Consider the following 57671-nt stretch of genomic DNA (forward strand, 5'->3'; position numbering starts at 1 on the left):
CCACAAGTTTCTCCTAAAGATACAGTACAAAAGTTAAATGGACCTACCCATTGACTATTTGTTCCCGATGTACATTTTGCTCTAACATAAAAATCATAACATGTTCCTTGTGTTAAGCCCGTTACTGGGTAAGGATTAGAACTAACTAGTGTTCCTGTTCCTGTTGGTGTTGCTCCTGTACCTACAATTTCAACTTCCCATTGAGAAGCTCCACTTGGATTATCCCAGCCTAAAGTTGCTCCTGTTAATGTTGCGTTAGTTGCTGTTTGAACTGTCGGATCTAAACATTGTTCTACAATGCTAACATCATCAACAATCCAACGGTCACCATTGTCATTTGTCATTACAAAGGCCACATAAACTTGTTGTCCTACGTAAGCCGCTGGAAATTGAACTACTTTCTCTTCACAAACATCATAAACAGCATTCAATTCTGTTTCATTCCATGTCTGAATAGTCGTAAATGAACCCGCATTTGTTTGAGAAGTAAGTGATACTCTTATAGTATAAACACTCCCAAAATTAGCAGCTAAAGTTTGTTTTGTAGAAAAATGCAATTGACCATTTGCTGGTACTGTAGATAAGGGAGTCACTAACCAATCTTCTGCAAAAGTTCCATCGGTAACATTTTCTCTATTTAAATAAGCAGAACGCCCATTACAAGAATTTGGTGCCGGAATCACTCCCCAAGATTGAGCAGTTCCTATTCCATTATCAAAAACCTTCCAGTTTCCTGAGGTTAAAGCCCAGTTTCCTGTGGTTAAATTTGGGGTGGTTGTTCCTTCAAAATCTTCTATTAGCTGCGAATAACTAATAAAAGAGAAGAACAACATCACAAAAAGTAAAGTAATTTTTTTCATTGTTTATAATTTGTTTGGTTTGATTTAGATTCCCAAGTTAAGAAAATATTAACAAAATGTAATTAATTAATAGTGGAAATAACAATTTTAAGTGTAGATGTTATATTTTTAAATGTGTGTTTAAAGGTTGTAGAACAAGCTTTAATGAAAAACTTTTATATATTTGACAAGAAAAAAATAAGCACACAACTTGAAAACAAAAATATATTTTGCCTCCGACCAACATTTTGGAGCACCAACACCTGAATTAAGTTTTCCAAGAGAACAAAAATTTGTTGCATGGCTGGATGAAGTTAAAAAAGATGCAGATGCTATTTTTCTTTTAGGTGATTTATTTGACTTTTGGTTTGAATACAAAACTGTAGTCCCAAAAGGGTTTGTTCGTGTTTTAGGTAAATTAGCTGAAATAAGAGATTCTGGAATTCCAATATATTTTTTTGTTGGTAATCACGATTTATGGATGCACGATTATTTTGAAAAAGAATTAAACATTCCTGTTTATCATGATAATAAAGAATTTACATTTAACAATAAAACTTTTTTAATTGGTCATGGAGATGGTAAAGGACCAGGAGACAAAGGCTACAAACGCATGAAACGTGTATTTACAAATCCGTTTTCTAAATGGATTTTTCGTTGGCTACATCCTGATATTGGTGTAAAATTAGCCCAATATCTATCGGTAAAAAACAAACTAATTTCTGGAGATGAGGATGTAAAATTTTTAGGTGAAGAAAACGAGTGGTTAGTTCTTTATGCCAAACGCAAATTAGAAACTAAACATTATGATTATTTCATTTTTGGTCATAGACACTTACCTATGATTATTGATGTTGGAGAAAATTCTAAATACGCAAATCTTGGCGATTGGATTGGCTATTTTACTTACGGAGTTTTTGATGGGGAAACTTTTGAATTAAAGAAGTTCGAGAATTAATTCTCATTCTCCAAATCCTCTACGTCTTTTTCTAAATCAAGTTTTCTGAAATTTGGCAAAGCGAAACTTGTAAAAGTAACAGTCAATAAAGTCATAACACCTCCAAAAACAACTGCATTTACAACACCCATTAATTTTGCGGTTAATCCACTTTCAAAAGCACCTAATTCATTAGAAGAACCAACAAAAATTGAATTCACAGACGCAACTCTTCCTCTCATGTGATCTGGTGTGTGTAATTGTAGAATTGTATTTCGAATTACAACTGAAACTCCATCAAAAACACCACTTAAAAACATCGCTAAAACGGAAATCCAAAAAACTTCAGACAAACCAAAGACTATAATACAAATTCCGAACATAAAAATTGCTCCTAATAATTTGATTCCAGCTTTTCTATTTAAGGAAATATAAGCAGAAAACAACATCATCAAGAAAGAACCTAAAGCCGGTGCTGCTCTTAAAACTCCAAATCCTTCTGAACCTACTTTTAAAATATCTTGAGCAAAAATAGGCAACAAAGCTACTGCTCCACCAAATAAAACTGCAATCATATCTAAAGAAATTGCTCCTAAAATTTTCTTGTTAGAAAAGACAAAATTCAAACCTTCTTTCAAACTTTTGAAAATAGGCTCTCCGATTTTAGGATTTAGGATAGGTTTTCTTTCAATTTTTGATAACATAAGTAAAGCCATAATTGAAAAAGCAAACACTAAACATAAAGACCAATGCACTCCAATAAAACTGATTGAAACTCCTGCCAAAGCTGGTCCAAACATTGAGGCTAATTGCCAAGTAGAACTACTCCAAGTTGCAGCATTTGGATAGACTTTTTTTGGAACAATTAAAGACAATAACGAAAAAATTGTTGGTCCTAAAAAAGAACGAACCAATCCCCCTAAAAAAACTAAAGCATAAACAGTATACAAGATTGTATTTAAGGATAAATCCTTAGTAAACTGTGGAACAGTTATTAAAAACAATCCTAAACTTACTACCGAAAAACCAAGAATACATTTGACTAATAATTTTTTCTTTTCGCTTTGATCCACAATATGGCCAGCAAATAAAGCCATAGAAACAGCTGGAATAATTTCCATTAAACCTATAATCCCTAATGATAAAGGATCTTTCGTTAAACTATAAACTTCCCATTCGATAATTACGAATTGCATCGACCAAGCAAAAACCATAGCAAATCGCATGAAAAGGAAAAAATTAAATTCTTTATATCGTAAAGCAGCGTAAGGATCTTTTTTTGCCATAATATTTTCAGTGAAAGCTGAAATCTTTTGAGTTAACTATCAATTCTTAAATCTCGTAATCTTAATTGTAAACTTACATTTCCGTTCCATTCATTTTCTTCAATAGAATAAACCACATCAAAAGGGTTAAAATTTTTAGTCAATTCTAATTTATCTCCTAAACCAAAACCAATCGCTGCAATTCTTTCTGAATTTTGTTGTTTTATAAACAAGCGTAAATGCTCATCCTCTTTTCCCATTGGTTTTCCATGACCTGTATCAGTAACATTTTTTGTTAAGAAAATTGGATGCATGTTTTGTGGACCAAAAGGTTCAAACTGATCTAAAATGCGTACAAATTTCGGATTAATTTCTGAAAAATCAAGTTCAGCATCAATAGAAATTTCAGGAATTAACAAATCAGGATGAATGGTTTCTTTCACTATTTTCTCAAAAGCATTTTTGAAATTTTTGTAGTTTTCCACTTTCAAAGTCATTCCAGCAGCGTACATGTGTCCTCCAAATTGCTCTAAATGTTCCGAACAAGCTTCTAAAGCATTATACACATCAAAATCTTTGACAGAACGTGCCGAAGCCGCTAATTTATCTCCACTTTTTGTAAAAACCACAGTAGGTCGATAATGTTTTTCAATCAATCTTGAAGCTACAATTCCGATTACACCTTTGTGCCAATCTTCTTGATAAACTACTGTTGAAACACGATTTTCTTCTTGATTTTCTTGAATTTGACGTAATGCTTCTTTAGTAATTTGTTTATCTAAACCTCGTCTATCGGTGTTAAATTCTTCAATTTCTGCAGCAAATTCTGTGGCTTGCTCTAGATTAAATTCAGTTAACAACTGAACCGCATAATTTCCGTGTTTTATTCTTCCTGCAGCATTTATTCTTGGTGCAACTACGAAAACTACATCTGTAATTGTTAATGTTTTCTTTTTTATATTTTGAATTAAAGCTTGAATTCCAGGTCTAGGATTTGAATTGATAATTTCCAATCCAAATTTAGCTAAAACACGATTTTCTCCAGTCATTGGAACAATATCAGCTGCAATTGCTGTTGCAACTAAATCCAAATAAGGTAAGAAATCTTGAATCGTTTGATTTCTATTTTGACCTAAAGCTTGAATTAATTTGAACCCAACTCCACAACCGCATAATTCGTCATAAGGATAGAAACAATCTTCACGTTTGGGATCTAAAACTGCAATTGCTTTTGGTAAAACATTTCCTGGTCGGTGATGATCGCAAATTATAAAATCGATTCCTTTTTTATTGGCATAATCAATATGATCGATTGATTTTATACCGCAATCTAAAGCAATTATTAGTGAAATTCCGTTGTCTTCTGCGTAATCTATTCCTTTAAAAGATATTCCGTAACCTTCATCATACCTATCTGGAATATAAGTATCAACATTTGGATAAATAGTTTTTAGATAACTAGAAACTAAGGAAACAGCCGTTGTTCCATCGACATCATAATCTCCGAAAACCAAGATATTTTCTTCGTTTATAATGGCTTTTTCGATTCGATTTATGGCCAAATCCATATCTTTCATTAAATAAGGATCGTGTAAATCTTCTAAAGAAGGTCGGAAAAAAGTCTTGGCTTGTTCAAAGGTTTCGATACCTCTTTGGACTAATAAAGTAGCAATAATTTCATCTACTTGAAGTTCATTTTGCAGTTGCTGAACTTTTTGTTTTTCTGGCTTAGATTTTAAGTTCCATCTCATTTTGTGAAAATTAGAAGTTAGAATTCTGAATTTAAAATTCAGTTGTTATGGCGTATATAATTGAAATACAAATGTATAAATAATTTTAATTCAAAAACTAATTATTTTTTTTGTCGAGAGCATTTTCTTCAAAAGAAATAGCTTCCCAACCAAATTGCATGAAGTTTCTAATATTTTGATGATCGTCTTCTTTTGGAGTTGCTAAGACTTTTTGATAATGTTCCCCAAACAAAAATAGTGTTTCAGTTGAACTCAAATTAAGCATTTTTGCAAATGAAAACACTTTACAAGAACCATTATTTGTGTTTGCTTCATTAATTACGTTTCCGTTTATAAACTTTGTAGGTATAAAATTATATGAACCATCAATTGTTTCTAAAACGTCTGAAAAAATTAGAACTTCAGCTTGTTTTACTTTATCTATTAATTCTAAAACTGTCATTTTTATTTATTATGAAATAAGATTTTCACCTCAACTTTTGCAAACTTTCTGAACATTTCTAGAACGCCACAGTATTTTTCAACCGATAAATCAACAGCTCTTTTTAAGCGATCTTCGTTTAAATTTGAACCATAGAAATGATATTCAAGTGTGACTTCATCATAGGTTTTTGGATCTTCTTCTGTTAAATTGGCAGTTGTTTCAATTTTGAAATCATCTACTTCTAACTTCATTTTTTCAATTAAAGATGCTACGTCTAAGCCCGAACATCCTGCTAAGGCAGACAACATTAAGGCTTTGGGTCTAAAACCTGCTCCTTCACCTCCATTTTCTTCTCCAGCGTTAATTAATAAGGTTTCTCCACTAGGATTTGTTGATTCGAATTGCATTTTTCCTTTCCAGGTTGTAGTTGTATTGTGTGTTGACATATTGTTATTTAAAATTTATTATTAAGCCATTGAACATCCTTTACATTGAATACTAAATATTTTCGGAAGCCATAAAATTATGTTTATTCCAAATAAAAACAAGAAATAAACTGATTCATTTCGTTTTTTTCTTAAAAATAATAAGAGAGAAATAAAACATAAAAACAGAGCAAGAAAAAGTAATGCAATAGTACAATAATCAGCATTAGTTGTATGATTGTTTACTGATTCTTGAATGTAATTAATAATTACAAAATAAATAAAAGTATTAATTGCAATGATAGAAAAAACAAAAACTGATATACTTTTATATATCTTCATTGAAATTAATATTTCTGATTACTAAAAAAAACTGAACACTGAGCACTATTTCTTCCCCCCAACAACCACAACAATCTCACCTTTTGCAGGTTTTGCTTCAAAATGTTTTAAAACTTCTTCAGCTGTTCCTCTAACGGTTTCTTCATGTAATTTGGATAATTCTCTTGAAACCGAAATTGGTCTATCTGCGCCAAAATACTGCACATAATCAGCTAAAGTTTTGTTTAATTTATGAGGAGAAACGTAAAAAATCATGGTTCTAGTTTCGTTTTCTAAAGCTAAAAAACGAGTTTGTCTTCCTTTTTTATCAGGCAAAAAACCTTCAAAAACGAATTTATCATTGGGCAAACCACTATTGACCAAAGCTGGTACAAAAGCTGTTGCTCCAGGTAAACATTCTACTTCAATTTTATGTTCTACACAAGCTCTTGTTAGTAAAAAACCTGGATCAGAAATAGCCGGTGTTCCTGCATCACTGATTAAAGCAATGTTTTCTCCGGCTTCCAATCTTTTGATAATATTTTCAACAGTTTTGTGCTCATTGTGCATGTGATGACTGTGCATGTGCGTAGCAATCTCGAAATGCTTCATCAATTTTCCACTAGTACGCGTGTCTTCCGCTAAAATTAAATCGACTTCTTTTAGAACTCTAATCGCTCTAAAAGTCATGTCTTCAAGGTTTCCAATTGGTGTTGGCACAAGGAATAATTTTCCCATTTTTATTCTTTATACGATTTAATTGAATTTTTTCTCTACAATTTCTAGAAAACGGGTTTCATATTCTTCTTGACCTTCCCAGTTTTTATAATCTGGTTTTACAAAATCAATAATAAATGAGCTTGCTTCATCAAAAGAATCAAAAGTATTTAATTGAGAAATAACACGATTAAAGTCATCGGCACTTCCTCCAAACAGCTTTTTCTCAAAAGCAATTCTATCATTTAATCCAAAACTTATTCCACTGGTTAATCTATCGTTTAACGATTTCGATTTCACCTCTTGTTTATCTGTACTTTGAGTAGTAAAACTAAATTCTTCTTTCTTCTCAGGAATTGGTAATTCGTTAGCTCTTTCAAGAATAACATCAGCCGCTTTCTCTACAACTTCATTTTTTTCTTCTAGAATTTCTTCTTTTCTTTCAAAAACTAAATCTGCTGCTTGTTCCACTTCTTTCGGAGTATCTTCAACTCTAACAAATTCAGGGTCTTTGTAGGATTCCCCTAATAAATCTTCAAATGCAATTTGTTGAGAGGCATTTGGTTTTTTGACTTCAAAAGTTTCTATAGCTGCAGGAATACTATCTGAAACATTCTTTTTATTAGACATTTCAGAAACTATTCTATTGATATCTTCTGCGGTTGCGTAAACATCTTCTTTAACTGGTGTAACATTTTCAGAAACAACTGCTTCTTCAATAACTTTTTCTGAAACAACCTCTTCTGCCACAATTTCTTCCTTTACAGGTTCTTCCGGTACGATTTCTTCAGCTTGAACTTCTATGGGTTGTTCAATTTCCTCAATAATTGGTTCTTCATTTACATCCGATTGAACTACTTCAGCTACTTTTTCTTCTAAATCTGTGGTCTCAACAGCAGCAATAATTGTCATTTGCTCTAGTTTTTCTTCTAATTGCTCTTTAGAAATATCATTTTTTAAGGTTTCAAAATTTTCTTCATAAAAGCGCAAAACCGTTAATTGTTCATACAATTTTTTGGCTTCTCGCTGTAAAAGCACAGTTTCTGAACGATTTTTTAGTTTTAAAACTCGGTGTGCGATGCTTATTAATTCGCCTTCTAGCTTTTTCTTCATAACTTTATAGAATAGAATAGAGTTTATAGATGATTTTTTTGATAAATTTGTTTCTGATTACAAAAATAAAAGAATTTAGTATTAATCGTCCGAAATATACAAAATGTTTCTCGAAAACACCGTAAATCAACAAGAACAATTTGGTTGGATTGAAGTAATTTGTGGCTCTATGTTCTCTGGTAAAACAGAAGAGTTAATTAGACGTCTCAAAAGAGCTCAATTTGCCAAACAAAAAGTTGAAATTTTTAAGCCCGCAATAGACACTCGCTATCATGAAGAAATGGTTGTTTCCCATGATTCAAACGAGATTCGTTCTACACCTGTTCCTGCTGCCGAAAACATTAGAATTTTGGCACAAGGTTGTGATGTAGTTGGTATTGATGAAGCTCAATTTTTTGACGATGAAATTATAGCCATTTGCAATGATCTCGCTAATAGTGGCATTCGTGTTATTGTTGCTGGACTTGATATGGATTTTAAAGGAAATCCTTTTGGACCTATGCCTGCCTTAATGGCGACAGCAGAATATGTAACAAAAGTTCACGCCGTTTGTACGCGTACAGGAAATTTGGCTAACTACAGTTTTAGAAAATCTGAAAGTGATAAATTAGTTATGCTAGGAGAAACTGAAGAATATGAACCTTTGAGTAGAGCAGCATTCTACAAAGCTATGAAAGAAAATAAAGAAAATCATTAACTTGACTTTTACATTACAAAATATTATATCCAATATTGAAGTTAAATTCAATACTCCATTTGAAGATTTTTCAGTCGAAAATATTTCTATTGACAGTCGTTCCTTGCAAAATAATCAAGGAACGCTTTTTTTTGCTTTACAAGGCAACAATCATGACGCTCATCAATACATTGAAGGCCTAATAACAAAAGGTGTTAACAATTTTATTGTTGAAAGAATTCCAGAAAATTTAAAAGACAAGGCCCACTTTTTTGTGGTTGATGATTCTTTAAAAGCATTACAAAAAACAGCCATATATTACAGAAATCAATTTGATTTTCCTTTTATTGGGATAACCGGTAGCAATGGAAAAACTATTGTAAAAGAATGGTTAAACTTTTTATTGAGTCAAGACTATACTATTGTTAGAAGTCCGAAAAGTTATAATTCACAAGTTGGTGTTCCATTATCTGTTTTTGGATGTAATGAAAATCATAATTTAGGTATTTTTGAAGCTGGAATTTCGACCACAAATGAAATGCAAAAGCTCCAAAGAATTATTCAGCCTAAAATTGGAATTTTTACGCATTTGGGCAAAGCACATGATGAAGGATTTTCTTCAGAAATTGAAAAAATTGAAGAAAAAATTAAGTTATTCAGCGCTTCTGAAATCGTAATTCTTCAAAAAAACGATTTGATTGAATCGCTACTAAAGACAAAAACACTTACTTGGAGTTTTACAGATAAAAACGCAACTGTTTTTGCTGAAAAAATTTCCACTGAAAATGGTTTTTCTATTTTTGATATACATTATAATTCTGACACATTTACGATAAAAATACCTTTTATTGATGAAGCTTCTGTTTCAAACTCAATGAGTTGTATTTGTACTTTGTTATATCTTGATTATGAGCCTAAAATTATTGCTGAACGCATTGAAAATCTTTACCCTTTAGAATTGCGTTTGCAAGTAAAAAAAGGAATTAATAATTGTTCTTTGATTGATGATTCTTATTCTTCTGAATATCAATCGTTAAAATTAGCCTTAGATTTTTTAGAACAACAAAAATTACATCAAAAAAAGACCGTCATTTTATCGGATATTTTTCAAAGTGGATTGCCTTTAAATGAATTGTATGAAAAAGTTACAAAACTAATTCAAAACAATAAAATAGATAGAGTTATAACCATAGGAGACACTATTGGAAGTTATTTAAAAGACATTCAAAATGTAATTTCATTTACTTCAACACAAGAGTTCTTGCAACAATTTAATTTGAATTCGTTTGAAAACGAAACCATATTAGTAAAAGGTGCTCGAAGTTTTAATTTTGAAGAAATCGTAGTGATTCTGGAAGAGAAAAACCACGAAACTGTATTAGAAGTTAATTTAGATGCTATAAGTTATAACCTCAACTTTTATAAATCAAAATTACAACCAGCAACAAAAGTTATGGTTATGGTAAAGGCCTTTGGTTATGGAAACGGTGGCTATGAAATTGCAAAACTACTAGAACATCACAAAGTAGATTATTTAGGAGTTGCTTTTGCGGATGAAGGAATTGAATTAAGAAAAGCTGGAATTACTATTCCAATTATGGTATTAAATCCTGAAAATAGCAGTTTTAATGCAATGATTGCTTATGACTTAGAACCTGAAATATATTCTATAACGGGGTTAAATGCTTTTTTAAAAATTGCACAAAGGCGTAATATTTCATCTTATCCCATTCATTTAAAAATTGATACAGGCATGCATCGATTAGGCTTTGAACCGAATGAATTTGAACGATTAAAAGCCATTATAAAGAACAATAATTTTATTCACATACGAAGTGTTTTTACGCATTTAGCGGCTAGTGATGATTTAGATTTAAAAAACTTTACCTTAAATCAAATTAGTTTATTTTCAGATGCATATGAAAAAGTTACGTCTGTATTAAATCACAAACCTATTCGCCATATTTTAAATACATCAGGAATTTTTAACTACACAAGTTATCAAATGGAAATGGTTAGACTTGGAATTGGCTTATATGGTGTAGGAAATTCTTCGGAAGAAAGTAAAAAACTACTCAATGTAAGTACTTTAAAAAGTATTGTTTCTCAAATTCATATTATTAAAAAGGGAGAAAGTGTAGGTTATTCTAGAAAATTTATAGCTTCAAGGCAAACAAAAGTGGCTACAATTCCTATTGGTTATGCTGATGGAATAAGAAGATTATGGGGAAATGAAAAAGGATATGTAATGATAAACAATGAAAAAGCAGTCATTATTGGAAACATTTGCATGGACATGTTAATGGTTGATGTAACAGAAATTTCTTGTAGTCCTGGTGACAAGGTAATTATTTTTGGAGACAAGCCAAGCGTAATTGAGATAGCCGAGATGTCATTCACCATACCATATGAGGTTTTCGTCGGTATTTCACAAAGAGTAAAACGGGTTTTTTATAAAAATTAAAGAAATGTTAATTTTTTTAATACTTTCGTAATTAGATTTTTAACCAAAACTAATTTAAAATTTAAACATTATGTTAAAAGAATTTAAGAATTTCATCATGACAGGGAACGTAATTGAGTTTGCTGTTGCAGTAATTATGGCTGGAGCTGTTGGTCTAGTTGTAAATGGATTTGTAAACGATATCGTTATGCCTTTAGTAGGTCATTTTGCTGGCGGTGTTGATTTTGCAGATATGAAAACTGTTTTATCTCCTGCTGTTATTGGAGCTGATGGAGTAGAAACATCTCCTGAGAATGCGGTTCGTTATGGTGCTTGGATTAACACAATTGTTAATTTAATTATTGTAGGATTTGTAATGTTCATTCTTGTAAAAGCTTATAACAAGATGAAAAAACCTGCTGTTGAAACTGCTGCTGCTCCTGCTGGACCATCTCAAGAAGAATTATTAGCTGAAATTAGAGATTTATTGAAAAAATAAATTTTAAAATTATCATATATTCTAAACCCTGAACTCGCTTCAGGGTTTTTTTTATTTCACTTATTTGCAGAGATACTCTATATAGATTACGTGCTTTTTTTACAAAAAGTGAAATTTTATAAAGTTTTGTGAAATTTATTAAATCAATTACTACACAATATTTTATTGACTACTTTTGCATTACTAAATTTATCAAAATCATGAGAATAGCTGTTGTTGGTGCAACCGGAATGGTTGGCGAAGTAATGTTACAAGTTTTGGCTGAGAGAAATTTCCCTATAACGGAATTAATTCCAGTAGCCTCTGAAAAATCAGTTGGAAAACAAATCGAATATAAAGGCAAAAATTACACCGTGGTCGGTTTACAAACGGCTGTTGAAATGAAACCAGATATTGCTTTATTTTCTGCTGGTGGAGAAACTTCATTAGCTTGGGCACCAAAATTTGCTGAAGTTGGCACAACTGTAATCGACAATTCATCAGCTTGGAGAATGGATGAAAATACAAAATTAGTGGTTCCTGAAATAAATGCTTCCTCATTAACTAAAGAAGATAAAATTATTGCAAATCCTAACTGTTCGACTATTCAAATGGTTTTGGCGTTGGCTCCTTTGCATGATAAATATAAAATCAAACGTGTAATTGTTTCAACTTACCAATCAATAACTGGAACAGGTGTAAAAGCTGTTGAACAATTAGAAAACGAATATGCTGGTACAAAAGGTGAAATGGCTTATAAATACCAAATTCACAGAAATGCAATTCCTCAATGTGATGTTTTTGAAGAAAACGGATACACAAAAGAAGAAATGAAATTAGTTCGTGAAACGCAAAAAATATTAAACGATAAAACTATTGCTGTAACTGCAACTGCAGTTCGTGTACCAATCGTTGGTGGACATAGTGAAGCGGTTAACGTAGAGTTCGAAAATGATTTTGACGTAAGTGAAATTCGTCAAATTTTACATAATACTGCAGGCATAACTGTTCAAGATAATTTGGATACTTTTACTTATCCGATGCCATTATATGCACAAGGAAAAGATGATGTTTTTGTAGGTAGAATTCGTAGAGATGAAAGCCAACCAAACACTTTAAACATGTGGATTGTTGCTGACAACTTAAGAAAAGGAGCAGCCACAAATACGATTCAAATTGCTGAATATTTAGTTGCAAATGGCTTAGTATAAACACTAATCAAAAAAATTATACATACTGAAACCACAAGTTAACTACTTAGTAAATCCTAAAAAAATAGTTAATTTATGGTTTCTTTTTATTATTGGTTATAAAAGAATTACTTTTGCAACAATGAAGAAGAAATTGCAATTTATGAATTTAGGTTTGATGCTAGCAGTATTATTTGCTGTATGCTATCAATCTGTGCATGCTTTTTCTCACTCTATTAAGCAAGATTCTGAACATTATCACTCACATTCAAAATCTAGTAAAAATTTAGTTTACAAAATTTCTGAGAAAGAAAATTGTCCGGTTTGTGATTTCAAATTTGCGGCTTTTCTTTCACCTGAAATTTTTACGTTTCAATTTATACCCTTTCATCAAAACGTCACTTACTTATTTTCAATTCCAGAAAATGTAATAGCGTTTAATGGTATTCACTACTTTTTAAGAGGACCACCGAGTTTTATTTAATATTTTTTTTAGCCACTGATTCACTGATTATTTTTTGAATTATTTTACAATTTATATTGACTTACACTTTTTTTGAATTTACTCATTAATGATAAATTTAAAATCTGTGAATCTGTGGCTAGAACTCCTTTTATTTATTATTTTATAATCAATCAAATTACTTTTGTATTATGATTTAAATATCAGAATACAAAACACTTATTTATCATTTAAAAACTCATAATGAAACATTTATATATACTATTATTTACATTTTTATCAACTATAGCTTTTAGTCAAAACAACATTAAAGGAAACATTAAAGCTGAAGACAAATCCAATTTAGAAAACGTTACCGTTCAAATAATTGGAACCAATTTATACACTCAATCAGACGAAAATGGAAACTTTGAATTAAAAGATATTCCAAAAGGAAAAATCGATTTAGCTTTTTATTTATTAGGCTATGAACAAAAAACCATCACCCAAATTATTTCAGAAAATGAAACTAATTTATCCGTTATTCTAATTGAAAAAGAACAGCATTTAGATGAAGTTGTTGTTTCTTCCATTTTTAATAAAGCACAATCGCAAACTGTGATGAAAGTCGAACATAAAACAACTGAAGAAATGCAAAAAAATGGTGCTTCTTCATTGGTTGATGGATTAACAACTATTCCAGGAATTTCTAATATTTCTACAGGAAATTCTATTGGAAAACCTGTTATTCGTGGTTTGAGTAGCAGTCGTGTTTTAGTTTATACACAAGGAATTCGTTCAGAAAATCAACAATTTGGAGAAGAACACGGTTTGGGTTTAAACGCAAACGGAATCGAAAGCGTAGAAGTCATAAAAGGTCCAGCTTCTTTATTATATGGTTCGGATGCGATTGGTGGTGTTATATATTTCAATCCCGAAAAATTTGCCCCATTTGGTGAAACTAAAACAAATGTAGCACAACAATTTTATTCGAACACTAATGGAACTTCAACATCGTTTGGAGTAAAAACATCACCAAGTAATTGGAAATTTTTAGCAAGAGGAAATTATACTTCGCATGAAGATTATAAAGTACCGTCTGATGATAAAGTAATCAACACACGTTCTATTGAAAAAGATTTTAAAACTGGAATTGGCTATTCAAATTCTGATTTTTCTACTGATTTTCGATATAATTACAACAACCTAAATTTGGGTTTGCCAGAAGAAGATTTAGTTAATGAAGGAAACAGAAATCCATTATATCCAAAACAAGAAATTGACAATCATATTTTAAGTTTGAATCAGAAAGTATATTTTAAAAACTCAAAATTAGAGGCTGATTTAGGTTACAGTTACAACAACAGAAAGGAATTAGAAGCTGCTGATGAAATTGCCCTTTATATGAAATTAAAAACTGCGAGTTATAATGTAAAATATTATTTACCTAAAATAGCCAACATTGAAACTATTGTTGGAGTTCAAGGAATGCATCAAACCAATGAAAATTTTGGAGAAGAGTTGTTGATTCCAAATGCAATTACTAATGATGTTGGAATTTTTACAACTTTTAATTATGAAAAAAATCAACATGCAATTATTGCAGGAATTCGTTTTGATAACAGAAAAATAGAAACAGAAAGACACGGAGAAATTGGTGAAGAGGTTTATTTTGAGGCTGTCAACAAAAAATTTCAAAGTTTTAATGCTGCTTTAGGTTATAAAACCGATTGGACTTCAAAATTCACTTCTAGAATAAATGTTGCTTCTGGATTTAGAGCTCCAAATTTATCTGAATTGACTTCAAATGGTGTTCACGAAGGAAGTAATCGTTATGAAATAGGAAATTCAAACTTAAAAAACGAACAAAACTTTCAGGTTGATTTAAATTTAGAATACAAAAGCGATCATTTTGAAGTTTTTGCGAATGGTTTCTACAATCACATCAATAATTATATTTTTATTACGCCAACTGGTGAAACTTTAGAAGACAATTTTGTGTTTGATTACGTGCAAAGCAACGCTTATTTATTTGGTGGAGAAACCGGAATTCACTTTCATCCACATCCTTTTGATTGGTTGCATTTTACTAGTAGTTTTGAGTCAGTTACTGGTAAACAGAGCAATGATGCTTATTTGCCTTTAATTCCGGCAAACCAATGGAAAAACAACATTCGTGGTGAATTTAATATTCAAAATTGGTTAAGAAAAGGATTTGCTTCATTGCAAGTGAATCATACATTAGCACAAAACAATATAAGTTCTTTTGAAACAAATACAAATGATTATACTTTAGTAAATTTAGGTTTTGGTGGAACAATAAAATTAGGAAAATCAACTGTTGATTTAACTTTAAATGCTAATAATCTTCTAAACAAAGAATACATCAATCATTTATCAAGATTGAAAGCTGATGGTATTCCAAATATGGGAAGAAATATTATTTTAGGAATGAATTTTAGAATTTAACAAAGCTTTAATAATCAATTTATTAAATTTGTAAAACAACTAAAAATTAAAAACCAGTATCTTATTGAAAAGATGCTATACTAAATTCAGTATAAATGAAAAAAATAATACCAATTGCTCTTATTGCACTTTCCGTTTTTTCGTGCAAAGAAGATCCAAAACCCGAATTAGACATGACCGTAAATTATCCTGAAACCAAAAAAGTTGACACTGTTGATGTTTATTTTGGAGATTCCATTCAAGATCCATATCGTTGGTTAGAAGATGATAATAGTGAAGAAACAAAAGCTTGGGTAAAAGCACAAAATGAAGTTACTTTTGGCTATTTGGACAAAATCCCTTTTAGAAAACAAATTAAAGAGCGTTTGGAGAAATTATGGAATTACGAAAAAATTTCTGCTCCATTTAAAGAAGGAAATTATACTTATTTTTACAAAAATGATGGTTTGCAAAATCAGTCTGTTTTATACAGAAAAGACAAGAATGGAAAAGAAGAAGTTTTCTTAGATCCAAATACATTTTCAAAAGATGGAACAACTTCTTTAGGAGGAATTGATTTTTCAAAAGATGGTTCGTTAGTGGCTTATGCTATTTCTGAAGGTGGAAGCGATTGGAGAAAAGTAATTGTTTTAAATGCAGTTACAAAAGAAGTAATAGGCGAAACCATTGTTGATGTAAAATTCAGTGGGATTTCTTGGTATAAAAATGAAGGCTTCTACTACTCTAGTTATGATAAGCCAAAAGGAAGTGAACTTTCTGCAAAAACAGACCAACACAAACTATATTTTCACAAATTGAATACTTCTCAAAAAGAAGATAAAGTGATTTTTGGACTAAATGAAAAAAGAAGATATGTTGGTGGTTATGTAACTTATGATGAAAATTATTTGATTATTTCGGCTTCAACATCAACATCTGGAAACGAATTGTACTATAAAGATTTATCGAATCCAACTTCTAAAATCATAAACATTGTCAATAATTTTGATAGTGACAATGGTGTTGTAGACAATGTAGGAACCAAATTTTATGTGTCAACTAATTACAATGCTCCAAACAAACGAGTGGTGACCTTTGATTTAGCCAATCCAAAAATGGAAAATTGGGTAGATTTTATTCCAGAAACAGAAAATGTTCTTTCGGTTTCAACTGGTGGTGGGTTTATTTTTGCAGATTACATTAAAGATGCCGTTTCATTCATCAAACAATATGATTATAACGGAAAATTAGTTCGTGACATCAAATTACCTGGCATTGGTTCTGCAGGTGGTTTTGATGGTAAAAAAGAAGAAACAACTTTATATTATTCTTTCACAAACTACACAACTCCTGGGACGATTTATTCTTATGATCCAAAAACTGGAGCTTCTAAAGTATATGAAAAACCAAAAGTAGATTTCAAATCAGAAGATTATGAATCAAAACAAGTTTTTTATACTTCAAAAGATGGAACGAAAATTCCAATAATTATCACTTATAAAAAGGGAACAGAATTGAACGGTAAAAATCCAACCATCTTATATGCGTATGGTGGATTCAACATTAGTTTAACTCCAAGTTTTAGCATAGCCAATGCTGTTTGGATGGAAAACGGAGGAGTTTATGCTGTTGCAAATTTACGTGGTGGTGGAGAATATGGTAAAAAATGGCATGATGCAGGAACACAAATGAAAAAGCAAAATGTATTTGATGATTTTATAGCAGCTGCTGAATTTTTAATCCAAGAAAAATATACCTCATCTGATTATTTAGCTATAAAAGGTGGTTCAAATGGTGGTTTATTAGTTGGAGCAACAATGACACAAAGACCTGATTTAATGAAAGTAGCTTTGCCTGCTGTTGGGGTAATGGATATGTTACGTTACCACACCTTTACAGCTGGAGCTGGATGGGCTTATGATTATGGAACAGCAGAAGATTCAAAAGAAATGCTGAATTACTTAAAAGGATATTCTCCAGTTCATAATGTAAAAGCAGGCACAAAATATCCTGCAACAATGGTAACAACTGGTGATCATGATGATAGAGTTGTTCCAGCACACAGTTTCAAGTTTGCAGCTGAATTACAAGCTAAACAAACAGGGCCAAATCCAACCTTAATTAGAATTGATGTAAATGCTGGTCACGGTGCTGGAAAGTCGACTGAAGCTATTATTAATGAGCAAGTTGATATTCAAGCTTTTACTTTATATAATATGGGTGTTAGAGAATTGAAAAAATAATTACATTAAATAAAAAGTCCTAATAGTTTTTAAAAACCTGTTAGGTCTAAAAAAAATCCCGTTTAGCTAATTACTAAACGGGATTTTTATATTTTTAGGTAAAAGATTAAAACCTATTATCACCATCTATCATTCTACCTAAACCACCAAGCAAACTTCCTTCTCCTCTATCCTTTCCACCCATTTGTGGGGCAGATTGAATTATTCTATCTGCTAATCTACTAAATGGTAGCGATTGAATATAAGCTACTCCAGGACCACGAAGCGTTGCAAAGAAAACTCCTTCTCCACCGAAAATGGTGTTTTTAATTCCACCTACAAATTCAATATCATATTGTATATCTTTTGTAAATCCAACGACACAACCTGTGTCTACTTTTAAAACTTCACCTGCTTGTAATTCTCTTCTTGCTAAAGTTCCTCCAGCATGAACGAAAGCCATTCCGTCTCCTTCTAGTTTTTGCATGATGAAACCTTCTCCACCAAATAAACCTCTACCTAATTTTCTTGAAAAGTCAATTCCAACAGAAACACCTTTTGCTGCACAAAGAAATGCATCTTTTTGGCAAACGAATTTTCCACCATATTTATTTAAATCAATTGGTACAATTTTTCCTGGATAAGGTGAAGCAAAAGAAACTTTCTTCTTTCCGTAATCCACATTTTGATAAGCCGTCATAAAGAGACTTTCACCTGTTAAAACTCTTTTTCCAGCTGATAATAATTTACCGAAAATCCCACCTTCTTGTTGACTTCCATCTCCAAATATAGTCTCCATTTTGATGCCATTGTCCATCATCATAAAACTGCCAGCTTCAGCTACAACAATTTCCTGTGGATCCAATTCTATTTCCACATATTGCATTTCTTCTCCATAAATATGGTAATCTATTTCATGTGCTCGCATATCGTAAAAGTTTTAGTTTTTCATTTATTAGTCGAACATCAACAAAAAAAGTTACGTTTATATATTTTCACGCATAAAAAAAAGAGCTAAATTTTAGCTCCTTTCTTAGTTTATTTATACATCAACTTATGGTTGTTTGATAATTTTTTGAACTGTGAACTTATTGTCAGCATTTTGAATTTTTATTAAATAAACGCCATCAGTATATGCAGAAAAATCTAATTTCAATTCTGATTCGTTCGTGTTAAATGATTTTAATAATTTACCATTATATGCATAAATCTCAACATTATTTGATGCTGTCGTTAATCCAGAAATAGTTAATTGTGAAATCACTGGATTAGGATAAACAACAATATTTAATTCAGACAAATCAACAGTTGCATTTGATAATGTACATGAAGTACCATTATTGTTATAATTTGCATTATAAATATCCGTTAAAGCTCCATTATCTATTGAATTACGAAAATCTCCACCAGCCATTCCTGGTTGAGAGGAATTTGGATCAGTACTATTTACAAACAAACGCAATCCATCAACACATGCACCTGATGGAGGAAGAAAAGAAAAAACCAGTATTTCTTGATTAGCTACCAGGTTTGTTTGTTGCCCATTTGACGAAACTCCATGATAATCAACACTTGGCGAAACTGTTGGTGCATATACTTTAGAATTATCACCCCAAGATCCTCCAGCAAAAGCGGTAATCAATAAAGACTGATCAGGAAAACTTGCAGGCACAACTATTGAAATTTGAGAAGGTCCCCAAGTAAAATTATTTTGAGTGAAATTAGGTTTTGCAAAAACTTCGTAGCGAGAATTTGAAACACTATATTTTATTGTTAAATCTATTTGTTGTTGAGCAAAAAGGAATTGCATAACAAATAATGCAGAAAAAAGGAGCGTTTTTTTCATTAATGTTTTATTTTGTCAGTTAAGAAACAAATGTATTAAAAAATTTGTGTGAAATTCTTTTTTTAGGTACAAACAAGACCATTAACACATTAAGTCGATTAAGTGCTTAATAATCTAAAGAAACATAGCCAATATATTTGCTAATCTTAGCTTTTCTTCTGTTAATATAGCCTGAAGAATTTACAGGTTTGAATTTACGTGGATTAGGCAAAATAGCAGCAATTCCGGCCGCTTCAATTCTTGTTATATTTTTAGCATCTTTATGATACCAATGTTGTGAAGCTGCCTGAGCACCATAAACTCCATCACCCATTTCGATGCTATTTAGATAGACTTCCATGATACGTTCTTTGCTCCAAATTAATTCAATAAGAACCGTATAATAAGCTTCTAATCCTTTTCTTAAGTAGCTTCTTCCTTGCCAAAGAAAAACGTTTTTAGCTGTTTGTTGGCTAATAGTGCTTCCTCCTTTTAATTTTTTTCCTTTTTCGTTGCTTTCCATAGCTTTTTGAATGGCTTTAAAATCAAAACCATTGTGCGTTAAGAAGTTTCCGTCTTCACTAGCTATAACTGCTTTTTGTAAATTCGGTGCTATTTCTTCAATAGCTACCCAATCATGACTAGAACGCATTTCCTTTCCTTCAAATTTTTGTTCAATAGCTCTAATCGCCATTAAAGGTGTAAAAGGTACAGGCACAAATTTGAAAAGCAATACTAAAAGAATACTTATAATATTGAACCACAAAAAGGTTTTCCAAACAATTCGTTTTATTTTTTTGAACATATAATTAAATTAAATCCGCTAATTCTTTACCAATTAAACTTCCAATGGCAACTCCCATTCCACCTAAACGAACACCACAATAGACATTGTTTGACAGTTGTTCAACTATTGGTTTTTTGTGATTTCCAACACCCATAATTCCACTCCAACGGTGTTCAATTTCAAAAGGCTGCTTGGGCAAAATTACATCTTTTAACAATTGCTCCAACTTATTTTGAATAATTTCTGTTTGATTTAATTCGGTTGTAGTTTCTTCTTCAAAAGCAAGGTTTCTTCCACCTCCAAATAATATTCTATTTCCTATATTTCTAAAATAATAATAACCTTGATCTAAATGGAAAGTTCCTTTTAGGTCTAACTTTTCAATAGGTTTTGTAATTAACACTTGAGCTCTTGCAGGTTTTACTTGATTATTTGTGAGTTGAGAAGCAAATCCGTTTGTAGCAAAAAGTAGTTTATTTGTTTTAAAAGAAATTTCATTCGTCACAACTTCTACAAATGAATTATTATCAGTGAATGAAGTAACGTTTTGTTGGTTTAAAATTAGAATATCATTGGAAATTGTTTCTTTTAATAAAGCTTGCATCATATTTCCCGTATCAATTTGTCCTTCAAAAGGATTGAAAATTAAATACTCAAAAATCTCCTTAAAATTAAACCTATCCACTTCTTTGGCAAAAACATCCGATTTAAAAATTGGTTTTAAAACATCATTTATGAATGGAATTTTTGAAACACATTGATTATAAAAAGCTTCATCATTTTTTAAAAACAATTCGTATCCACCATAAGGTTTGTAATCAATAACATTATCACCTAATCTTTTTCGTAGTAATTGTAATCCGTCAACTCTTTTTTGAACCAATTGAATAACTTCTTCTTCGGAATGTGTTTTTAAATCATCTATAATTTCTGAAATACTTCCAAAACAGGCAAAACCAGCGTTTTTTGTACTTGCTCCTTGAGGTAATATTCCTCTTTCGAGTACTAAAATTTTACTTTTGGGGAATTTTTCTCTTAAGTTTAAAGCGCAATGCAAGCCTACGATTCCACTTCCAACGATAGTGAAATCAACATTAGAGAACCAGTTTTTTAATTCCCAATAACTTAGTTGCATTTAGTTTTTTATTAAAGGATTAAAAGATTGAAGAATTAAAAGATTATTCTTCTGTTTTTTGCTTTTTGGCTTTTATAGCTTTCATTACTAATGGAAAAGTAGTAACAGCAATAAGAATAAGAATGATTTTTTCTATATGTTGTTTTAAATCTATTCCAAATTCAGTTAAAAATATAGCATATAAATAATGTCCAGCAAAGACTAAAACAAAAGACCAAAGCAATGAACTTAAAACGTTATAAAACATGAATCTCTTTTTTTCCATGTGAACAATTCCTGCTATAATTGGAACAAATGTTCTTATAATTGGAAGAAAACGCGCAAAAATTATGGCTTTTCCTCCATGTTTTTCAAAAAACTCTTGAGATTGATATAAATATTTTTTCTTAAAGAAAAAACTATCTTCTTTAGCATATAAAAATTGACCGCTTCTAGCACCAAACCAATAGCCAAAAATATTTCCTAAAGTTGCAGCTGCTGCTATTAATAAAGCTAAAATAGTAACATTAGAAAAATCGCTTGGGATAAAAAAGAAAGTTTCTACTAATTCTCTACTATAAATACCCGAAAGGAATAACAAACTATCACCTGGTAAAAAGAAACCTGCAAACAAACCTGTTTCAGCAAAAACTATGAACAAAACCATATAAATTCCGATAGGCACACCACCAACTTCCATAGTGATATAGAATTCAGGATTAAATAGTTTTGTCCAATGAAAATCATTCATTTAATTCAGTTTTTATTTCCCATTTATCAATTACAGCTGTTGCTAATGAATTCCCTAAAACATTTGTCATACTTCTTGCCATATCACAAAAATGGTCAATTGGTAAAATCAAAGCAATTCCTTCCGGTGGAATTCCAAACATTGCACATGTAGCTACTATCACTATTAGAGATGCTCTAGGAACTCCTGCAACACCTTTACTCGTTAGCATTAATACTAACAACATAGTTAATTGTTCTCCTAACGTCATTTCTATTCCATATACTTGAGCAATAAAAATACTTGCAAAAGTCATGTACATCATACTGCCATCTAAGTTGAAAGAATAACCTAATGGTAAAGTAAAGGAAACTATTTTATTTTGGCAACCAAATCGTTCTAATTCTTCAACTAATTTTGGAAAAACTGCTTCTGAACTTGTAGTTGAAAAAGCAATAAGTAATGGATTTTTGATGCGTTGTAATAAAACAAACAACCTTTTTCCTAAAAATAAATAACCTACAAGTAATAATATTATCCAAAGAATTATAATACCAATTGAAAATGCTATTAAATAGTTAGCATATAAACTAAAAATTCCAAATCCATGTTTTGCAACTGCAGAAGCCACTGAGCCCAAAACACCAAACGGAGCTACCCACATAATATAAGTAACCATTTTTAAAATAACGTGAGACAAAGTGTCTAGGATTTTAATTACAGGTTTACCTTTTTTACCTAGTGAAGCTAATGCGATTCCAAAAAGAATTGAAAAAATTACAATTTGAAGAATTTCATTAGTTGCCAGTGCCTCAAAAAGACTTTTTGGCACTAAATGTTTAATAAATTCTTCTAGTGAAAACGTTTGTGTTTTTTCTAATAAATCAGAAGCACCATCTAATTCATTTAAAGAAATATTGGTATTTAAACCTGGTTTTAAAGTGTTTACCAAAACCAATCCTAACAACAATGAAACTAGAGATGCTGTTATGAACCAAGCCATTGCTTTTCCTCCAACACGACCTACCATTTTTAAATCACCCATTTTTGCAATACCAACAACTAACGTTGAAAAAACTAATGGAGCAATTATCATTTGAACCATACGTATAAATACAGTTCCTAAAAGCTTAATGTTTTTTGAAAAATCTTCTTGATAAGAAGGAAAATAATAATGAACTAATGCGCCTAAAAAGACACCAAATACTAATGAAATTAGTATTGCAATGAATAATTTATTGTTCTTCACCGAATAAATATTTTTTCAGTAAATGTATATAAAAAACTAATTCATTATTGGAGTTTATTTACAGATTTTGCTACTACCATAGAAACGGCAGCATCACCTGTAACATTGACAGTTGTTCTACACATATCTAATGGCCTATCAATAGCAAAAATTAAGGCTAAACCTGCTTCAGGAATTCCTGCTTGTGCTAAAACAATAACCAACATAACCATTCCAGCTCCAGGAACAGCTGCGCTTCCAATTGAGGCTAGGGTTGCGGTAACAATAATACCTAATTGAGCTCCGAGTGATAAATCCATACCAAAAGCTTGAGCAATAAAAACAGCTGCAACGGCTTGATATAAACTAGTTCCATCCATATTAATTGTAGCACCAATTGGTAAAACAAAACTAGCAACTTCGTCATCTACTCCTAGATTATCTACTACTCTTTCCATAGTAACTGGTAAAGTTGCTGCAGAAGAACTTGTTGAAAAGGCTAATAATTGTGCTGGGGCAATTCCATTAAGGAAAAAAGAAGCGTCTTTTCTAGCCAATACTTTTACGATTAAAACATACACTCCAATCATTAAAGTCAAACCTATTAATACAGACAAACCATACATTCCTAAAGCTTTAAATAAATCTAAACTTGGAGATTCTGCAACTAGTGATGCTAACAATGCAAAAACCCCAAAAGGAGCAGCTAACATTATTAAATCAATCATTTTAAGAATAATTTCATTGAAGCCGTCAAAAAAATCTTTTACTGGTTTAGCCGTTTTTTCTGGAATCAATATCATACAAACTCCAAAAAATATAGCAAAAAATATTACTTGCAACATGTTTCCATTATCTGTAGTAGCTTTCATTATATTGTCTGGCACTATATCTTCTAACGCTTGTAATGGTCCAGCTTCATTTTGCTTGTTTGCAGCTTCAATTTTAGAATTTGCATCACCAGCAAAATTGGTTAAAAGTTCTGTTCGTGTTTCTTCTGAAATATATTCTCCAGGCTTAATAATATTTACAATTGCTAAACCAATAGAAACCGCTAAAATAGTTGTCATTATATAAAGTCCGATAGTTCTTCCTCCCATTTTAGAAAGTTTAGAAATATCTTTTAAATCTGAAACTCCTTTAATTAAAGATCCTAAAATTAAAGGAACAGCGATAAGTTTTAATAAGTTAATAAAAATGTTACCAAAAGGTTTTATCCAATCGACAATAAATTGCTTTCCCCAGTCAAATTGTACTAATAAAAAGGCAAATAATACCCCTAAACCCATACCAATCAAAATCTGCCAATGCAAAGCTAATTTTCTCATTTTTATACTTTTTAAATTTAAAACGTGAAAATACTTATATTTTTTTTAAAATATTAGCTAAATGGATATAATTATTGCCTTTAACTGAAATAAAAACAATTTAACCGTTAACAATATTTCAATCATACTGTGAATAATTTATGAATCTTTTACGGTATTCACGTATATATTGTCAAATTGTTAACATCTTTTGTTTTTTAATGTAAAACAAACACTGCTTTCAAATAAATTTGACGTCTAATTAACCCAAATTCATAATATATATGAAACACAAATTACTTTCGGTAGCCTTGTTGGCTGTTGTGAGTTTTTCTTTCGCTCAAGAAAAAAACTCCTTATGGAATTCTTCTAAAAAAAGCAATGTAGTTTTGTTAGAAAGCAAAATGCAATTGCCTCAAAAAAATCTTTTCGATTTAAACGTAAATGAGTTAAAAAACCTAGTAGATCACTCGCCTCAGAGGAATACTTTGAATATAAAATCAAATATTATCATCTCTATGCCAAATGCAGATGGTGAATTTGAACGTTTCGGTATTTATGAAAACTCAATAATGGAACCTGCTCTTGCCGCTCAATATCCAGAAATAAAATCATATATTGGAATTGGAATAGATAATCCTTCAACTTCAGTTTATTTTAGCATTTCGCCTCTTGGATTTAAATCTATGACTTTATATGCAGATAAGTCTCCGGTTTTTATTGAACCTTATTCACAAGATTTAAATACATATTCTGTTTATAAAAAATCAGATAAAAAGCAAGCATTCACAGCTTTTGAGTGTTCAATGATAGATGAAATAGCACCAGAAATTGATTCAAGTTTACTAAGACCAAATGCTGATGATGCAAAACTAAGAACTTTCAGATTAGCTATGTCAGTTACAGGTGAATATACTACCTATTTCGGAGGAACTAAAGCTCTAGCATTAGCAGCAATTAACAATACAATGACTAGAGTTAATGCTATTTTTGAAAAAGATTTTTCTGCAAGAATGGTTTTAATTGCTAATAACGATGCGGTCATATATACAAATGCCTCAACAGATCCTTATTCAGTATCAAGTAGCATGGCAAATTGGAATGCTCAATTACAATCAACTTTAACCTCTGTTATAGGAGAAGCAAATTATGATGTAGGTCATTTATTTGGCGCAAGTGGTGGTGGTGGAAATGCAGGCTGTATTGGTTGTGTTTGTGTAAACGGAAGCAAAGGAAGTGGCTATACTTCTCCAGCGGATGGCGTTCCAAGTGGAGATAATTTTGATGTAGACTATGTAGCTCATGAACTAGGTCATCAATTTGGAGCAAATCATACTTTTACACATAGTAATGAAGGTTCAGGAGTTCAAATGGAACCAGGTTCAGGTTCAACAATTATGGGTTACGCTGGTATAACTTCTTTAGATGTTCAACCACATTCCGATGCTTATTTTCATGCTGTAAGTATTCAACAAGTTACAAACAATATTAAAGTTAAAACTTGTCCGGTTTCCACCAATACTGGAAATGCAATTCCAACGGCAAGTGCTGGTTTAGATTATACCATTCCAAAAAGCACACCTTTTATGTTAACAGGAGTTGGAACAGATGCAAACGGAGATTCTTTAACATACAATTGGGAGCAAATGGATTCTCAAACTACAGCAGCTGTGCCAAGCGCAACAAAAACTACTGGTGTAAATTTTAGATCTTATACCGCTACAACTTCATCAACAAGATATTTTCCAAGGATGTCTTCTGTATTAACAGGAGCTACTACAACTGCTGGATCAGAATTAACAGTTGAGGCATTGTCTTCTGTGGCAAGAACATTAAATTTTAGGTTAACTGTAAGAGATAATAGAGCTGGTGGTTCTGGAAACAATAGTGACGACATGATAGTAACAGTTAATACAACTGCTGGTCCTTTTACTGTAAGTTCTCCAAACACTGCTGTTTCTTATGTAGGCGGAAGCACACAAACAGTTACTTGGACTGTTGCAGGTACGACTGCAAATGGTGTTAATTGTGCTAATGTTGATATTCTAATCTCAACAAATGCAGGAAACACTTGGTCAACTTTATTAGCTTCTACTCCAAATGATGGTTCACAAGCTGTAACAATTCCAAATACTGCTGGAACTCAAAACAGAATTATGGTTAAAGGAACTAATCATATTTTCTTTGATGTTTCTAATGCTAACTTTACAATTACTGCTGGATCAACTGGTGACACAGCAGCACCAACAGCACCAACAGCATCAGCTTCTGGAACTACTCAAACTACCACAAACTTAAGCTGGTCTGGAGCTTCAGACAATGTTGGTGTAACAAGTTATGATGTGTATAGAGGAGCTACTTTATTAGGTTCAACGGCTTCAACTTCTTATGCCGTAACAGGTTTAACGGCTTCAACTGCTTACACTTTTTCTATAAAAGCAAAAGATGCAGCTGGTAATATTTCTGTTTCAAGTAATACTGTATCAATTACAACTTTAGCAAACGCAGGAGACACAACTGCTCCATCAACTCCAACAAGTTTAACTGCTTCTGGAACTACTCAAACAACAACAACTTTAAATTGGACTGCTTCTACTGACAATGTGGGTGTAGCTGGATATGATATTTATAGTGGTGCAAGTTTATTAGGAAACGTAGCAGGAACTTCGGCTAACATAACAGGTTTAGTAGCTTCAACATCTTATACTTTTTCTGTAAAAGCTAAAGATGCAGCAGGAAACACTTCTGCTTCTAGCAATGTGGTTTCAGTAACAACTCTTTCAAATGCTTTAACTTATTGTGCTTCACAAGGAAATAGTACTGCAGATGAAAAAATCGGAAAAGTAGTTTTTGGTACAATTAACAATACATCAACTGGAACTGCTGGTTATGAGAATTTTACTTCTTTATCTACAAGTGTTAACAAAAGTTCTGGTTATACAATTACAATAACACCTTCTTGGACAAGCACTAAATATAGCGAAGGTTATGCTGTTTTTATTGATTACAATCAAGATGGTGATTTTGCTGATGCTGGTGAAACAGTTTGGACAAAAACGGCTTCAACAACAACCCCTGTGAGTGGTTCAATTACCATTCCAGCTACTGCTTTAAGTGGCTCAACTAGAATGAGAGTTGCAATGAAATACAACGGCGTTCCAACGTCTTGTGAAGCATTTTCTTATGGACAAGTGGAAGATTATACAGTCGTAATTGGTGGAACAGGAAAAGAAATAGTTTCAACTACAACTGAAAATAATATAGTTGACATTAAATTATATCCAAATCCAACAAGTTCTGTATTATATATTTCAACTGTTTCAGAAAATACAGCTGTTAAAATATATAATATGCAAGGACAAACAGTTTACAATGGAGCAATTAGAAATAATAATTTAGATGTTTCTAATTTACCTGTCGGAACTTATATGTTAGAAATTGACTATAATAATTCTAAAATTGTAAAAAGATTTATCAGACAATAATAATATTTTATTACTTATTAAAAGGTCTTCTCAAAAGGAAGACCTTTTTTTATTCTCTTTATTTATGTAATTTTATCAATTCAAATTTTAGAATATTTTATATGAAAAATTTAGTTTTAATTGCATTATTTATGATATCAACTACAGGAATAGCCCAGGAAATTATGACTCCAGAAACATTATGGAAATTAGGTAGAGTTTCTGCATTAGGTATTTCAAAAGACGGAAAAGCAATAATATATAAAGTTTCAAAACCTGATATGGTTGAAAATAAATTAAATTCAACTTATTATTCTATTCCCATTTCTGGTGGAAAAGCTAAAGATATTAAGGAATACAAATCTCTTTTAGATGATAAAAACATCCTTAATGGAAAAACTATTTCACATAAAGAAATTAAAATAGATAAGGTTTTAGGAAAGGATTTTTATCCTGAATTAGACAAATCAAATGTTCAAATTTATGAAGGTTTAGATTATCGTCATTGGGACACTTGGAACGAAGGAAATCACAATCATATTTTTGTAAATGATGAAGATATTATGGCAAATGAGCCTTACGATTCTCCTCAAAAACCTTTTGGTGGTGACGAAGATTATATTTTTTCACCTGATGGAAAAAAAATTATTTATGTAAGTAAGAAAAAAGCTGGGACAGCTTATGCAACTTCTACAAATACAAATTTGTACGAATACGACATAGAATCTAAAACCACTAAAAACCTTACGGAAAAAAACTTAGGATATGATGTTGCTCCACAATATTCACCAAATGGAGATTTATCTTGGTTACAAATGAAACGTGATGGCTATGAAGCCGACAAAAACGACATTATCGTTCGACAAAAAGGGTTAGATATCAATTTAACAAGCAATTGGGACGGAACTGTAGATAGTTTCATGTGGGGTAAAGATGGGAAAAAAGTCTATTTTATTGCTGCAATTGATGGAACTAAACAATTATTTGAGGTTAATTTTCCGGGTTTGACTAAAATTATGATTCGTGTAAATCAAATCACAAAAGGAGATTTTGATATTAATAGTTTTGTAGGTTTTGATGCTTCAAAAATCATTGTAACTCGTGGTGACATGAATCATGCCAGTGAGATTTATTCTTATGATTTGAAAAGTTCAGCGTGGAATCAAATCACGAAAGTGAATGATGCTATTTATTCTAAAATTTCAAAATGCACAACTGAAAGAAGATATGTAACTACAACAGATGGGAAAAAAATGTTGGTTTGGGTAATTTTACCTCCAAATTTTGATGCTTCAAAAAAATATCCAACACTTTTATATTGTCAAGGTGGTCCGCAAAGTGCATTGACACAATTTTATTCTTTTAGATGGAATTTTCAAGTTATGGCATCTCAAGGTTATGTTGTAGTTGCTCCAAACAGAAGAGGAATGCCTGGTCACGGAGTTGAATGGAACGAAAAAATTAGTGGTGATTGGGGTGGACAAGTAATGGATGATTATTTATCAGCTATTGATGATGTTTCTAAAGAAAGTTATGTTGATAAAGAAAGATTAGGAGCTATTGGAGCCAGTTACGGTGGTTATTCAGTCTTTTATTTAGCTGGGATTCACAATAACAGATTCAAAACATTCATTTCGCATGCCGGAATTTTCAACACACAAAGTATGTATGGAACAACCGAAGAAGTTTTCTTTACTCATTATGATTCAGGTGGTGCTTATTGGGAAAATGAGAATAAAATTGCTCAAAAAACTTATAATGAATTCAATCCAATTACTTTGATAAACAAATGGAATACTCCAATTTTTATCATTCAAGGTGGAGTTGATTATCGTGTGCCCATTGGACAAAGTCAAGAAGCTTTTCAAGCAGCACAATTAAAAGGAATTAAAAGTAAATTTATGGTTTTCCCAGAAGAGAATCATTGGATTTTAAAACCCCAAAACGGTTTAGTATGGCAACGCGAGTTTTTTAAATGGCTTGAAGAAACCCTTTAATTTAAGTATGAAGATTAACACTTTTTGAATGTAGAAGCTATTAAAGTCGAATAGTTAAAAAATCTAAATAACGATAAAAGTAAGCTTAAAAAAAATGCTCAATTTTCATTGAGCGTTTTTTTATTCTTATTCTTCAACTTTATCTTTCATTACAAAAGATTCCATGAATTTAGTAGTATAGTTTCCAGATACATAATCTGGCTCATCCATTAATTGTCTGTGAAAAGGAATTGTTGTTTTTATACCTTCAATTACAAATTCATCTAAAGCACGTTTCATTTTGTTGATTGCCTCTTCTCTCGTTTGAGCGGTTGTAATCAACTTAGCAATCATTGAATCGTAATTTGGTGGAATTGTATATCCAGCATAAACATGAGTGTCTAAACGAACTCCATGTCCACCTGGTGTATGAAGTGTAGTGATTTTTCCTGGTGAAGGTCTAAAATCATTATAAGGATCTTCAGCATTAATACGACATTCAATTGAATGCATCATTGGAAAATAGTTTTTACCAGAAATTGGAATTCCAGCAGCTACCATAATTTGTTCGCGTATTAAATCAAAATCAATTACTTGCTCTGTTATAGGATGCTCCACTTGAATACGAGTATTCATTTCCATAAAGAAGAAATTCCTGTGTTTGTCCACTAGAAATTCTACTGTGCCTGCTCCTTCATACTTAATGTATTCGGCAGCTTTTACGGCAGCTTCTCCCATTGCATTTCGCAATTCATCTGTCATAAAAGGAGAAGGTGTTTCTTCCGTTAACTTTTGATGACGACGTTGAACTGAACAATCTCTTTCTGACAAATGACAAGCTTTACCGAATGAATCTCCTACTACTTGAATTTCAATATGTCTAGGCTCTTCAATAAGTTTCTCCATGTACATGTCATCATTTCCAAAAGCAGCTTTACTTTCTTGTCTAGCTGATTCCCATGCATTTTTTAAATCTTCTTTCTTCCAAATGGCGCGCATACCTTTTCCACCACCACCTGCAGAAGCTTTAAGCATTACAGGATAACCAGTTTCTTTAGCTATTTTTTCACATTCTTCAAAAGTTTCAATAATTCCTTCACTTCCGGGTACACAAGGTACACCTGCTTCAATCATAGTTGATTTTGCGTTGGCTTTGTCTCCCATTCTATCAATCATTTCTGGAGAAGCTCCAATAAATTTGATACCGTGTTCTTGACAAATTTTAGAAAATTTAGCATTTTCAGAAAGAAAACCATATCCTGGATGAATAGCGTCTGCATTTGTTATTTCTGCAGCTGCTATAATATTTGACATCTTTAGGTAAGAAAGATTACTTGGTGGAGGACCAATACACACAGCTTCATCTGCGAAACGTACGTGCAAACTTTCAGCATCAGCAGTTGAATAAACAGCTACTGTTTTTATACCCATTTCTTTACAAGTTCTAATTACACGTAATGCAATTTCACCTCTGTTGGCTATTAATATTTTTTTAAACATCTAATTTGAGTTATGAGTTATGAGTTATGAGTTTTTCTTAAATCATGATTGGCACAAACCAAATCACAATTTATAATTCATAATTAATAATTTATTAAGATGGATCTACTAAAAATAATGGTTGATCAAACTCTACTGGAGAAGAATCATCTACTAAAATTTTAACAATTTTTCCAGAAATTTCTGATTCGATTTCGTTGAATAATTTCATTGCTTCAATTACACAAACCACATCTCCTTTTGAAATTGTGCTTCCAACTTCAACAAAAACGGGTTTGTCTGGAGAAGGTTTTCTATACAATGTCCCAATTATTGGAGACTTTATAGTAATGTATTTTGAGTCTTCGTTTACTTCTACTACTGCTACAGGAGTTGTTGCTGGTGCTGGCGCTGCTGGTGCTTGAGATACAGGCATTTGTTGCACATAAGTAGTTGTAGGCTCTGATCCTTCTAAAGTGGTTTTGATGGTGATTTTGAAATCATCCATTTCCAATTTCACTTCTGTTGCACCTGATTTTGATACAAATTTGATTAAATTTTGAATTTCTCTAATATCCATGTTATTAAAATTTGATTTAGTTAGTTTGTTATTGTTTGTTATATGCCCATTTTAGATAGATAGCTCCCCAAGTGAAACCACCTCCAAAAGCGGCAAATATTAAATTATCCCCTTTTTTTAATTGACTTTCAAAATCACTTAATAATAAAGGTAAAGTCGCAGAAGTAGTATTTCCATATCTATGAATGTTTACTAAAACTTTTTCTTGTTCTAATCCTATTCTATTGGCTGTTGCATCAATAATTCTTCTATTAGCTTGATGGGCTACTAACCAATTAACATCTTCTTTTGTAAGATTGTTACGTTGCATTATTTTTTCGCTAACATCAGCCATACCTGAAACAGCATATTTAAAAACTGTTTTTCCATCTTGTTGTACAAAATGTTTCCTGCTTTTTACCGTTTCTTCAGAAGGAGGCATTATAGATCCACCAGCTTCAATTTTTAAGAAATCTCTTCCAACACCATCACTTCTTAGGAATTCGTCTTGTAACCCTAATCCTTCTTCATTAGGCTCAAACAAAACTGCACCTGCACCATCACCAAAGATAATACAAGTAGACCTATCTGTATAATCAATGATTGAAGACATTTTATCAGCTCCAATTAACAATATTTTTTTATATCTTCCTGATTGTATGTGTGCTGCAGCGGTTGACATTCCAAATAAGAAACTAGAACATGCTGCTTGTAAATCATATGCAAACGCATTAGTTGCTCCTATTTGAGAGGCAACATAAACACCAGTTGCCGCAACAGGCATATCTGGAGTTGTAGTAGCCAAAATCACCATATCTATTTCATTAGGGTCAATATTAGCTCTTTCAATTAAATTTTGTGCTGCTTTTATAGCCAAGTAAGATGTTCCTTGACCTTCTTCTTTGAGAATTCTTCGCTCTTTGATTCCTGTTCTTGAAGTAATCCATTCATCATTAGTATCTACCAAAGTTTCTAGCACTTTATTAGACATAACAAAATCTGGAACATAGGACCCAACGGCTGTTATTGCGGCTGTTATTTTATTCATAAATATAATTTTTCTTTTCAAATGTTACCATTTGATTAGTTGTGAAAATTACAAAAAAAAAATTAAACCCTATTAAATCCTTGATTATAATTATCAACGATTTAATAAATCAAAAAAAAACTCTCACACTGTGAGAGTTTTTCTCTATTTTTTAAAACAATTAAGCTACTGCTTCAGATTTGTCTATTACAACTTGTCCTCTGTAGTACATTTTACCTTCGTGCCAGTAAGCTCTGTGGTATAAATGTGCTTCACCAGTTATTGGGCAAGTAGCAATTTGTGCAGGAGTTGCTTTATAATGTGTTCTTCTCTTATCTCTTCTTGTTTTGGAGATTTTTCTCTTTGGATGTGCCATTTTACTATATTATTTATCCGTTAATAGTTTCTTTAAATCGTCCCATCTTGGGTCGGTATCTTTATTTTCTTCTTCTTTAATTTCTGTTGGAGCTAGATTATTCAAAACTTCTAATGCTTTAGAATCTAGTGTTCCGTCTTTAACTCCAGGATGAACTCTTTTCGTTGGAACTGAAAGTATAATTGACTCATATATGTATTGAGCAACATTAAATTCATATTCACCGTGAGGCAATGTCAATATTTCCTCATTTTCATCATTAAAAGCATCTCCAAACTTAACAATTAAGTTTATTTTTCCTTTTATTGGCAAGTCAAAATCTTCATTAGTTAAATCACATGGAACATTTACGGTTCCGTTATGCTTAATTTCTAATTCAAGCATCATGTTTTTCTTATCTAATAAGATCTCAACTTTTATATCTGAAGTATTATATTCATCAAACTCAAAGCATCCAAAGAACGAATTATCTATCTGATAATCAAACTGGTGTTTCCCTAGTTTTAACCCAACGAATTGAATTAAATATTCTTTTAAATTATTCATTTCAACAGTTTTTCCCTTTTTAAAGGAGTGCAAAGATATAAAATATTTATAAAATAAAACTAGTTGTCAACTTTTTTTTGTTTATAACTAATTATTTACTCGCAATTAAAGGATTATTTGTCAATTCTTTATATTCATTTCTTTTATTATACACATCAATAGCTAAGTATAAAGCTTCTCTAAACGAACTTTCATTTGCTTTATTTTTTCCAGCGATATCAAAAGCTGTTCCATGATCAGGAGAAGTCCTAATCTTACTTAAACCTGCAGTATAATTAACACCGCTACCAAAAGACATTGTCTTAAACGGAATCAAACCTTGATCATGATACACTGCTAAAACAGCATCATATTGTTTATATTGATTGCTTCCAAAAAAACTATCTGCCGAATAAGGTCCAAAAACCATAATTCCTGAATCATAAATCTTTTTTAAAGCCGGTTTAATAATATCTTCATCTTCTTTGCCAATTACACCATTATCACCAGCATGAGGATTAAGTCCTAAAACAGCAATTTTTGGCTTTTCAATTCTAAAGTCTTGTTTTAAGGTATCATTTACAATTTTAACTTTTTTTGATATGAGCTCTTCGTTCAAATGCTTTGCAACATCATTAACCGGAACATGATCTGTTAACAATCCAACTCTCAAATTTTCATGAATCATAAACATAAGAGCGTTTTCATTAAACTCTTTTGCTAAATAATCTGTGTGCCCAGGAAATTTAAATTCATCAGACTGAATATTGTATTTATTAATAGGTGCTGTTAGCAGTACGTCAACTTTGTCTTCCTTTAAAGCTTTGGTAGCTGCAAAAAAAGATTTTATAGCAAATTTACCAACTTCATTATCATTTTTACCAAATTCAATATTTACTGGTTCTTTCCAAACATTTAAAACATTAATTTTTCCAATAACAAGTTGATCTAAAGAATCAATTCCATGAAAATTCAGTGTTAATTCATAAACTTTCTTTAAGTAGGACATTATTTTTACATTGGCAAAAATGACAGGTGTACATAATTCTAACATTCTGTTATCCTCGAATGTTTTAAGGACAACTTCACTTCCAATGCCGTTTAAATCTCCAATTGATATTCCAACGATAATATTTTCTGCTATTTTAACCATTATAAAGAGTAATTTATGCTATTTTTGAACTACAAATTTAGTAAAATTAAATCAGTTATGTTTACAGGAATAGTAGAAACAATAGGAATAATAAAAAACATTAGTCAAGACCAAGAAAACCTCAACTTAACAATTGAATCAAAAATCACTAATGAATTAAAGATTGACCAAAGTATTGCACATAATGGCATATGCTTAACAGTTGTGGAGATTAAGGAAAAACTTTATAAAGTCACAGCCATTAAAGAGACAATTGAAAAAACAACAATTGGAAATTGGAAAATAGACGATTTGGTAAATATCGAAAGAGCGATGATATTAGGCTCAAGGCTTGATGGGCATATTGTTCAAGGCCATGTAGATCAAATTGGAGTTTGTAAAAATATAAAAGAAGCTGATGGAAGTTGGTATTTCACTTTTGAGTATGATAAAGCTTTGGGCAACGTTACTATTGAAAAAGGGTCGATAACAGTAAACGGTACAAGCTTGACTGTTATCAATTCTAAATTAAATGAATTTAGTGTTGCAATCATTCCTTACACTTATGAAAACACGATTTTTTCTACAATAAAAATTGGTAATAGTGTAAATTTAGAGTTTGATGTTATAGGAAAATACGTTAAAAGACTAACTGAATTAGGCGTTTACAACAAATAATTAAGCTTTTTTATTAAAGGCAGAATGTTTTTTAAGAAAAATAAACGAGAAAATAATTCCAAACAACACCATTAAAAAAAGGCTTCCGTCTATAGGAAAACCCGGAGGTGGTGGTGTACCAGCCGGAGGTGGCGGTGGACTTTGTTTAGCCATACCAGAAAACCCTACCATTAAAAAGCTGATTATAAAAAAATTATTGGGGGTAAATTTCATGTGCGTAAAAGTAAAAAAAAAAAATTACTAACAAAATTTTTAAATTAATAATAATATAAAAATAACCTTAAATACACATATTATCTTTTAAATGCAAAAACTTGTTTTATTAAAAAGCCCTTCAATTACGAAAGGCTTTTTTATTGTGGTCCCACCTGGGCTCGAACCAGGGACCACCTGATTATGAGTCAGGTGCTCTAACCAACTGAGCTATAGGACCGGTTTTGAGAGTGCAATATTACTACTATTTTTAGTCGCTTGCAAATCTTATATTACTTTTCTTTAATTTCCTGACAAAGTTCTATCAAAACACCATTTGTACTTTTTGGATGAAGAAAAGCAACTAGCTTGTTGTCTGCGCCTTTTTTAGGGACATTATTAATCAAAATAAACCCTTCGGCTTGTAGTCTAATCATTTCTGCTTCAATATCTTCTACATCAAAAGCAATATGATGAATTCCCTCTCCTTTTTTTTCTAAAAATTTTGCAATTGGACTATTGTCATTTGTTGCTTCTAAGAGTTCAATTTTATTTGGACCATTCATAAAAAATGAAGTTTTTACTCCTTCCGAAGCTACTTCTTCCTCTTTATATGGTGGATTTCCAAAAAGTTTTTCAAAAAGTTGATTTGATGCTTTTAAATCTTTAACAGCAATTCCGATATGTTCAATTTTTCTCATTATTTATGTTTTTTGTAAAATTATAAAATAAAATCCTATCACATATATTATATCTGACTTTAAAAAAATCGTATTTTTGCAAAATGGAAACGAACAGACAAAAAAAAATTGGTGCATTATTGCAAAATGACTTAGTTGATATTTTACAAGGAGAGATTCGCAAAAACGGAATTAGCAACTTAATTATATCAATATCAAAAGTAAATGTAACTACGGATTTATCTGTAGCTAGAGTTCATTTAAGTGTTTTTCCAACAAACAAAGCACCTGAAATTTTAGCAGCAATTAAAACAAACACACCATTAATCAAGCATGATTTAGCTCAAAGGGTGAAAAATCAATTAAGAAAAGTCCCTAACCTTACTTTTTATATCGATGACAGTTTGGATTATATCGAAAACATTGACAATGCATTAAAAGGGAAAGAAAATCCAATTGAAAATCCAGAATTATTAGAAAAAAGAAAAAAATCATAATTTGAATTTTCCTTTTTACATAGCTAAAAGATACGCCTTAAGTTTTAGTAAAAGCACTGCCATAAATATTATTACTGGTATTGCTTCATTAGGTATTATTGTTAGCGCTATGGCTTTGTTTGTTGTTATGTCAGTTTTTAGTGGTTTAAAGGAATTTAGTTTGAGTTTTAGCAACTCAACTGATCCTGATATAAAAATTGAAGCTTCAAAAGGAAAATCTTTTATACTTTCTACGGAACAAGTCAATCAACTAAAGAAATCGACAAACTTTTCAGCATTCAGTAAAATAGTTGAAGAGCGTGTTTTCTTTTTATATGACGAAAAAGAACAGGTTGCCTATTTAAAAGGCGTTGATTCTTTCTATTCTGATGTCACAACATTTAATGAACAGCTTTATGCAGGTTCTTGGATAGAATCAGAAACAAATCAGGCTATTATTGGTGCTGGAATAATGCGTAAACTTTCTATTGGCTTGTTAGATTTTAATAATCGATTAGAAGTCATAGCTCCAAAACCTAAGAAAGGTCAGATTTCTAGTGAAGATGATTTTAAACGAGCCTCATTAATTCCGGTAGGTGTTTATTCTTTAAATGATGAAATTGACAACAAATATGTGTATTGCGATATTGAAATAGCTCAAGAATTACTGGGTTTTGAACCAAATCAAGTCACAAATATTGAATTTAAAATCAATCTTAATTCAGATGAAGAAAAAGCAATTGCTGAATTAAAATCAATTTTTAAAAATGAAGTAACTATAAAAAACAGAGCCCAGTTAAATGATTCACTTTATAAAATGTTGAACACCGAGAATATTGCTGTTTACCTAATTTTTACTTTAGTGATTATTATTGCCTTATTTAATTTAATTGGAGCTTTAATCATGATGATTATTGATAAAAAAGCAAATTTAAAAACCTTATATAATTTAGGTGTTGAAGTAAAGCAATTGCGTGGAATATTCTTCTTTCAAGGTGGTTTACTGACTTTTTTTGGTGGATTAATTGGTTTGATTTTCGGAATCCTTATTGTAGTAATTCAACAACAATTCAGTTTAGTAATGGTAAATGAGTCTTTACCTTATCCAGTAGTTTTTGAAATTAAAAACATATTGATTGTAATTTCAACAATATATTTATTGGGAATTATTGCTTCTTGGATCGCAAGTAGCACGGTTTCGAAAAAATTAGTGGAATAGCTTACGAAAATTGATAATCTGCATAAACATCTGCAATTTCATCAAAAATTTTCATTAATCCATTTGAATCATCTGTAGTAACCAAACGTTGTTTATATTCTTTAAAAGAATGAATTCCTTTGAAATAATTAGTATAATGACGACGCATTTCAATTATTCCTAAATGCTCCCCTTTCCAGTCCATTGACCAAATTAAATGATTTTTTGCAGCATCAATTCTATCATTCATATTAGGTTGACCTAAATGTTCTCCCGTTTTCATGAAATGCTTGATTTCATTAAAAATCCAAGGGTTTCCAATGGCTGCTCTTCCAATCATAATTCCATCAATACCATATTTGTTTTTATACTCTAAAGCTTTTTCTGGAGAATCGATATCGCCGTTTCCAAAAATAGGCATTGTAATTCTTTGATTGTTTTTTACTCTTGCAATATGACTCCAATCCGAATGCCCTTTATACATTTGTGCACGTGTTCTTCCATGAATTGACAAGGCTTGGACACCAATATCTTGTAATCTTTCCGCAACCTCATCAATATTTATAGAAGCATCATCCCAACCCAAACGAGTTTTAACCGTAACTGGTAAAGAAGTTCCTTTAATAACTGCTTTTGTTAAACGAATCATCAAATCCACATCTTTTAGAACTCCTGCTCCTGCTCCTTTACATACTACTTTCTTTACTGGACAACCAAAATTTATATCAACCAAATCAGGTTGAACTGTATCAACAATTCTAGCTGACATTTCCATTGCTTCTTCATCACCACCAAAAATTTGAATTCCAACTGGCCTTTCGTAATCAAAAATATCTAGTTTTTTCATACTTTTTATAGCATCACGAATTAATCCTTCTGAAGAAATAAATTCAGAATACATTAAATCAGCCCCATGCAATTTGCACAATCTACGAAAAGGGGGATCGCTTACATCTTCCATAGGTGCAAGCAATAAAGGAAATTCTGGTAAGACTATGTTTCCGATTTTTGGCATTTTTCTAGCTAATATTTTTGCAAAAATACTAAAAAATTATGGTTTGAATCTTAAGGAAAAAAAAATCAGCATATTATATCCAAAACTTTGAATTATATTTGCAAATTAAATGCAATCGCATTGCTACATAAAGAAAGAAAAAGAGAATGAAAAACATAAGAAATTTTTGTATAATAGCGCATATTGATCACGGAAAAAGTACGTTAGCTGACAGATTGTTAGGTGCTACTCAAACCGTAACTGCTCGTGAAGAAAAAGCGCAGTTGTTAGACAATATGGATTTGGAACGTGAACGTGGAATTACCATAAAAAGTCACGCTATTCAAATGGAATACAAATACAAAGGTGAAGACTATATTTTAAATTTAATTGACACACCTGGTCACGTTGATTTTTCGTATGAAGTTTCTCGTTCTATTGCTGCTTGCGAAGGTGCTTTGTTGATTGTTGATGCAGCACAAAGTATACAAGCACAAACGATTTCTAATTTATATTTAGCTTTAGAAAATGACTTGGAAATTATTCCGGTTTTGAATAAAGTTGATTTACCAAGTGCTAATCCAGAGGAAGTTAGTGATGACATTATTGATTTATTAGGATGTAAATTAGAAGATATTATTCACGCTTCAGGAAAAACTGGATTTGGTGTTGAAGATATTTTAGCAGCCATTATCGAGAAAATTCCAGCTCCAAAAGGAAATGTTGACGAACCGTTACAAGCCTTAATATTCGATTCACACTACAATCCTTTTAGAGGAATTGAAGTAATTTTCCGTGTAAAAAATGGTGAAATTAAAAAAGGTCAGAAGATTAAATTCATGGCAACAGGTAATGAATATTTTGCTGATGAAGTTGGAACCTTGAAATTGAATCAAGTCCCAAAAGATAAAATTTCAACAGGTGATGTTGGTTATTTAATTTCCGGAATTAAAGAAGCAAAAGAAGTAAAAGTTGGTGACACTGTAACAGATGCAAAAACACCAACAACTAATATGATTACAGGTTTTGAGGACGTAAAACCAATGGTATTTGCTGGAATTTATCCAGTTGATACAGATGATTTTGAAGACTTACGCGCTTCAATGGAAAAATTACAATTAAATGATGCTTCTCTGGTTTTTGTACCAGAAAGTTCAGCAGCCTTAGGATTTGGTTTTCGTTGTGGATTCTTAGGAATGTTACACATGGAAATTATCCAAGAGCGTTTAGAACGAGAGTTTGATATGACTGTAATTACTACAGTTCCCAACGTTTCGTATCATGCTTTTACTAAAAAAGAGCCTAACACGATTTTAATTGTAAATAATCCTACGGATTTACCTGAACCTTCTAAATTAGACCGAGTTGAAGAGCCTTATATAAAAGCAACAATCATTACAAAAGCTGATTTCGTTGGTAATGTAATGAGTTTGTGTATTGAAAAACGTGGTGTAATTACCAATCAAACATATTTAACAACGGAACGCGTTGAATTGACTTTTGACATGCCTTTAGCTGAAATTGTTTTCGATTTTTATGATCGTTTAAAAACAGTTTCTAAAGGATATGCTTCATTTGATTATTCACCTATTGGATTACGTGAGTCTAAATTAGTACGATTAGATGTTTTATTAAATGCTGCATCAGTTGATGCACTTTCTGCTTTAATTCACGAAAGTAGTGCTTATCACATTGGTAAGAAAATGTGTGAAAAATTGAAAGAATTAATCCCAAGACAACAATTTGATATTCCAATTCAAGCTGCAATTGGAGCAAAAGTTATTGCTCGTGAAACGATAAAAGCTCTTCGTAAAGATGTAACTGCCAAATGTTATGGTGGAGATATTTCGCGTAAGCGTAAATTGTTAGAAAAACAGAAAAAAGGTAAAAAACGTATGCGTTTAGTAGGTAATGTTGAAATTCCTCAAGAAGCTTTTATGGCTGTACTTAAATTAAATGATTAAAAGATTGAAAGATTGAAAAAATAGACAAACCCGATGACGCAAGTTGTTGGGTTTTTTATTTTTATACTAAAATTAATCAACTTTCGTTTTAAAGAAAATTAAATTATCAAACTATGAAAAAAAGAATATTAAACATTTTAGCAATTGCTTTTTTCATTACTACAAGTGGTTACATTATGGATGGTGATGTTGTTAAACCAACTATGTTAATGCGTTTTGTTGAATTTATTTTTATGTTTTTAGTTATGTCGATTTTAACATCCATTATTTATTTTGGAATTAATTTTGCTAAAAGAAGTTTTCAAAAGGCTTAATTAAACTAATTAAAATTCCAAAACCCAACAAATTCTTTGTTGGGTTTTTTGTTTAGAATAAATACTTTCAACTTCGTACCTTTGCAAAATGATAGAAGACAAAAACCCTCAAAGAACAGATTTATCACAATTAGGTGAATTTGGATTAATAGAACATTTAACTAAGCAATTTGATGTAAAACAAAAATCAACACTAAAAAGTATTGGTGATGATGCTGCCGTTTTAGATTTTAAAAAGAAAAAAGCAGTAATTTCTACAGATTTGTTAGTAGAAGGTGTTCATTTTGATTTGAGCTATATGCCTTTGAAACATTTGGGATATAAAGCCGTTGTAGCGAATCTTTCGGATATTTATGCAATGAATGCTACTCCGACTCAGATAACAGTTTCTATTGCGGTTTCTAATCGTTTCCCACTAGAAGCTTTAGAAGAATTGTTTGACGGAATTGCATTAGCAGCAAAAATCTACAATGTTGATGTTGTTGGTGGCGACACTACTTCTTCTCAAAAAGGAATGATTATTTCTATAACTGCTATTGGTGAAGCTGATGAAAAAGATTTAGCTTATAGAAATGGTGCAAAAGAAGGAGATTTATTAGTTGTAACTGGAGATTTAGGTGCAGCTTATATGGGTTTACAAGTTTTGGAACGTGAAAAGCAAGTTTTTCAGGTAAATCCAAATAACCAACCCGATTTAGATGCTTATACTTATTTAATTGAACGCCAATTGAAACCAGAAGCAAGAAAAGATATTAAAGAATTATTGGCACAATTAGGTGTTAAACCAACTTCAATGATTGATATTTCGGACGGACTTTCTTCTGAAATCATGCATATTTGCAAACAAAGTAATGTGGGTTGTAATTTATTTGAAGAAAAAATTCCACTTGATCCACAATTAATCAATGTTTGTGAAGAGTTCAATATTGATAGCACTACGATTGCTATAAATGGTGGTGAAGATTATGAGTTATTATTTACAATTAAAATAGAAGACTTTGATAAAATTAAGGCAAATCCTAATTTTACAGTAATAGGTCATATTGTTAATGAAAAAGAAGGTAACCATCTAATTACAAGGGCAAACACTAAAATTGCTTTAAAAGCTAAAGGTTGGAATGCCTTGAAAGAAGATTAAAAAAAATAATAAAAACAAAAAAGCGCAAACAATAAATGTTTGCGCTTTTTTAATTTAAAATAAAACAAAACAGATTCAGGCATAGTAGGTTAAGTTTCGCTTGGGGCAAATACAGGGCTACACTTTCATCTGTTTTATAAAATTTTGTTTTTAAACTTTAAGCAGAAAAAAATTACGAAAAATTTACGCTTAAAGTTTATTTAATAGACACATAAAATATTATAAGAACGTATGAGAAATATTTTGTTGTTATTTCCTGATGCTAAATTACAACAAAGCACAATAAGTTGTCTGCGGTTTCAACCTCTTTGTGTTACGGTTTTGCCGTATTTTTACAAAAACCCTCTGTCTCTTGCTTCTCTAATTAAGTCTTCATCAGAACCTCCTTTGACTTTAAAAAGCTCTTTTAAGCTTAATTTTCTTTTTTCAATAGTACTTAGAGACATAGAAGTGTACATAGGAATATTCTTTGTTTTAACTCCTCGAGAAATATGATATAAAATTTGTCTGTCTAGCTCGTCAATTGGGCTACTTTCTATAGAAACTGACTGACTGACATATTTAACGACTGTCTGGCTATAGTAATTATCTCCATGTAAAATTTTTTCAAAAGCATTTTTAAGTTCTTCAAATGTTAAATCGTTTTTTATTATTAAACCATTAGGATTGATGTTTTTAATAATGTTTAAAATCCTTAAAGAATCTGACAACATTGTTAACATTATAATTTTACACTGAGGTTGTTTGTTTTTAATTATTCTAGCTACATCTTCACCTGTTAATACATTTCTTTCTTCAAATGCAGGCATACTGACATCTAAAAAAGCCAAATCTATAAGAGGAGTATCGCTACTGTTTAATGTTTCATATGCTTCTTTGCAGTTACTTGCTTTTAATACAGTAATTTCATATTCATTCTCATAGGTTTTTATTGTATTATTATATGCTTCAATGATAAAGGGATGATCATCGGCCATAAATACAGTTAGTTTTTTCATAATTTAAAATTCTTTGTTGGGGTTTAGTTCTAGTATTATTTGTGTTGTTGTGCCTTTTTTAATTTCTGAATCGATGGTGTAAACTGCATTTATAAGATTTGCTCTTTCTCTCATGTTCTTAATGCCTATACCTTTAGATGCTTTTTTGAGATTAAAACCTTTTCCATCATCTAAGATACTAATTTTCAAATTGTTATTCTCATGAAAAAAGGAAAAAATAACTGATTTAGCATTTGCGTATTTATAAATATTGTGAAAAGTCTCTTGAAATATTCTATATAAATTGATTTTTTCTTCAGCTGAAAGTCTATCCCAAGGGACTTTTTTATTATAAGTATAGTCAATAGTGACTTTTAGAAGCTTTTCTTCTTCTTCAACTAGTCTGTCAATCATTAGTTGATAATTATTAATGATATGTCGTTTTTCGTCATTTAATTCGTGGGAAATTTGTCTAATTTGTTTTTCTACCTGAATTATTTCTTGAATATATTTTGCTTTGTCATTTTTTATTTGTTCTGGTTCTTGATCATTTAAGAAATCAAGGTTCATTCTAGCTCCAAATAACTTTCCTAAAATACCATCATGTAATTCTTGAGAAATTCTTTTTTGTTCTTGGGCTTTAACATAGTCCATTTGAGATTGTTGATTAATCATCAAGCTATATACTTCTTCATTTGATTTTTGTTGCTCTTGAACCAAAATAAACTCTCGTTGTTTTTGTTTTTGCCACCTATAGATATAAAACATAGACAACAACAAAGCAACAATTACAAAATAATAAATCAATTGTTTATTTCGCTCAGCTAGTAATAGATTTTCATTATTTAATTCATCTACCCTATATTCAATACGGGCAAAAGTATTTTGCACTTTTTTATCTACAGCAGCAATACTATCAGATAGTTTAATATATTCGGTAGAATAGTCTTTTGCTTTTTCAGGAAAAACATAAGTAAGCTGCTTTAATGCTATTAGTTTATCTCTATAAGTTTTCTCTTTTATGGATATATTATAAGCATTCATAGCTAATTCTTGAGCTTTTTTAATATCATCTTGAGCTTCATAATATTCAGATAACTGAACTAATGGCTGAATTGGAGAAAGATTTAATTGATCATAACCTTCGAGCACTTCTTCATATTCCTTTTCAAAATTTTGAGTGTTTCCTAGTTTAAATTTTGAATAAGCTATGTTTTGTTTTGTATATAAAAAAACTTGATAATTATTATCTTTTAAATTATCGTCTAATAAAATTTTAGTATAATATTCTAGTGCTTTTTTATAATCACGCTTGTTCAGAAAAGAATATGCAATATTATTGTACGCAATTTGAACTGGCATTTTTTTTGCATCTATATCTTGTGCATTTTTTATAGATAAATTTAAAAAGTAAAAAGCTTCGTCATATTCTTTCAACTCAATTTTACATAAACCTAACAATGTATATGAAACATTTAAAAGCGTATAATTATTTTCTTTTTTTGTTATCGGTAAAGATTTGAACAAACTTGTTTCGCAGCCTAAAAAATCACCTTCCTTATATTTTATTAAACTCTTTTTTAAGGTAATTTCATTTGCTTTTACAAAATTATTTTTAGAAATATAATACTTTTCAATTTTATCAAAAAAGATGAATGCACTATCAACTTTATTTGTTTTTAAGAAATAATTTCCAAGATTTTTATACGCATTTAATTTTCTTACCGTATCTTTTTTAGTGTCATATTCTTTTAAAGCTTTATCTAAAATAAATCTATTTTGGTTTAATAAATTTAAATTATAAGTCTTTTTAATAATCGTGTCATAATTATTATATCTTATAGAGTCATTGGTTATCTTGCCATTTAAATAATCAATTTTTTCAAATAAAAATATTTTTAAGGCGTCTGATTTAGCATTTTCAAGATCTGTGTATGTTACTTTTATGCTATCATTAATTAATTCATTGTTAGTATTAAAAGTTGCCTTATTATCACAGGACAAAAAAATAGTTAAAATAAAAAATAATATTAATTTAAATAATTTCATAGATGCTAAAATAAAAAAAAGTCTTTAATTTTCATTAAAGACTTTTTTTTTATATATTTAATTTTTATTAAAAATCAATAACTACTCCGCCTGGTTCTTGCATTTGAGTAGAATTAGTATCTCCAGCGATTTGATCATCACCATTGTTGTTGTAAGAAGTTAGTACTACTGTAAATAGAACTATAGCTAAAGTTGCAATAAATTTTTTCATAATGAATAAGGTTTTGTTTTTTGGTTTGGTTTTGTTTTAAATTTTCTTGGTAATTAATGTTTATTAAAAATCAATGACAACTCCACCTGGCTCTTGCATTTGAGTTGAATTAGTGTCTCCAGCAATTTGATCGTCACCACTGTTGTTGTAAGAAGTTAGTACTACTGTAAATAGAACTATAGCTAAAGTTGCAATAAATTTTTTCATAATAAATTAAGATTAAAGTTTAAATTTTAATATTTGTTTTTTGGTTCATTAAAAGTACTCTCCTCAGATAAATTTGAATAATTATAAAATTGGTCATATTTGTTTTTAAGGCAAATCTTTGTGCATTAAATAAGAAAAAGGGTACATTTATTCTTTATAACAATAAATTTAATACTAATTATTAGCTAATCAATACTTTTTTTTTCGGTTTTTTCTTACTTTAAAAGTTTGTAAACGTCATTTTTTGTATTTTAACGAAAAAAGCTGTTGTTCTTTATTCTTTTTTGGAAGATTAAAATACTTGTTTAAAGAAAATATGATTATAATTTTTTTTAAAGAAGATAAATTTTAAAATTTTATTTATTATCAAAAGTTCTAAATAATAAATTATCTTTTTTACATAAATCAAAAAGGCTACCTGAATAGTACAAGCAGCCTTTTTAAGACATATATAAATATTAATAAAAACTAATCGGTAAGAACGTAGCTCAATCAAGAATAGGCATAAGATTGCTTATTTTAATAGAACAATGTAAAAATAGATAAGTTTTTAGGAATAAATGTAAGTGGTCATCACGTATTTGTACTATAGCTACAAACGGAAGTTAACTACCCCTTTTGAATTGTATTATTAAACTATCTAATCGTCTTTGGACTCATTGGAAGCATATAATTCAATAATAGCATTAATATTATCTTTATAAGATTTAGAAAAAGGTAGTTTTATCTTTCCTTTGTTCAAATAACAGTCTGAATTGCCTAAATGTATTCTAGAAACAAATTTTATGTTAATAATGTGACTGTTATGAATTCGCATAAAATCATTTGGTAATGAGCTTTCAAAATATTTTAAGGTTTTAAAAGCAGTAACACTATCTCCAGTATCTAACATAATATCAGTTGAATTGTTATCAGCTTTTAAATAAACAATGTCATCAAATTCTATAAACCTATAATCGCCATACGACTTTACGCAAAGTATATTATTTTTTTGTTCAACGACTTGTTCTGTTTGCACAGTAACAGTATTTGATTCAAAACTCTGCTTTACAATTTCTATTAATTCATTCTTTATTTCTTCCGTATCAAATTGAAAATCAACTTTAGTTATTTGCTTTTCAACACCATTAGATTTAAAATCGTATTTATTTTCTATTTCTGGTTTTGAATGATTTTGATTTTCATAAAAATGACTTAGAACAGGCTGTTTTTCTTCAATTTGACTTGCTTTGGATTCCTTTAAAAATAATGAAAACCCATTTTCTTTTTTAAATTTTAATATTATTTTTATAATATCAATTTTCTTAAAAGGCTTTAAAATAAAATCATAAACATCATATTTCATTGCTTCATAAGCAACTTCCTTAGTGTTTGAAACCACAACTATTTTTGGCAAAACTACCATATACTTGTATAACTCATTTACTAAAGAAAAATTACTTTCAGTTGAAGAGTCGGCAAGGTTTGTTCCTAAAAAAACTACATCTGGTGTTTCTTCTAAAATTAGATTCAATCCATCAGCTGCATTATTTACATAACCAGAGAAATTAAAATCTCCTAAATCAGAAACATGACTTTGCAAAAGCTTGCTACTTTGATAGTCACTGTCAATTATTATATATTTATATTTCATATGTCTAATGCCAATAACCTTAATGATTATTTAGAAATAGTAGTTTTAAGGGTAAAATTGATGATTTTACTGATAACAATATTAGTTAATTTTCATTTAAAAAAGGTAAAACCGTAATTCTCTTTTTTAAACAAAAAATGTTAACAAGTGACAAATTGTGTTAATAAACTGTCCATTTACATCAAAACAAGGTCAAATCACACAAACAATTTAATTTTATATTTTTTTAGTTTTGTCTCTTTTGATTCTTTTACATGACATATACCGACAAAAGGAGTTTTAAACACCATAATATGCTTAAAATTACAAAAAAAGGAACAAAAGCTGTTTAAAAAAGCTGTTTTGTTAATAAATAAAAAAAAGACCCGCTAAATAGCGAGTCTTACAAAATATAGTAAGCACAAAAGTTACATTTTCATTAGCCAATTACGAATTGAAACCTCATCTGCAATGATTTGTCTTAAATCTGTAATAGTAACTCGCTCTTGTTTCATGGTATCTCTATGTCTAATAGTTACGGTTCTATCTTCTAAGGTTTGATGATCGACTGTAATACAAAAAGGTGTTCCAAGTGCATCTTGACGACGGTAACGTCTTCCAACAGCATCTTTTTCATCATAAGTAACATTGAAATCCCATTTAAGTTCTTCAATGATATCTTTTGCGATTTCTGGTAAACCATCTTTCTTAACTAAAGGCAAAATAGCTGCTTTTGTTGGCGCTAAAACTGAAGGTAAGCGTAAGACAGTTCTAGTTGAACCGTCTTCTAACGTTTCCTCTTGCAAAGCTTGTGAAAAAACCGCTAAAAACATTCTATCTAGCCCAACAGAAGTTTCAACCACATAAGGAACATAATTTGAATTTGTCTCATTATCAAAAAACTGTAATTTTTTTCCAGAAAATTGTTCATGTGCTTTCAAGTCGAAATCGGTTCTTGAATGAATTCCTTCTAATTCTTTAAATCCAAATGGAAAGTTGAATTCAATATCAGCGGCAGCATTTGCATAATGAGCTAATTTTTCATGATCATGAAAACGATAATTCTCTTTTCCTAAACCCAATGATAAATGCCATTTTAATCGAGTTTCTTTCCAAAAGTCATAATAGATCATTTCTTCACCTGGCTTTACAAAAAATTGCATTTCCATTTGTTCAAATTCACGCATTCTAAAGATGAATTGTCTTGCAACTATTTCATTTCTGAAAGCTTTACCAGTTTGAGCAATTCCAAAAGGAATTTTCATTCTACCTGTTTTTTGTACATTTGAGAAATTCACAAAAATACCTTGAGCTGTTTCTGGACGTAAATATAAATCCATAGCTGTATCAGCAGAGGCTCCAATTTTTGTCGCAAACATTAAGTTAAACTGACGAACTTCTGTCCAGTTTTTAGACCCTGAATCCGGACAAGCAATTCCTAATTCTTCAATTAATGATTTTACATCAGCTAAATCTTCTTTTTCAAGAGAACGCGCTAAACGTTGTAAAATCGTATTTTTTTGTTCTAAATATCCTTTAACTCTTTCGTTTGTAGTTACAAATTCCTCTTCGTTAAAAGCATCTCCAAAACGAGTTCTTGCTTTTTCTATTTCTTTTTGTGCTTTGATGTTGATTTTTTCAGCATAATCTTCAATTAAAACATCTGCACGATATCTTTTTTTAGAATCTTTGTTGTCAATTAATGGGTCTGAAAACGCGTCAACGTGACCAGAAGCTTTCCATGTTGTTGGATGCATAAATATTGAAGAATCTAATCCCACAATATTTTCATGCATTTGCACCATGGCTTTCCACCAATATTCTCTAATATTCTTTTTTAATTCTACACCGTTTTGAGCGTAATCATAAACTGCACTCAAACCATCATATATTTCGCTTGACGGAAAAATAAATCCGTATTCTTTTGCGTGCGAAACTACGTTTTTAAATAAATCTTCTTGTTTTGCCATAATGATGCAAAAGTAAAAAAATTATATAAGAATATTAAAGAAGATTATTTATCTTTAATTTAAATTTTTTCAATGGTAAAAGCTTTAATCAATTTATTCTTTCCAAAACTATGCAATGGTTGCAACTGTTTGTTATTGAACAACGAATCTGTTATTTGCGTTAAATGCAGACATGGCATGCCTTACACTTATCATCATGTAATAGATAACAATGAAATTATGAGTAAATTTTATGGTATTTTACCTGTTGAACAAGCTACAGCCATGTTGTATTTTCATTCTAAAGGCATGGCACAAGAGTTAATTCACAATTTAAAATACAGAAAGCAAGAGGAAATAGGCACAATTTTGGGTAGTATCTATGCACATGAACTTATCAATTCCGATAAAATTCCTAAAGTAGATTACATTATTCCAACACCCATTCATAAAAAAAGATTACAAGAAAGAGGTTATAATCAAGTTACGACTTTTTGTGAGGCTTTGTCAAAAGAACTTCAAATACCAATTGAAAATGAAGTTTTATTTAGAATTAAACACACCAAAACACAAACTAAAAAATCCAAGAGTAAAAGAGCTGAGATGTTATCTAATAACTTTGAAATTAAGGTAAAAGACCATCATGTAGGCAAGCATTATCTACTTATTGACGACGTTATTACCAGTGGAGCAACTATTGAAGCTTGCGCAAAAGCCTTGTTGGAAATTCCAGGTTCTAAAGTCAGTTTGTTGGCTATTGCTTACACACAATGATAAAAATTTCTAAAAAAAGTATGTAACCTTTAAATATAGTTGTTATTTTGTGGTTGAATTTTAAGATGTTATGCAAAAAATATATTTTACAGTGCTTTTTATTGTTTTTAGCCTGTTATTAACTATAACTGGTTGTGCTAAAAGAGGAACTATTTCTGGTGGACTTAAAGATACAATCGCACCAAAAATTATTGGTAGTTCTCCAGAAAATTATAAAACGAACTTCACAGGAAAAGAAATAAAAATTGTTTTTAACGAATTGATAAAAGTTAAAGACATTACAAAGCAATTGATTATTTCTCCACCCATGAAGACAGCACCGATTATTGTTCCTCAAGGAAGTGCTAGTAAATTTATTTCTATAAACATAAAAGACACTTTACAAGAAAACACTACTTACAGCTTCAATTTTGGTCAAAGTATCACTGATAATAATGAAGGCAATCCTTATTCACAATTTAAATATGTGTTTTCAACTGGTTCTTATATTGATTCTTTGACTGTTGTAGGAAAAATTAAAGATGCTTATAATCAAAAGCCAGATAATTTTGTTTCTGTTATGTTGTATGACGCGCAGACTTTTAAAGATTCTACTGTTTATAAAGAAACTCCTTTATATGTAACAAATACTTTAGACAGTTTGAAAGTATTTGCTTTAGAAAATTTAAAAGAAGGTTCTTATTATGTAGTTGCTATGAAGGACAAAAACGGTAATAACAAATTTGATCCAAAATCGGATAAAATCGGATTTTTAAAAGAACCTATTAAAACGCCAAGCGAAATTGCTTATCAATTAGAGTTATTTAAAGAAATTGAACTTTTTAAAGCAGAAAAGCCTATTCAACAAACTACAAATAAGTATTTTATGGCTTATACTGGAAACACTAAAAACCTTAAAGTTACTGCTAAAAATGGTTTAAAAAATATTGATGTTAAATTGACTAAGTTTCCTGTTGTGGGAAAAGATTCTGTGCAATTATTTGTGCCAAAAATAGAATCTGATTCGATTGAATTTTTTGTAGAAAATGACAATTATTCAAAATCATTTGTTTCAAAATATAAAGAGTTGAAAGAAACAGACACATTATCTCTTACTTCAAAACAAAATGGAACTATACGATTTACAGAAAATTTTACTTTAAAAACTACTACTCCCTTAACAAGGTTTGATAAATTAAAAATGAAATTAATCAACCAAGATTCTGTTGCACTTGATTTCACTACAAAATATCTAGAATTTGAGCAAGAGCTTGTTTTTGAGTTCAAAAAAGAAGAAAATGAAAAATATGCTTTGGAGCTTTTACCTAATGCAATAACTGATTTTTATGGCAAATCAAATGACACTTTGACACAAAGATTTGGTACAAGAACATATGCTGATTATGGAAATTTAAGCGTTAATCTAAAAAATATAAATCGCTTTCCGTTAATTTTAGAATTATTAGACAGTAAAGGAAAAGTCTTAGCTTCTAAAACATCAACTAAAGAAACAACACTTACTTTTAATTTAATTGATCCAATGCTGTATACAATTCGTATTATTTATGATAACAATGCGAATAATGAATGGGATACAGGTGATTTTTTAGCCAAAAAACAAGCAGAGCAAATCATCTATTTTCCAAAAGAAATTGATGTTCGAGCCAATTGGGATATTAATCAAGATTTTGATTTGAAAAATTGATTACATTTTAATTTCAAACACATCTTTGTCATTCAAAAAATTTAATTTATTTCTAGTTTCAAGCATTTTATTTTTGTCTAATTCAATGATAAAAACGCCTAGATTTTCTTCTGCGTCTAAGATTTGATTTCCTAATTCGTCAATTACTTGTGAATGACCAATGTACTCGTGATTATTTTCATCAAAACCAATTCGGTTAACACCAACAACGTAACATAAATTTTCTACTGCACGAGCTTTTAACAAAATATCCCAAGCATTTGTTCTAGGTTTTGGCCAATTGGCAACATAAAGTAATAAATCATAATTTTCATGATTACGAGAAAAAGCAGGAAAACGCAAATCATAACAAACTTGAGGACAAATTTTCCAACCTTTATAATCAATGATTACTTTTTTTGTTCCTTTTGAATATTTTTGATGTTCTCCTGCTAATGAAAATAAATGTTTTTTGTTATAAAAGTCAATTTCCCCATTTGGATGAACAAAAATAAAGCGGTTGTAAAACCTATTGTTTTCTGAAACAACCAAACTTCCACAAACAGCACAATTTTGCTTTAAAGCTAATGATTTCATCCAATAAATGGTTTCCCCTTGCATGGTTTCAGCAACATTTTCTGGATTCATAGTAAAACCAGTTGTAAACATTTCAGGAAGCACAAATAAATCAAATTCATCATCTTCACTCATAAAATATTCTTCTATAAATGTTCTGTTTGATTTAGGATTTTCCCATACTAAATTGGTTTGAAATAATACTACTTTCATTTGGAATTAGTTTGATTTAAAAATACAAAAAAAAACGCATCCAAATTAATGAATGCGTTTAATTATTATCTAAATCTCGATTTCTTAGAAACTAGATTTTAAGTATTCTCTGTTCATACGAGCAATGTTTTCTAAAGAAATTCCTTTTGGACATTCTACTTCACAAGCTCCAGTATTTGTACAATTTCCAAAACCTTCTTCATCCATTTGACGAACCATGTTTTGAACACGTTGTGTTGCTTCAACTTTACCTTGAGGTAATAAAGCATATTGTGAAACTTTTGCTCCAACAAATAACATTGCTGATCCGTTTTTACAACTTGCTACACAAGCACCACAACCAATACAAGCTGCTGCCATAAAAGCTTTATCTGCATCATCTTTTGGAATTGGAATTGAGTTGGCATCGATAGTGTTTCCTGAAGTATTTACTGAAACGAAACCTCCAGCTTGTTGAATTCTATCGAAAGCACTTCTATCAACAACTAAATCTTTTACAACTGGAAAAGCTTTACTTCTCCATGGCTCAATAAAGATAGTATCACCGTCATTGAATTTTCTCATGTGTAATTGACAAGTAGTTGTTCCTGTTTCTGGACCGTGTGCTCTACCGTTGATGTAAAGCGAACACATTCCACAAATTCCTTCACGACAATCGTGATCGAATGCTACAGGTTCTTTTCTTTCGTTAATTAATTGTTCATTTAATTGGTCTAACATTTCCAAAAACGAACTAGCTGTTGAAACATTATCTAATTTATATGTTTCGATGTTACCTTTTGAATCAGCATTTTTTTGACGCCAGATTTTTAAAGTTATATTTATATTTTTAGCTGCACTCATAGTATTTTATTTATAATTTCTAGCGGCAATTTTAATGAACTCGTATTTTAATTCTTCTTTATGAAGTTCCGCTTTAGTAGTATCTTGACCTTTATACTCCCATGCACTTACAAAAGAGAATTTTTCATCATCTCGAAGTGTTTCTCCTTCAGCATCTTGATATTCGTTTCTAAAGTGACCTCCACAAGATTCATTTCTTTGTAAGGCATCCATTGCCATTAATTGTCCTAGCTCTAAGAAATCAGCTACACGAAGTGCTTTTTCTAATTCAGGATTTAATTCATCTGAAGTTCCAGGAACGTAAACATCTTTGTAAAATTCATCACGAATTTGTCCAATTTCTTCAATAGCTTCTTTTAATCCTTTTTCATTACGAGCCATACCTACTTTATTCCACATTACTAAACCTAAACGTTTATGGAAGTGGTCAACAGATTTTGTACCGTTGTTATTTAAGAACTTATCAATTGTTGCTTTCACATTACTTTCTGCTTGAGCGAATTCAGGAGAATCAGTAGAAATTTTACCGGTTCTAATATCATCTGCTAAATAATTTGAAACCGTATAAGGCAATACAAAATAACCATCGGCTAAACCTTGCATTAAAGCAGAAGCACCTAATCTGTTTGCTCCATGGTCTGAGAAATTAGCTTCACCAGCTACAAAACACCCAGGAATTGTAGATTGTAAGTTATAATCGACCCAAACACCACCCATTGTGTAATGAACCGCTGGATAAATTTTCATTGGAGTTTCATATGGATTTTCGTCAGTAATTTTTTCATACATAGCGAATAAATTACCGTATTTTTCTTCAATCCATTGCTTACCTAACTTGATAGTTTCTTCTTCATTAGGGTCATGATTTCCTTGTGCATAAGCAACTTCTTTACCTTTGCTTTTAATTTCTGAAGAGAAATCTAAGTAAACACCTTCATTGGTATCGTTTGCTTCAATTCCAAGTCCTTCATCACAAACTTCTTTTGCTGCACGTGAAGCAACATCTCTAGGAACTAGATTTCCAAATGCAGGATATCTTCTTTCCAAATAGTAATCTCTATCTTCTTCAGCAATTTGAGTTGGTTTTAAACTTCCATTTCTAACTGCTTCAGCATCTTCTTTTTTCTTTGGAACCCAAATTCTACCAGAGTTACGTAATGACTCTGACATTAGGGTTAATTTTGCTTGATTTGTTCCATGAACTGGGATACAAGTTGGGTGAATTTGCACAAAACATGGGTTTGCAAAAGCAGCTCCTTGTTTGTGAACTTTCCATGAAGCTGTAACGTTACTTCCCATCGCGTTAGTTGATAAGAAATATACATTTCCATATCCACCTGAAGCAATAACAACTGCGTGAGCTGAATGTCTTTCTAATTCACCTGTAACTAAGTTACGAGCTATAATTCCACGAGCTTTTCCATCTACTTTAACTAAATCAAGCATTTCGTGTCTGCTGAACATTTTAACATGTCCTAATCCGATTTGTCTTGATAGGGCAGAATAAGCTCCTAATAATAATTGTTGTCCTGTTTGACCAGCAGCATAAAAAGTACGTTGTACTTGTACACCACCAAACGAACGGTTATCTAACATTCCACCATATTCACGTGCAAAAGGAACACCTTGAGAAACACATTGGTCAATGATATTTCCAGAAACTTCAGCTAAACGATGAACGTTTGCTTCACGAGAACGGTAATCTCCTCCTTTAATAGTATCGTAAAATAAACGGTAAATAGAATCACCGTCATTTTGATAATTTTTAGCTGCATTAATTCCACCTTGTGCTGCAATTGAGTGAGCACGACGTGGAGAATCTTGAAAACAGAAAGCTTTAACATTATAACCCATTTCCCCTAGAGAAGCAGCAGCAGAAGCTCCAGCTAAACCAGTTCCAACAACAATAATATCAATTTTTGGTCTATTATTTGGTGCAACTAATTTTAAATGATCTTTGTAATCGGTCCATTTGTCTGATAAAGGACCTTGTGGTATTTTAGAATCTAACTTCATAATATATTTGATGTTGATTATTTAGAAAAATGAATATATAAAGGAATGATAGCAAATAATAATGGTACTAAGACCGAAAATGCTCTCCCGAAAATTTTTATTCCTGCATTAAATTTTGGATTATTTAATCCTAAAGATTGAAATGCACTTGCAAAACCATGCCATAAGTGAAAACCTAAAGCTAACATAGCTAATACATAAAGTAATGTATATATTAAACCATACTTTGCGTCTCTAAAAAAGTCTAAAGTAATTTTATACAAATCTTTATAACCTTGAGCAAATTCAACTTTGATTGGCTTTACAATAAAAATTTTATTTCCTTCGATAACTAAATTTTTTCCATCTACTTGATTTACTGGTAAAAATTTATCTTGACCAGTTCCAGTTGTGATGTAAAAATCTTGTTTCATTCCAGAAGCTTCATCTGTTACAGATAAGGTTTGCAAAGGCATATTTTTATCAAAATGCATTTTTGCCCAAAAAGTAACCATGTGTGTTACAATAAAAATTAGAATAACAGTTCCTAAAACGGCCATATTTCTTGAAGCAAAACTACTATTCCCTGAAGGATTGTTTTTTGCATAAGCAATTGGTCTTGCTTTTTTGTTTTGAATTGCCAACATTATTCCATCAATTGCATGGAAAATAATTGAAATGTAAGTCAAGTAAGATAATACTTTTACAGCTGGATTTGTAGTCATAAACAAAGCGTATTGATTAAACGCTGATGCATTATCAGGAATCAATAATTGAAGATTTCCTGCTAAGTGACCTGTCAAAAACAAGCATAAAAATAAACCCGTAAGAGCCATCCAGTATTTCTTCGCAATAGATGACTTTAAAAGTGCAGATTTTGCCATAATTTTATTTGATTGTGTAAATTTATTTAAAATATCAAACAAAAATAAGGCTAAAAAAAATTAACTACAACCTTTTCGGACTTATTTATACTCAATTTAAAATGAGTTTAACTAATGTTGAAGATTAAATTAGTTTTTATGTAATAGCGTGTTAATTACACCAAGAGCAAAGGCTTCGCCTAAATTTGAAACCCCATAAGGGTTAAATGAATCTGTACGTCTGTTTGTTAGTAAATTTAAGATAGGAGTAGGATTCCAATTTAAAAATTGATTTCTTGAATAATTTAAAATCATTTTATCCGCTCTTTCAAACTGATTTTCAGCTATATAATGATAATTTTCAAACAAGCCAATTGTTGGGTTATAAATCTGTAAGTCAACTGAATTAGCCTTAAAATCAAACTTCTTAAAATCAATTATTGGTTTTTGAAAACTACTTATTTCGTTAGAAAACGACATGATATAAAGACTTTTGTTTGGTTTTTGACCAAAGCAAGAAGTAGAAATAATAAAAATTAATAATAATTTTACAATTGATTTCATTCTGAATTATTTATTATGACTAGGAATTAAACCTCTTAAACCCATATCAACAATATTCTCTCCTGCAGAAGGTTCATATTTTCCATCAGCATTTACTTCTGTCCATTCGATGCTATTATTGATTGATAGTGAAAGTGTTACAACAACGTCTTTTGTTTCATTTCCGTTTATAACTAAATTATTGGCAAATTTACCTGTAACTACGCATGAACCAGCAGGAATTGGAGATGTAGCTGCTAATGGGTTTGGAACAGTTGTTGCTCCAGCTGGTGCTTGACCTGAAGTAGCAAACGGAAGATCATTTAAAGCAAAAGCCCAATA

General features: G+C 30.8%; 53 protein-coding genes and 1 tRNA gene (1 of these 54 running past the window's edge). 18 read left to right on the top strand and 36 right to left on the bottom strand.

All coding sequences use genetic code 11. The annotated features are described in order from the left end of the window. Nucleotides 1-860, bottom strand: an 860-nt coding sequence (locus G507_RS16475; RefSeq protein WP_211218975.1) for a choice-of-anchor J domain-containing protein, incomplete at its 3' end; no start/stop codon positions are given. 190 nt (nt 861-1050) lie between these two features. Here G507_RS16475 and G507_RS0105715 point away from each other — a divergent pair. Continuing rightward, complete coding sequence (locus G507_RS0105715) at nt 1051-1797, top strand: UDP-2,3-diacylglucosamine diphosphatase (protein ID WP_026716594.1); 747 nt, start codon at nt 1051-1053, stop codon at nt 1795-1797. Here the strand turns inward: G507_RS0105715 and G507_RS0105720 are convergent. The 6 genes from G507_RS0105720 to G507_RS0105750 all read right to left on the bottom strand — a co-directional run bounded on the left by G507_RS0105720 (nt 1794) and on the right by G507_RS0105750 (nt 7792). Beyond that, entirely contained in the window at nt 1794-3062 is a 1269-nt protein-coding gene (locus tag G507_RS0105720) for an MFS transporter (protein WP_026716595.1), read from the bottom strand. The two genes, G507_RS0105715 and G507_RS0105720, sit on opposite strands and share 4 nt — an antisense overlap. A 32-nt stretch (nt 3063-3094) precedes the next feature. Next, on the bottom strand, nt 3095-4792 hold the full coding sequence (recJ, locus tag G507_RS0105725) for a single-stranded-DNA-specific exonuclease RecJ (RefSeq protein ID WP_026716596.1): 1698 nt from the start codon (nt 4790-4792) through the stop codon (nt 3095-3097). Nucleotides 4793-4889: 97 nt separating this feature from the next. Further along, nucleotides 4890-5234 carry a HopJ type III effector protein gene (locus G507_RS0105730; RefSeq protein WP_026716597.1) on the bottom strand — a complete coding sequence of 115 codons (345 nt, stop codon included), beginning with the start codon at nt 5232-5234 and terminating at the stop codon, nt 4890-4892. 2 nt (nt 5235-5236) lie between these two features. Further along, a complete protein-coding gene (locus G507_RS0105735) occupies nt 5237-5662 on the bottom strand; it encodes an OsmC family protein (protein WP_026716598.1) in 426 nt (141 codons plus the stop codon). Nucleotides 5663-6028: 366 nt separating this feature from the next. Next, nucleotides 6029-6700, bottom strand: coding sequence for a 16S rRNA (cytidine(1402)-2'-O)-methyltransferase (rsmI, locus tag G507_RS0105745; protein ID WP_026716600.1), 672 nt, complete (start codon nt 6698-6700; stop codon nt 6029-6031). Nucleotides 6701-6718: 18 nt separating this feature from the next. Next, a complete protein-coding gene (locus G507_RS0105750; protein WP_026716601.1) occupies nt 6719-7792 on the bottom strand; it encodes a hypothetical protein in 1074 nt (357 codons plus the stop codon). 103 nt (nt 7793-7895) lie between these two features. Between G507_RS0105750 and G507_RS0105755 the strand changes: the two genes are divergently transcribed. From G507_RS0105755 to G507_RS0105785, 7 genes are all read left to right on the top strand, one after another. Next, complete coding sequence (locus G507_RS0105755) at nt 7896-8489, top strand: thymidine kinase (protein WP_026716602.1); 594 nt, start codon at nt 7896-7898, stop codon at nt 8487-8489. Nucleotide 8490: 1 nt separating this feature from the next. Then, nucleotides 8491-10932 carry a bifunctional UDP-N-acetylmuramoyl-tripeptide:D-alanyl-D-alanine ligase/alanine racemase gene (locus G507_RS0105760; protein WP_026716603.1) on the top strand — a complete coding sequence of 814 codons (2442 nt, stop codon included), beginning with the start codon at nt 8491-8493 and terminating at the stop codon, nt 10930-10932. Nucleotides 10933-11002: 70 nt separating this feature from the next. Beyond that, the gene (gene mscL / locus G507_RS0105765; protein WP_026716604.1) at nt 11003-11410 is read left to right on the top strand and encodes a large conductance mechanosensitive channel protein MscL; all 408 of its coding nucleotides are present in this window, start codon (nt 11003-11005) and stop codon (nt 11408-11410) included. Nucleotides 11411-11610: 200 nt separating this feature from the next. Then, entirely contained in the window at nt 11611-12600 is a 990-nt protein-coding gene (locus G507_RS0105770; RefSeq protein ID WP_026716605.1) for an aspartate-semialdehyde dehydrogenase, read from the top strand. Nucleotides 12601-12721: 121 nt separating this feature from the next. Further along, entirely contained in the window at nt 12722-13063 is a 342-nt protein-coding gene (locus G507_RS0105775; RefSeq protein WP_157496499.1) for a hypothetical protein, read from the top strand. Between the two features lie 222 nt (nt 13064-13285). Further along, a complete protein-coding gene (locus G507_RS0105780) occupies nt 13286-15490 on the top strand; it encodes a TonB-dependent receptor (protein ID WP_026716607.1) in 2205 nt (734 codons plus the stop codon). 173 nt (nt 15491-15663) lie between these two features. Then, nucleotides 15664-17712 (top strand): prolyl oligopeptidase family serine peptidase, encoded by a 2049-nt coding sequence (locus G507_RS0105785; RefSeq protein ID WP_415776935.1) that lies wholly within the window; start codon nt 15664-15666, stop codon nt 17710-17712. A gap of 106 nt (nt 17713-17818) precedes the next feature. On the opposite strand, the gene G507_RS0105790 is transcribed toward G507_RS0105785, so the two are convergent. The 7 genes from G507_RS0105790 to G507_RS0105820 all read right to left on the bottom strand — a co-directional run bounded on the left by G507_RS0105790 (nt 17819) and on the right by G507_RS0105820 (nt 24703). Next, nucleotides 17819-18619 (bottom strand): TIGR00266 family protein, encoded by an 801-nt coding sequence (locus tag G507_RS0105790; RefSeq protein ID WP_026716609.1) that lies wholly within the window; start codon nt 18617-18619, stop codon nt 17819-17821. A 126-nt stretch (nt 18620-18745) separates the two neighbouring features. Further along, nucleotides 18746-19537: a T9SS type A sorting domain-containing protein gene (locus G507_RS16480; RefSeq protein WP_084518938.1), complete on the bottom strand. Its 792-nt coding sequence runs from the start codon at nt 19535-19537 to the stop codon at nt 18746-18748. 106 nt (nt 19538-19643) lie between these two features. After that, on the bottom strand, nt 19644-20321 hold the full coding sequence (gene mtgA / locus G507_RS0105800) for a monofunctional biosynthetic peptidoglycan transglycosylase (RefSeq protein WP_026716610.1): 678 nt from the start codon (nt 20319-20321) through the stop codon (nt 19644-19646). A 4-nt stretch (nt 20322-20325) separates the two neighbouring features. After that, nucleotides 20326-21438, bottom strand: coding sequence for an NAD(P)/FAD-dependent oxidoreductase (locus tag G507_RS0105805; protein ID WP_026716611.1), 1113 nt, complete (start codon nt 21436-21438; stop codon nt 20326-20328). Nucleotides 21439-21481: 43 nt separating this feature from the next. After that, entirely contained in the window at nt 21482-22168 is a 687-nt protein-coding gene (locus tag G507_RS0105810) for a DedA family protein (protein ID WP_026716612.1), read from the bottom strand. Continuing rightward, nucleotides 22161-23396 carry a dicarboxylate/amino acid:cation symporter gene (locus G507_RS0105815; RefSeq protein WP_035665720.1) on the bottom strand — a complete coding sequence of 412 codons (1236 nt, stop codon included), beginning with the start codon at nt 23394-23396 and terminating at the stop codon, nt 22161-22163. The genes G507_RS0105810 and G507_RS0105815 overlap by 8 nt, the downstream gene beginning before the upstream one ends. A gap of 44 nt (nt 23397-23440) precedes the next feature. Then, the gene (locus G507_RS0105820) at nt 23441-24703 is read right to left on the bottom strand and encodes a dicarboxylate/amino acid:cation symporter (RefSeq protein WP_026716614.1); all 1263 of its coding nucleotides are present in this window, start codon (nt 24701-24703) and stop codon (nt 23441-23443) included. A 263-nt stretch (nt 24704-24966) separates the two neighbouring features. Between G507_RS0105820 and G507_RS0105825 the strand changes: the two genes are divergently transcribed. Next, entirely contained in the window at nt 24967-28167 is a 3201-nt protein-coding gene (locus G507_RS0105825; RefSeq protein ID WP_026716615.1) for a reprolysin-like metallopeptidase, read from the top strand. A gap of 101 nt (nt 28168-28268) precedes the next feature. Then, nucleotides 28269-30143: a S9 family peptidase gene (locus tag G507_RS0105830; RefSeq protein WP_026716616.1), complete on the top strand. Its 1875-nt coding sequence runs from the start codon at nt 28269-28271 to the stop codon at nt 30141-30143. 126 nt (nt 30144-30269) lie between these two features. On the opposite strand, the gene accC is transcribed toward G507_RS0105830, so the two are convergent. From accC to pdxA, 6 genes are all read right to left on the bottom strand, one after another. Further along, nucleotides 30270-31622: an acetyl-CoA carboxylase biotin carboxylase subunit gene (gene accC / locus G507_RS0105835; RefSeq protein WP_026716617.1), complete on the bottom strand. Its 1353-nt coding sequence runs from the start codon at nt 31620-31622 to the stop codon at nt 30270-30272. Between the two features lie 94 nt (nt 31623-31716). Beyond that, entirely contained in the window at nt 31717-32181 is a 465-nt protein-coding gene (gene accB, locus G507_RS0105840) for an acetyl-CoA carboxylase biotin carboxyl carrier protein (protein ID WP_026716618.1), read from the bottom strand. A 28-nt stretch (nt 32182-32209) separates the two neighbouring features. Next, a complete protein-coding gene (locus G507_RS0105845) occupies nt 32210-33208 on the bottom strand; it encodes a beta-ketoacyl-ACP synthase III (protein ID WP_026716619.1) in 999 nt (332 codons plus the stop codon). 160 nt (nt 33209-33368) lie between these two features. Then, on the bottom strand, nt 33369-33563 hold the full coding sequence (gene rpmF / locus G507_RS0105850) for a 50S ribosomal protein L32 (protein WP_026716620.1): 195 nt from the start codon (nt 33561-33563) through the stop codon (nt 33369-33371). Between the two features lie 9 nt (nt 33564-33572). Then, complete coding sequence (locus tag G507_RS0105855; protein ID WP_026716621.1) at nt 33573-34109, bottom strand: YceD family protein; 537 nt, start codon at nt 34107-34109, stop codon at nt 33573-33575. Nucleotides 34110-34200: 91 nt separating this feature from the next. Then, the gene (gene pdxA / locus G507_RS0105860) at nt 34201-35241 is read right to left on the bottom strand and encodes a 4-hydroxythreonine-4-phosphate dehydrogenase PdxA (protein ID WP_026716622.1); all 1041 of its coding nucleotides are present in this window, start codon (nt 35239-35241) and stop codon (nt 34201-34203) included. Between the two features lie 57 nt (nt 35242-35298). On the opposite strand from pdxA, the gene G507_RS0105865 reads away from it, so the two are divergent. After that, nucleotides 35299-35898 carry a riboflavin synthase gene (locus G507_RS0105865; protein WP_026716623.1) on the top strand — a complete coding sequence of 200 codons (600 nt, stop codon included), beginning with the start codon at nt 35299-35301 and terminating at the stop codon, nt 35896-35898. Here G507_RS0105865 and G507_RS17750 read toward each other — a convergent pair whose 3' ends face one another. The 3 genes from G507_RS17750 to mce form a co-directional block, all read right to left on the bottom strand. Next, a complete protein-coding gene (locus G507_RS17750) occupies nt 35899-36069 on the bottom strand; it encodes a hypothetical protein (protein ID WP_169627281.1) in 171 nt (56 codons plus the stop codon). A 188-nt stretch (nt 36070-36257) separates the two neighbouring features. Next, nucleotides 36258-36331: transfer RNA gene (locus G507_RS0105875), tRNA-Ile, on the bottom strand. 52 nt (nt 36332-36383) lie between these two features. Beyond that, a complete protein-coding gene (mce, locus tag G507_RS0105880) occupies nt 36384-36791 on the bottom strand; it encodes a methylmalonyl-CoA epimerase (protein WP_026716625.1) in 408 nt (135 codons plus the stop codon). Nucleotides 36792-36874: 83 nt separating this feature from the next. Here mce and rbfA point away from each other — a divergent pair, with 83 nt between their 5' ends. Both rbfA and G507_RS0105890 read left to right on the top strand, forming a co-directional pair. Continuing rightward, the gene (gene rbfA, locus G507_RS0105885; RefSeq protein ID WP_026716626.1) at nt 36875-37267 is read left to right on the top strand and encodes a 30S ribosome-binding factor RbfA; all 393 of its coding nucleotides are present in this window, start codon (nt 36875-36877) and stop codon (nt 37265-37267) included. A 1-nt stretch (nt 37268) separates the two neighbouring features. Next, nucleotides 37269-38465 (top strand): ABC transporter permease, encoded by a 1197-nt coding sequence (locus tag G507_RS0105890; protein WP_026716627.1) that lies wholly within the window; start codon nt 37269-37271, stop codon nt 38463-38465. A 1-nt stretch (nt 38466) separates the two neighbouring features. On the opposite strand, the gene dusB is transcribed toward G507_RS0105890, so the two are convergent. Then, nucleotides 38467-39459 carry a tRNA dihydrouridine synthase DusB gene (gene dusB / locus G507_RS0105895; protein WP_026716628.1) on the bottom strand — a complete coding sequence of 331 codons (993 nt, stop codon included), beginning with the start codon at nt 39457-39459 and terminating at the stop codon, nt 38467-38469. A 146-nt stretch (nt 39460-39605) separates the two neighbouring features. Here dusB and lepA point away from each other — a divergent pair, with 146 nt between their 5' ends. The 3 genes from lepA (at nt 39606) to thiL (ending at nt 42854) form a co-directional block, all read left to right on the top strand. Beyond that, nucleotides 39606-41402: a translation elongation factor 4 gene (gene lepA, locus G507_RS0105900; protein WP_026716629.1), complete on the top strand. Its 1797-nt coding sequence runs from the start codon at nt 39606-39608 to the stop codon at nt 41400-41402. Between the two features lie 113 nt (nt 41403-41515). Further along, nucleotides 41516-41716, top strand: a complete 201-nt coding sequence (locus G507_RS0105905) for a hypothetical protein (protein WP_026716630.1) — start codon at nt 41516-41518, stop codon at nt 41714-41716. Between the two features lie 88 nt (nt 41717-41804). Then, complete coding sequence (gene thiL / locus G507_RS0105910; protein WP_026716631.1) at nt 41805-42854, top strand: thiamine-phosphate kinase; 1050 nt, start codon at nt 41805-41807, stop codon at nt 42852-42854. Nucleotides 42855-43186: 332 nt separating this feature from the next. Here the strand turns inward: thiL and G507_RS0105915 are convergent, their stop codons facing one another. The 6 genes from G507_RS0105915 to G507_RS0105945 all read right to left on the bottom strand — a co-directional run bounded on the left by G507_RS0105915 (nt 43187) and on the right by G507_RS0105945 (nt 49880). Then, a complete protein-coding gene (locus G507_RS0105915; protein WP_035665723.1) occupies nt 43187-43852 on the bottom strand; it encodes a response regulator in 666 nt (221 codons plus the stop codon). A gap of 3 nt (nt 43853-43855) precedes the next feature. Then, nucleotides 43856-45880, bottom strand: coding sequence for a tetratricopeptide repeat-containing sensor histidine kinase (locus G507_RS0105920; protein WP_026716633.1), 2025 nt, complete (start codon nt 45878-45880; stop codon nt 43856-43858). Nucleotides 45881-45947: 67 nt separating this feature from the next. Beyond that, nucleotides 45948-46091, bottom strand: a complete 144-nt coding sequence (locus G507_RS17625; protein ID WP_157496500.1) for a hypothetical protein — start codon at nt 46089-46091, stop codon at nt 45948-45950. Nucleotides 46092-46154: 63 nt separating this feature from the next. Further along, the gene (locus tag G507_RS17630; protein WP_157496501.1) at nt 46155-46298 is read right to left on the bottom strand and encodes a hypothetical protein; all 144 of its coding nucleotides are present in this window, start codon (nt 46296-46298) and stop codon (nt 46155-46157) included. Nucleotides 46299-46938: 640 nt separating this feature from the next. After that, nucleotides 46939-47931: a LytR/AlgR family response regulator transcription factor gene (locus G507_RS17290; protein ID WP_051191502.1), complete on the bottom strand. Its 993-nt coding sequence runs from the start codon at nt 47929-47931 to the stop codon at nt 46939-46941. Between the two features lie 407 nt (nt 47932-48338). Then, nucleotides 48339-49880 carry a glycine--tRNA ligase gene (locus G507_RS0105945; RefSeq protein ID WP_026716634.1) on the bottom strand — a complete coding sequence of 514 codons (1542 nt, stop codon included), beginning with the start codon at nt 49878-49880 and terminating at the stop codon, nt 48339-48341. Nucleotides 49881-50057: 177 nt separating this feature from the next. Between G507_RS0105945 and G507_RS0105950 the strand changes: the two genes are divergently transcribed. Beyond that, on the top strand, nt 50058-50633 hold the full coding sequence (locus tag G507_RS0105950; protein WP_245575599.1) for a ComF family protein: 576 nt from the start codon (nt 50058-50060) through the stop codon (nt 50631-50633). Nucleotides 50634-50703: 70 nt separating this feature from the next. Beyond that, a complete protein-coding gene (locus G507_RS0105955) occupies nt 50704-52317 on the top strand; it encodes an Ig-like domain-containing domain (RefSeq protein ID WP_026716636.1) in 1614 nt (537 codons plus the stop codon). Here G507_RS0105955 and G507_RS0105960 read toward each other — a convergent pair whose 3' ends face one another. The 6 genes from G507_RS0105960 to G507_RS0105985 all read right to left on the bottom strand — a co-directional run. After that, entirely contained in the window at nt 52318-53085 is a 768-nt protein-coding gene (locus G507_RS0105960) for an amidohydrolase (RefSeq protein ID WP_026716637.1), read from the bottom strand. Between the two features lie 84 nt (nt 53086-53169). Then, on the bottom strand, nt 53170-53928 hold the full coding sequence (locus G507_RS0105965) for a succinate dehydrogenase/fumarate reductase iron-sulfur subunit (protein ID WP_026716638.1): 759 nt from the start codon (nt 53926-53928) through the stop codon (nt 53170-53172). A gap of 6 nt (nt 53929-53934) precedes the next feature. Then, nucleotides 53935-55944: a fumarate reductase/succinate dehydrogenase flavoprotein subunit gene (locus tag G507_RS0105970; RefSeq protein ID WP_026716639.1), complete on the bottom strand. Its 2010-nt coding sequence runs from the start codon at nt 55942-55944 to the stop codon at nt 53935-53937. Nucleotides 55945-55961: 17 nt separating this feature from the next. Beyond that, entirely contained in the window at nt 55962-56807 is an 846-nt protein-coding gene (locus G507_RS0105975) for a succinate dehydrogenase cytochrome b subunit (protein WP_026716640.1), read from the bottom strand. A 129-nt stretch (nt 56808-56936) separates the two neighbouring features. Beyond that, nucleotides 56937-57350: a hypothetical protein gene (locus tag G507_RS0105980; protein WP_026716641.1), complete on the bottom strand. Its 414-nt coding sequence runs from the start codon at nt 57348-57350 to the stop codon at nt 56937-56939. A gap of 6 nt (nt 57351-57356) precedes the next feature. Continuing rightward, nucleotides 57357-57671 carry the 3' end of a hypothetical protein gene (locus G507_RS0105985; RefSeq protein WP_026716642.1) on the bottom strand. The gene runs 552 nt beyond the window's last position, so only the last 315 of its 867 coding nucleotides appear in the window; the start codon falls outside the window, past its right edge — the gene reads right to left on this strand; it ends in the stop codon at nt 57357-57359.

Origin of the sequence: Flavobacterium gelidilacus DSM 15343 (assembly GCF_000422685.1) — a bacterium.
Classification (GTDB): domain Bacteria; phylum Bacteroidota; class Bacteroidia; order Flavobacteriales; family Flavobacteriaceae; genus Flavobacterium; species Flavobacterium gelidilacus.

What these genes read in the sequence shown, in the direction of transcription:
- G507_RS0105975 (WP_026716640.1), bottom strand. Translation starts at nt 56,807, where the DNA reads ATGGCAAAATCTGCACTTTTAAAGTCATCTATTGCGAAGAAATACTGG.
- pdxA (WP_026716622.1), bottom strand. Translation starts at nt 35,241, where the DNA reads ATGGTTAAAATAGCAGAAAATATTATCGTTGGAATATCAATTGGAGAT.
- G507_RS0105920 (WP_026716633.1), bottom strand. Translation starts at nt 45,880, where the DNA reads ATGAAATTATTTAAATTAATATTATTTTTTATTTTAACTATTTTTTTG.
- dusB (WP_026716628.1), bottom strand. Translation starts at nt 39,459, where the DNA reads ATGCCAAAAATCGGAAACATAGTCTTACCAGAATTTCCTTTATTGCTT.
- G507_RS0105775 (WP_157496499.1), top strand. Translation starts at nt 12,722, where the DNA reads ATGAAGAAGAAATTGCAATTTATGAATTTAGGTTTGATGCTAGCAGTA.
- recJ (WP_026716596.1), bottom strand. Translation starts at nt 4,792, where the DNA reads ATGAGATGGAACTTAAAATCTAAGCCAGAAAAACAAAAAGTTCAGCAA.
- G507_RS16480 (WP_084518938.1), bottom strand. Translation starts at nt 19,537, where the DNA reads ATGAAAAAAACGCTCCTTTTTTCTGCATTATTTGTTATGCAATTCCTT.
- G507_RS0105955 (WP_026716636.1), top strand. Translation starts at nt 50,704, where the DNA reads ATGCAAAAAATATATTTTACAGTGCTTTTTATTGTTTTTAGCCTGTTA.
- G507_RS0105750 (WP_026716601.1), bottom strand. Translation starts at nt 7,792, where the DNA reads ATGAAGAAAAAGCTAGAAGGCGAATTAATAAGCATCGCACACCGAGTT.
- G507_RS0105770 (WP_026716605.1), top strand. Translation starts at nt 11,611, where the DNA reads ATGAGAATAGCTGTTGTTGGTGCAACCGGAATGGTTGGCGAAGTAATG.
- G507_RS0105970 (WP_026716639.1), bottom strand. Translation starts at nt 55,944, where the DNA reads ATGAAGTTAGATTCTAAAATACCACAAGGTCCTTTATCAGACAAATGG.
- G507_RS0105980 (WP_026716641.1), bottom strand. Translation starts at nt 57,350, where the DNA reads ATGAAATCAATTGTAAAATTATTATTAATTTTTATTATTTCTACTTCT.
- G507_RS0105720 (WP_026716595.1), bottom strand. Translation starts at nt 3,062, where the DNA reads ATGGCAAAAAAAGATCCTTACGCTGCTTTACGATATAAAGAATTTAAT.
- G507_RS0105785 (WP_415776935.1), top strand. Translation starts at nt 15,664, where the DNA reads ATGACCGTAAATTATCCTGAAACCAAAAAAGTTGACACTGTTGATGTT.
- rbfA (WP_026716626.1), top strand. Translation starts at nt 36,875, where the DNA reads ATGGAAACGAACAGACAAAAAAAAATTGGTGCATTATTGCAAAATGAC.
- G507_RS0105915 (WP_035665723.1), bottom strand. Translation starts at nt 43,852, where the DNA reads ATGAAAAAACTAACTGTATTTATGGCCGATGATCATCCCTTTATCATT.
- G507_RS0105905 (WP_026716630.1), top strand. Translation starts at nt 41,516, where the DNA reads ATGAAAAAAAGAATATTAAACATTTTAGCAATTGCTTTTTTCATTACT.
- G507_RS0105945 (WP_026716634.1), bottom strand. Translation starts at nt 49,880, where the DNA reads ATGGCAAAACAAGAAGATTTATTTAAAAACGTAGTTTCGCACGCAAAA.
- G507_RS0105950 (WP_245575599.1), top strand. Translation starts at nt 50,058, where the DNA reads ATGCCTTACACTTATCATCATGTAATAGATAACAATGAAATTATGAGT.
- mscL (WP_026716604.1), top strand. Translation starts at nt 11,003, where the DNA reads ATGTTAAAAGAATTTAAGAATTTCATCATGACAGGGAACGTAATTGAG.
- G507_RS0105865 (WP_026716623.1), top strand. Translation starts at nt 35,299, where the DNA reads ATGTTTACAGGAATAGTAGAAACAATAGGAATAATAAAAAACATTAGT.
- G507_RS0105790 (WP_026716609.1), bottom strand. Translation starts at nt 18,619, where the DNA reads ATGCGAGCACATGAAATAGATTACCATATTTATGGAGAAGAAATGCAA.
- G507_RS17290 (WP_051191502.1), bottom strand. Translation starts at nt 47,931, where the DNA reads ATGAAATATAAATATATAATAATTGACAGTGACTATCAAAGTAGCAAG.
- mtgA (WP_026716610.1), bottom strand. Translation starts at nt 20,321, where the DNA reads ATGTTCAAAAAAATAAAACGAATTGTTTGGAAAACCTTTTTGTGGTTC.
- rpmF (WP_026716620.1), bottom strand. Translation starts at nt 33,563, where the DNA reads ATGGCACATCCAAAGAGAAAAATCTCCAAAACAAGAAGAGATAAGAGA.
- G507_RS0105830 (WP_026716616.1), top strand. Translation starts at nt 28,269, where the DNA reads ATGAAAAATTTAGTTTTAATTGCATTATTTATGATATCAACTACAGGA.
- G507_RS0105730 (WP_026716597.1), bottom strand. Translation starts at nt 5,234, where the DNA reads ATGACAGTTTTAGAATTAATAGATAAAGTAAAACAAGCTGAAGTTCTA.
- G507_RS17625 (WP_157496500.1), bottom strand. Translation starts at nt 46,091, where the DNA reads ATGAAAAAATTTATTGCAACTTTAGCTATAGTTCTATTTACAGTAGTA.
- thiL (WP_026716631.1), top strand. Translation starts at nt 41,805, where the DNA reads ATGATAGAAGACAAAAACCCTCAAAGAACAGATTTATCACAATTAGGT.
- G507_RS0105965 (WP_026716638.1), bottom strand. Translation starts at nt 53,928, where the DNA reads ATGAGTGCAGCTAAAAATATAAATATAACTTTAAAAATCTGGCGTCAA.
- G507_RS0105735 (WP_026716598.1), bottom strand. Translation starts at nt 5,662, where the DNA reads ATGTCAACACACAATACAACTACAACCTGGAAAGGAAAAATGCAATTC.
- G507_RS0105780 (WP_026716607.1), top strand. Translation starts at nt 13,286, where the DNA reads ATGAAACATTTATATATACTATTATTTACATTTTTATCAACTATAGCT.
- G507_RS0105845 (WP_026716619.1), bottom strand. Translation starts at nt 33,208, where the DNA reads ATGAATAAAATAACAGCCGCAATAACAGCCGTTGGGTCCTATGTTCCA.
- G507_RS0105825 (WP_026716615.1), top strand. Translation starts at nt 24,967, where the DNA reads ATGAAACACAAATTACTTTCGGTAGCCTTGTTGGCTGTTGTGAGTTTT.
- G507_RS0105805 (WP_026716611.1), bottom strand. Translation starts at nt 21,438, where the DNA reads ATGCAACTAAGTTATTGGGAATTAAAAAACTGGTTCTCTAATGTTGAT.
- G507_RS0105855 (WP_026716621.1), bottom strand. Translation starts at nt 34,109, where the DNA reads ATGAATAATTTAAAAGAATATTTAATTCAATTCGTTGGGTTAAAACTA.
- lepA (WP_026716629.1), top strand. Translation starts at nt 39,606, where the DNA reads ATGAAAAACATAAGAAATTTTTGTATAATAGCGCATATTGATCACGGA.
- G507_RS0105820 (WP_026716614.1), bottom strand. Translation starts at nt 24,703, where the DNA reads ATGAGAAAATTAGCTTTGCATTGGCAGATTTTGATTGGTATGGGTTTA.
- G507_RS17750 (WP_169627281.1), bottom strand. Translation starts at nt 36,069, where the DNA reads ATGGTAGGGTTTTCTGGTATGGCTAAACAAAGTCCACCGCCACCTCCG.
- rsmI (WP_026716600.1), bottom strand. Translation starts at nt 6,700, where the DNA reads ATGGGAAAATTATTCCTTGTGCCAACACCAATTGGAAACCTTGAAGAC.
- G507_RS0105755 (WP_026716602.1), top strand. Translation starts at nt 7,896, where the DNA reads ATGTTTCTCGAAAACACCGTAAATCAACAAGAACAATTTGGTTGGATT.
- mce (WP_026716625.1), bottom strand. Translation starts at nt 36,791, where the DNA reads ATGAGAAAAATTGAACATATCGGAATTGCTGTTAAAGATTTAAAAGCA.
- accC (WP_026716617.1), bottom strand. Translation starts at nt 31,622, where the DNA reads ATGTTTAAAAAAATATTAATAGCCAACAGAGGTGAAATTGCATTACGT.
- G507_RS17630 (WP_157496501.1), bottom strand. Translation starts at nt 46,298, where the DNA reads ATGAAAAAATTTATTGCAACTTTAGCTATAGTTCTATTTACAGTAGTA.
- accB (WP_026716618.1), bottom strand. Translation starts at nt 32,181, where the DNA reads ATGGATATTAGAGAAATTCAAAATTTAATCAAATTTGTATCAAAATCA.
- G507_RS0105960 (WP_026716637.1), bottom strand. Translation starts at nt 53,085, where the DNA reads ATGAAAGTAGTATTATTTCAAACCAATTTAGTATGGGAAAATCCTAAA.
- G507_RS0105810 (WP_026716612.1), bottom strand. Translation starts at nt 22,168, where the DNA reads ATGAATGATTTTCATTGGACAAAACTATTTAATCCTGAATTCTATATC.